Source organism: Virgibacillus sp. FSP13, assembly GCF_054048505.1.
In genome coordinates, this window is the sequence record NZ_JBSVKG010000027.1 from 1 (window position 1) to 49,345 (window position 49,345).

Genomic DNA, 49,345 nt, shown 5'->3' on the forward strand with positions numbered 1-49,345 from the left:
CCTTCAAAATAATCATCCATTTTCATTTCCCCGTAATTACCTTTTCGCTTGGTAGTCTTTAGAGATACCTTTCCACTTTCAACGGACTTTATAACTGCACGTTGTTTTTCTCGTAGAGTCTTAGTCGTAAATATATTCTTTGTATTTCCCTTTGCCCCCTGCAACTCCTCCGCTTGCCAAATCAACTGATCCTTCAAATTCTTACCATCCACCACATTATAAGGAAACTTAGCTCCCCCAGCCAGCTGATACTGTGGTGCATAAGGTAAAAACTGAGACAAATTTACACTTTCAGCAGTATCACCAGCCGCTTTTGCAGCTTTTTTTGCACCTGCTTTGGTTGTTGCCACGCCTGTCTTCGTAACTGTGCCCGCACCTTTTGTACCAAAGACAGTTGTAACGGCAGTACCTAGTGCATATGTAACCCAGTGTGAACGGCTTTCTGCATCACCATTGGCCATATCGCGTTCGTATGACTCTGCTATTGCATTACTAATGTATTTCCCGGTATCGACAGGATTAACCACCATATTCACCATGGAATCCACTGTTTCAACTGGGTGCATGACGGTGTTTCCGATGCCAACTAATGTGTCTTTTCCTACATCGTAAACACCAATCTGCGCACCTTTCCCCGTGTTGACTACCCCTTTTCCGAATTCAACAGTACCTTCTGTTATCTTGGTCCATAAACTTGCTTCTACTTCTTCCTTTGTAACAGGCTCACCATACACTTCTTTTAAAATAGTAGGAAGGGAAGGTAGCTTTAGTGCTGTCAATGCATCAAATGTAGTAATGGAATAATCGGAAGCAAAGGTACGTGTCATCTCATTTATGTATTGATCGAGTAGTTTCTGATCTTCCCCTACTTGATTTAAAGATTTTGTTTGTTCGTGATCCAGATCATACAGCTGTTCCACATCATTTTTCGCTTTTCTTTTTCCCTTTTGTACCATGGAGTTAAATTCCTCTGTGTCGAGTGCGGGTAATGAGACGAGATCAGCAATACTGGCCATGATCCCATTTGCCTCGTCAACTAACCCTTCTGTTACCTGTCTCGCTTTATCCAATCCATGTTGAACGTCATTGTCCAAGAATTCCTCTCGTACAAATCCTTCTTCATCCGGCTCATAAGAATATACGGCTTGTTGCAGTTTTTCTAATGCTTGCCTGTATTGGGTTAAGGACTGGTACAGATAGATTAAAAAGGGTCCATGAATGCCTTCATAAAAGGAACGGATTGATTCCCCTGTCTTACCTTTTAAATGGCTTTCTAAATCGGTAATACCTCGAACGCCTTTTTGCATTTCGGTTACTTTACTTTGAACATGTTTGATTTCCTGCAGTGTTGCATTGATCCCTTCATGTAAACTTGCGGAATCTAAGGTCTTCATTCCATTCCCCCTTATTAGGCTATTTAAATGTCATGTAGTTAGCCAGAATTGAGTCTGTTTCGATTAAGGACGCAACAGAACTTTCCGTTGTTCTTAAATGTTGGAGGATTAGCAACCGATAGGACTTGATCAGAGATGCATAACCGCTATTTATTGATTTAGTTGGTCCAAAAGATTGAGTTGATTTTCTCCTTCTATCTCATTCGGAAAGGAAGATTCAAAGTTTAGTGCAAACCCTTCCAGTGTTGAAATAGCTTGTTTGATGGGATTTTGTTCAATTTTAATTTCTGTTTCCATTTACCTAACCCCTCCTTTACTTCACACGAAGACTATTGCCATTACATAAATGATAATTCTAAATTTAGATAATACAATGAATCTATTGGCTTGGTACGAAAGTATGAATGCGCCAAATAAATTCATTTATTTCTGGTAATAATGAAATTTTGTTGCAAATCCTAATCCCCTGCTCCACCAATCAATATAAAATACATCACACATTTAGGTTCACATCCACCCCTCAAATCGGGTATAATTAGATTAGATTATAAAGGGGAAGCGAAGACTATGAGCTATCAGGCATTGTACCGTACATGGCGCCCAAGGACGTTTGCGGATGTGGTTGGACAAGAGCATATTACGAGAACACTGCAGAATGCGATTGTTCAGCAGAAGTTTTCGCATGCTTATTTATTTTCCGGACCACGTGGGACAGGAAAAACAAGTGCTGCGAAAATTTTTGCCAAAACGATCAACTGTGAGCATGCGCCGACAAAGGAACCATGTAATGAATGCGCCGCTTGCCGAGGTATTCAGGATGGTTCGATTTCTGATATTATCGAAATGGACGCTGCCTCGAATACGAGTGTTGAAGATATTCGAGAAATTCGCGATAAAGTAAAATATGCATCTAGTTCTGTACCTTATAAAGTGTACATTATTGATGAGGTTCATATGATATCGGTCAACGCGTTTAATGCTTTATTAAAGACATTAGAAGAACCTCCAAAGCATGTTGTGTTTATTTTAGCAACAACCGAGCCACACAAAATACCGCTAACCATTATATCAAGATGCCAACGCTTTGACTTTAAGCCTATTTCGAATCAGGCTATTGTCGACCGGATGAAAACAATCACCAATGCTGAGGGAATTTCTGTCTCTCAAGAGGCAATGGACACGGTAGCACTTGCAGCTGAAGGTGGAATGCGTGATGGATTAAGTATTTTGGATCAAGCTATTTCCTATAGTGAAGATAGCGTAGAATTAGCTGATGTATTAGCAGTTACTGGTGGCGTGTCCCAACAACTTTTAACGGATATTGTTAAGGCGATGCACGAGCGAGAAGTCCAGAAGGCATTGAAATTGTTGGATGAGTTGATTCAACGTGGAAAAGACCCTGGACGCTTTGTTTTTGACCTGATTTACTTTTTGCGGGATTTACTACTTTACCAGAGTGCACCAACACTCGAGGGCATTTTGGAACGTGCGATGATTGATGATCATTTCAAACAACTAGCAGAGCAAGTAAATGCCAGCTGGATCCAAGATGCGATTATCCGACTGAATCAATGTCAGCAGGAAATAAAGTGGTCAAATAGCCCGAAAGTTTTCATCGAGATAGCTATTTTGACGATTACAAATCATAATCAAGAGAAAAATGAAGCTATCACAACAACGAATGATTCGGAAACAGTTACAAAACTTACAAATAGATTAGAACAGTTAGAAAAGGAATTAAAGACATTAAAAGAAACACCAACGGCACCTGCAAACAACACACCACAACCTGAACCAAGGCGGGCGCCAAGACAAAACAAAACCAGCTATAAAATTCCGTTTGAAAAGATCCGCCATGTATTACAGGATGCGGAGAAGTCAAAATTAAAACAAGTACAATCGGAGTGGGCTGAATTTTTAAATGCCTTGAAAAAAACGAATGCACCTGCACATGCGACAATTCAAGATAGTAAGCCAGCAGCGGCATCTGATCAAGCTCTTGTTGTAGCATTTAAATATGAGATACATTGTTCGCTTTTCCTTGATCATCGTGAAACAAGTGAATCAGTGCTTGAAAGAGTACTTGGAAAACAGTTGACAATTATTCCGATTCCGGATAATAATTGGCAGGAATTACGCAATGAATATGTACAAAACCAAGAAAGCAAAACAGACCAGCAGGCTGAAGAGAAAAGTGATCCATTGGTGGAAGAAGCAAGGAAGCTTTTTGGTGATGATTTGTTGGAAATACATGATTAGAAGATAAACTAAAGGAGGAATTTTCCATGAAGGGAAATATGGGTAACATGATGAAGCAAATGCAAAAAATGCAAAAGAAGATGATGGCGGCACAAGATGAACTTTATGAAATGACGTTTGAATCGTCTGCTGGCGGTGGAATGGTTACAGTTATAGCAAACGGGAAAAAAGAAATTACCGATGTCCAAATTAAAGAAGAAGTTGTCGATCCAGATGATGTAGAAATGCTGCAAGATTTAATTCTAACTGCAACAAACGATGTCATAAAACAAATTGATGATAAAACAAATGAAACAATGGGACAATTCACGAAAGGATTAAATATGCCTGGTGGAATGTTCTAGGAGGCGTACGTTATGTATTATCCAGAGCCGATTTCCAAACTGATTGATAGCTTTACAAAATTGCCAGGAATCGGACCGAAGACAGCAGTCCGTCTGGCATTTTTTGTGATAAATATGAATGATGATGATGTAATGGATTTTGCCAATTCGTTAGTGAATGCTAAGCGTGAACTTACCCATTGCTCGATTTGTGGCCATATAACTGACCAGGATCCATGTGCGATTTGTCAGGATACTTCACGTGATTCATCGATTATTTGTGTTGTGCAGGATCCAAAAGACGTGATTGCAATGGAGAAAATGAAGGAGTTTCATGGTAAGTACCATGTGTTGCATGGCGCTATTTCTCCAATGGACGGCATAGGACCTGAGGATATTAATGTTCCAGATTTAATTAATCGTTTAAAAGATGAGGGTGTAAAGGAATTAATTTTGGCTACAAATCCGAATATTGAAGGGGAAGCAACAGCAATGTATATTTCCCGTCTTGTTAAACCATCAGGTATACGTACCACCCGAATTGCTCATGGGTTACCTGTTGGTGGTGACTTGGAATATGCCGATGAAGTAACATTATCGAAAGCGTTAGAGGGAAGAAGAGATTTGTAGAGGTTGTTCAAAAAGGCTCCAAATGATAGGCGTCGAATCTGTTCGTTGGCATGTTTTTTGAACACATACTTGTAGGGTTAGGTGACGTCATGAGTAAAAAGATAAAAAGAAAAGACATTGATGAACAGTTGTTAGATTCTATTTTTACGTTGGAGCATGAATGGAAACAGATCCGTTCGCTTGTAGAAAAAAGTATTGAACCAATGGAATCAAGCATTTGTAAACAAAAACTTGCCGAGGCAAAATATTTATTTTTATTACGTGAGGCACGTCACCGAAAAGTAAGTGCAATTCGCTATAATTAACGGTTCTTTTTCCGCGTTTCCTTTCATAAATAAGTAGAAAGGGACAAGGAGAAGGAGTGAAAGATTTGAGCTCTACTGTAGTTATTACCATCATGGTTGCATTAATTGTGTTACTACTTATTGTCGGTGCTCCAGCGAAGCCAATGCGTTTCATTGCCCATAGTACAGTTAAGTTGGGGATTGGTGTACTGTTTCTGTTTTTCTTTAACGTTTTCGGTGGGGGAATTGGATTACACATTCCTATCAATCTATTTACGACCGTTGTGTCAGGGTTCTTAGGATTGTTCGGCGTAGCTTCACTTGCTGCAATTCAGTTATTTATCATTCCATAAAAAGAACAATAAGAAGAATGCCGAGTTGTATAAAGTGCACTCGGTTTTTTATTGCCTTTTTTAACCCCGACTGCTTTTAATTTTTTGGAAACAAACAGGCTACTAAAACATATAAATAAACATAAGAAAGTTTCACAGATTATATGTATAGAATTCGTTAGATTAGGAGATACTAAGCTAACGGAGGTGGGGAGATGAAACAAACTATTTCAATGGAACGCTGTGGTATATGTGAGGAAGAAAAAGAGAGAGGAATTCACTTATACAAACTATTTATCTGTTGTGAATGTGAACGAAATATGATTCACACAGAACCAAGGGAAGAAAAGTATCGCTATTATCTACAAAAATTAAAGAATATGAATCAACCAACATTATATTCATAAATAACAGGTCTTTGCGGTTTCACTTGCAAAGGCCTTTTTTGTTATCCTAGCATTAAGACAGGCTCTTTTTCGTAATGTTTGTTGCTTTTTAATTTCGTAGTGATATTAGAAAACAGCCTTAAGATAAAAAGAGGACGGGGAAATAATGAAGAGAGATCAACGAAATGTACCACTTTATCAAAAATTATTTAAGTTTAGTGAAAAGGATCCAATTTCATTTCATGTTCCGGGGCATAAAAATGGAGCTGTTTTTCCTAGTTATGCGCAGCAGTCTTTTGCTGGTCTTTTGCCGCTGGACTTGACCGAACTTTCTGGTCTTGATGATCTTCATGCACCTCATGGAGTGATCGCTGAAGCGGAGGAGCTAGCGGCTGATTTTTTCGAGGCAGATCATACTTTTTTCCTTGTTGGAGGTAGCACAGTTGGAAACTTAGCAATGATATTAGCTGCTTGTTCAGTTGGAGAGGAAATTATCGTACAACGCAATAGCCATAAATCAATTATTAATGGGTTAGAGCTTAGTGGGGCAAATCCAGTTTTTATCACACCAGACTATGATCAGTCGGTTGATCGTTATACTAGTCCAAGTATACCTACACTTGAGCAAGTATTACAACAACACCCTAATGCAAAAGCAGTTGTACTAACCTATCCTGATTACTTCGGTAAGACGTATAATCTTAGAAAAATGATTGAGCTTGCACATGACTATCATATCCCGGTATTAGTTGACGAGGCGCATGGGGTGCATTTTTCACTTGGGGACCCATTTCCATTAACTGCTTTATCGATGGGAGCGGATATTGTTGTTCAATCTGCACATAAAATGGCACCGGCAATGACGATGGGCTCGTATTTACATATGAACACGGAAAGAATTGCGAAAGAATGCGTAGCCCATTATTTACAAATGCTGCAGTCTAGCAGTCCTTCCTATCCGCTAATGGCATCATTAGATATTGCCCGCGCATTTTTGGCATCGATTACCTCGGTCCAAATTGAGGCAATGAAAGAAAGTGTTAATCAAGTAAGACATATTTTTCAATCAACTGAAATGTGGGACTTGTTACCAGTCGCGGAATCCGATGATTTTCTAAAAATAACGTTACATATGAAACAAGGAATTTCCGGTTATGAGGTAGCCCATAAATTTGAAGAAGCGGGGGTTTATCCGGAATTAGCGACACATAATCAGGTGCTGTTTATTCACGGGCTTCAGCCATTTCAACAAATGAAGCGATTGAAAAAAGTAGTGAAAAGCGTGGATGGACAATTAAAAATTATCGAAAGTCGTGCTACAATAGATATAACAAACCTGTTTCCACAGAAAATAGAGATGCTAGAATTGCCTTATCAAATAATGAATCAACAGGAAACTAAAACCTTCTCATTTCATAAGGCGGTTGACAATGTGGCGGCAGAAGCTATTATTCCATATCCACCTGGAATTCCGCTAATCCTAAAGGGAGAGCGAATTACAAGTGAACATATAATGATAATCGAACAATTGATCAAGCAGGGTGTTACCATTCAACACCGTGATATAACAAATGGTATCCGTGTCTTTATGGGTAAACAAAGGAGAAAATAATCGTGAATGGACATTTTATAACTTTTGAAGGTGGAGAGGGTGCTGGAAAGACGACCATTCTTCAATCGTTGGGAAAAGAATTGCAAGAACTAGGCTATAACGTCGTTGTCACAAGAGAACCAGGTGGCATTGAAATTGCAGAAAAAATTAGGGATATCATTTTAGATCCAAAAAATACAAAAATGGATAGTCGTACCGAAGCATTGCTATACGCTGCAGCACGTCGGCAGCATTTTGTAGAAAAAGTGTTACCAGCATTAGATGAAGGGAATATTATATTATGTGATCGGTTTATTGATAGTAGCCTGGCATATCAAGGTTATGCACGAGGGATAGGAATGGATGAGGTATTCTCAATTAACCAATTTGCCATTCAAGATTGTATGCCGAATTTGACGTTATTTTTTAATATTGAACCAAAAAAGGGATTAGAACGCATAGTGGCGAATAAAAATAGAGAGAAGAATCGTTTAGATTTAGAAACGATTCATTTCCATCAACAAGTATATGATGCATATCAACAGCTAGCAAATAAATTCCCAGGTCGTTTCACTTCGATCAATGCCGATCGGCCGCTTGATCAGGTGGAAAAAGAAGCGAAGCATACGATCATTTCCTATTTGAACCAAAATAACGGATAAGGGAGGGCTGGATCATGAAATTAATCATTGCTGTTACGCAAGATAAAGACTCCAATCGGTTAGTTGATGCACTTGGTGAGGAAAATTTTAAAACGACCAAATTAGCTACCACGGGGGGCTTTTTGAAAGAAGGAAACACGACACTAATGATTGGTTGCGAAGATGAATATGTTGATGAGGCGCTTAAGATTATTCGTGACAACTGCTCACAGCGAGAACAAATGGTAGCGCCGATTTCACCAATGGGTGGGAATGCCGATTCGTACATTCCTAGACCAGTTAAAGTTGAAGTAGGCGGCGCTACAGTTTTCATCTTACCAATCGAGTCATTCTTTCAATTTTAGTAAAAAAAGTGGAGTGTCAATAGCGGAATCGGTGCTACACAATAGTTGATGGGCGCTGTAGCTGGACTATCAAAGTGAAAAGCGCCCTTACAATCTAAGAGCACAAGAAGGTTTAAAGGGGCTGCCCGAATGAAAATTAGTCAGGAAATGCGAGCACAAATGGATGCTGCGACTAAAAATACGAGACAGAATGTAGACGGTAAAAAGTCGTTTGATGGTATTGTTCAGTCGCAAACACAAAAGTTAAAGCAACAAGAAATTCAGCAACTAATGAAAGATATCACCACGCAGGGAGATAAACTTGCCCGCTTTCGTTCATTCCGCGACTTAGTTAAATTCAAACGAATGGTGAAGGGGTTTTTGCGCGAAACCGTATCTAGCGGTCTCGATTTGCAGAAATCACACAGCTTTAATTTAGATGGCCAAAACCGGAAGTTGGCTATCATAAAAACAGTCGACGAAAAGTTAATTGAACTAACGGAAGAAGTCATGGGCCAGGAAAAGAAAACGGTCGACTTATTAGGACTTATTGGAGAAATTAAAGGATTATTAGTTAATTTATATATGTAAGAACAAAAGCGGAAGCGCCCGATTAGCGACGTACGGACTGGACTGAGCCGTAGGAGATAAAGGAAACACGGTGAGCGGAAGCGAACCGATGTTGACTTATCGTACGGAGGTGAGGGAAGTCGCGCTAGTCGCTGGGTGCTGGAGCTGGATGTGGCTCACCCTGTTCGAAGCTAAATAGAGCCAAATCTTTATATATTTTTACTAAGAACAAAAGTGGAAGCGCTCAACAATATTTTACTATGAAAGCTTTAAGGACGGAATAGAATGAAAACGTGGTCTGAAATAACGGAAATTCAACCATTGGCAGGTAAAATAATTACAAACAGCATGAAGAAAGATCGTATTTCTCACGCCTATTTAATTCACGGGGAACGTGGAACAGGAAAGGGTGCAATTGCCCTTCAGCTCGCGAAGAGTTTGTTCTGTGTTCAAAAAGATGGTGTTGAGCCATGTCAAACCTGTCATGCATGTAAACGAATTGAATCAGGGAATCACCCGGATGTACATTGGATCGAACCTGAGGGACAATCGATTAAGAAAGAACAAATTGATAACCTGCAAAAGGAATTCATGTATTCTGGAGTAGAATCCAATCGCAAAGTTTATATTATAAAGGCTGCAGACACATTAACATTAAACGCGGCAAATCGGATTCTGAAATTTCTTGAGGAACCAAGTAAGGAAACAACAGCAATAATGCTGACAGAAAACAGTCAATCAATTATTCCTACCATTCGTTCGCGCTGTCAAATCCTTGATTTACAACCGTTAAATCCGGTTCATTTCCAGCAACAATTGATAGACTCTGGCATATCTGCAGAACATGCTAGTCTTTATAGTGCACTCACAAATAATTTTGATGAAGCAATGCATTTTGACGAGGATGAGTGGTTTCGACAGGCACGAAAATTAATGATACAATTAATAGAAATGCTTGCAACAGATCCTGGTAGTGTTTACTTATTTATTCATAGTAAGTGGTTACCTCACTTTAAGGAAAGAAGCGAGCAGGAGCATGGATTGGATTTGTTGCTATTAGCTTTTAAAGATGTTCTGATGTCTCATATCGGCTATGAAGATGCGATTGTTGTATTTGATAAGACAAGTAATGAATTGGATAGCCTAGTGATGGCTTTTTCACAGGAAAAGGTCTTGACTATTTTACATGCTATTCTAGAGGCAAAACAAAAATTGAAGCAAAATGTCCATCCTACATTAGTAATGGAGCAACTTACACTTCAAATACAGAGGTGATAAATATTGGTAGAAGTAATCGGTGTTCGCTTTAAGAAGGCTGGTAAAATATATTATTTTGATCCAGGGGAACACGACGTTTATATAGATAGTTATGTTATTGTGGAAACAATACGTGGCATAGAGTTTGGTAAGGTGGTAATAGCGAATAAGCAGGTTGATGAGGAAGATGTAGTCCTTCCGTTGAAAAAGGTAATGCGCATTGCCGATGAAAAGGACAAGTTGACTGTTGTGGAAAACCAAGAACGGGCACAAACAGCATTTGAAACGTGTGCAGAGAAAATTACCGAGCATAACCTAGATATGAATCTAGTAGAAGTGGAATATACATTTGATCGTAATAAAATCATTTTTTATTTTACAGCAGATGGTCGTGTTGACTTCCGTAATTTAGTCAAGGATTTAGCTGCATTATTTAAAACACGGATTGAACTTAGACAAATCGGTGTTCGTGATGAAGCAAAAATGCTTGGCGGGATTGGACCATGTGGCCGTATGCTTTGCTGTTCAACATTCTTAGGTGACTTTGAACCAGTATCGATTAAAATGGCTAAAGATCAAAACCTTTCGCTAAACCCGGCAAAAATATCTGGTTTATGTGGTCGGTTAATGTGTTGTTTAAAATACGAAAATGATGATTATGAGACGGCAAAACGTGTGTTACCTGATTTGGGAGAAACAATAAAAACACCGTACGGAAACGGGAAAGTGGTTGGTCTGAACATTCTTGAACGTGTCATCCATATTGAGCTTCCAGAGAGAGATCGTGTCATTGAATATACATTAGATGAACTAATCGAAGAAGGAATAATTTCAGCACAAGCCACAGAATAGTGGGGTGTAAAGGATTGAGCAAAAGGCAGATTTTTGATCAAGTATCAGATATGGAAAAGCAAATTGGTGAATTGTACGAGCAGCTTGGTGATTTGAAGAACCAATTAGGTAATTTGCTTGAAGAAAATCAACGCCTAATGATGGAAAATCACAATTTACGTAATCACCTAAATAGTAATCAACAGGAAAGCGAAGACGCTGGAAGTATGAAAAAGTCGACCAAAGACATTCCGGGTGAAGGGTATGACAATCTAGCAAGGCTATATGAAGAAGGATTTCATATATGTAACCTAGAATTTGGCAGTCCCAGACGTAATGAAGATTGCATCTTTTGTCTGGATTTTTTAAGCAAAACGAAATAAGGCTGAAACAATAGCTGTCTCCATGTCTTCCTTTCAAGACACGATGGGGCAGCTTTTCTGTACATATTGGGAATGTAAAGAAGGGACGCAAACATGACAAAACTACATGATGACGAACGTCTTGATTATTTATTAGCGGATGAAACGATGCAAATCATTCAAAGTCCAAGCGCCTTTTCCTTTTCGCTTGATGCTGTATTGCTTGCACATTTCGCTTATGTTCCAGTAAAAAGAGGATCCATCCTAGATTTGTGTACGGGAAATGGAGTAATCCCACTACTTTTATCTAGAAGAACACATGCTCAAATTACTGGTGTCGAAATCCAGCAACGATTAGCTGATATGGCGAAACGGAATGTGTTGTTAAATAAACTAGAAGAACAGATAACAATGGTGCATGGTGATTTAAAGGAGATGCAGCCTGTATTAGGGCAAAGTAATGTTGATGTGGTTACATGTAATCCGCCGTATTTTCGTACACCGAAAAAAACAGAGCACAATAAAAATGATTATTTAACAATTGCCAGGCATGAAGTTTTTTGTACCTTGGAGGATGTAGTACGTGCGTGCAAGTTACATGTTCGTCCAGGTGGAAAAGTTGCGATGGTTCACCGACCAGGGCGGTTGGTTGATATTATCGTTTTGTTTCGTAAGTATAAACTGGAACCGAAACGCATGCAGTTAGTCTATCCAAAAATGGGTAAGGAAGCGAATATCCTTTTGATTGAGGGCATAAGAGATGGAAAGGCAGACCTAACCATTTTGCCACCATTGTATATTTATAACCAAGATAATACCTATACAAAAGAGGCAGAGGAAATTATTTATGGGCGAGTTTGAACATGTTGTCTATATGTTAAAATGTAAAGATGATACATTATATACTGGCTATACGAACAACTTGGAAAAACGCCTACGCATGCATGAAAGTGGCAAAGGGGCAAAATACACAAGAGGACGAGGCCCATTTCAAGTTGAACTAGTTGAGACGTTTGAAACAAAGGAAGAGGCTATGAAAAGGGAATATGCGATAAAGAAACTTCCGCGCCATGACAAGGAACAGTTAATACGCCGTTATAGAAAAGAGGGATAACACGTGAACATCCAAAAAAGTTTTGAAAATCAATTAGGTGGTACTGTGTATGTTGTCCCTACACCAATTGGTAATTTAGAGGACATAACGTATCGAGCATTAAATGTTTTACGTACGGTTGCAATTATAGCAGCTGAGGATACACGAAATACAAAAAAGCTGCTTAATCATTTTGACATCTCAACCCCGTTGATTAGCTATCATGAGCACAATAAGGAAACAAGAGAGGTAGCATTGATTGAGCGTTTGGAAAAGGGGGAATCCATTGCGGTTGTAAGTGACGCTGGTATGCCAGGTGTATCTGATCCAGGCTATGAGATTGTCCGGGCCGCAATTGATAAAGAATTACCTGTTGTTGTGTTACCTGGGGCAAATGCTGCGTTATGTGCGCTGGTAGGATCAGGACTCCCGTCAACGGAATTTTTGTTTTATGGATTTTTGCCAAGGAAAAAGAAGGATAAAATTAGTGAATTAGATCGACTAAAGAACATGCAGGCGACATTGCTATTTTACGAATCACCGTTTAGGGTGAAAGAGACGCTTTCTGTACTACTTGAACAACTTGGAAATCGGAAAATTGCCATTGCAAGAGAGTTAACCAAGCGGTATGAGGAATATACCCGTGGAACAATGGAGGAAATCATTTCGCGATTAGATGACCAAACGTTAAAAGGTGAGTTTTGTATTGTCGTAGAGGGTAATGTACGCGATGAAGCTGCTGAAGATGATGCATTATGGTGGGCTTATTTATCAGTCATTGAACATGTAACTTACTATGTAGAAACAAAAGGTATGCATAATAAAGAGGCAATTAAACAAGTTGCTAAGGATCGTCAGATGGCAAAACGGGATGTCTATCAAGCGTACCATATTGAAAAATAAGCCTCTTTTCGTGCTGCTTTTTAATTTTGTAGTTGATATAAAATGCGATGTAGTGTTTTATTGATTGGTGCCTCACTTCTACCGCTCCGCAAATTGAATGCGAAGTAAGTGCTCCGTTGATTTCCGTAGCGGTAGTTAGTGCGCGTTATTGTGTAAAAACAATCTTTTAGAAAACAGGTAAAACTAAAAAAGGGGTTGACGGTAGGATTCTAATGCGTCAGCCCCTTTTGTCACATTACTTATTAATAAAGCGTGATTCGATTTCTTCTACTAAATTTTTTGCTCCTTCAGGGCTGAGTACTAGTTTTCCGTCTGCAAAAGATATGTTTTCTTCGGAAGTTTCACCAGTGATTTGGCAGGTCATATTTGGAGTGTATTTCTTTAAAACAATTTTGTCATTATCAACATAAATCTCTAATGCATCCTTTTCGTGGATGTCAAGTGTACGTCTAAGTTCAATTGGTATGACAACCCGGCCTAGTTCATCAACCTTTCTTACAATTCCCGTAGACTTCATAATTTTTCTCCCCTCTATAGGTAAAAATCTTTTTCGTCATGGTTCGACAGCATCTAAGCAATATAGTACCAACGTTTCCCAAAAGTGTCAATATTTTTTTAGTAAAATGCGAAAATTTACGCTCTTTTTGCGAGTAGTTTTATTTGACTAACATGTAGACGACAACTATTATTTACGCATTGTCAGTAGCGCGAAAATGGAAAACTTGTGATAAAATCGCTACAATAGAAGGAAGAATTTTAAAAAGTTTAGGAGGCCAAGTTGATGTCGAAAGAGAAAAAGACGTTTTATATAACTACACCGATTTATTACCCAAGCGGGAATCTACATATTGGACATGCATACTCCACTGTAGCTGGGGATGCAATGGCACGCTATAAACGGTTACGTGGGTTTGATGTAATGTATTTAACAGGAACGGATGAACATGGACAAAAGATTCAGCGAAAGGCAGAAGAAAAAGGAGTTTCTCCAAAGGAATATGTTGATGAAATTGTGAGTGGCATTCAGGACCTATGGAAAAAGTTGAAAATAACCAATGATGACTTTATTCGAACAACAGAGGAACGTCATAAAAAAGTTGTTGCGAAGATTTTTGATCAACTTGTAAAACAAGGGGATATTTATTTAGATGAGTATGAAGGTTGGTATTGTACATCATGTGAATCATTTTTCACGGAACGCCAATTAGATGATGGTCATTGCCCAGACTGTGGTGGACCTGTTGAAAAGGTTAAAGAAGAGTCCTATTTCTTTAAAATGAGTAAGTATGTCGACCGACTCTTACAGTTCTACAATGACAACCCAGAATTTATTCAACCGGAAAGTCGTAAAAATGAAATGCTAAATAATTTCCTTAAACCGGGTCTAGAGGATTTGGCTGTTTCACGGACTTCTTTTGATTGGGGTATTAAAGTGCCTGGTAATCCGAAGCATGTTATCTATGTCTGGATTGATGCATTGAGCAATTATATTACGGCACTTGGTTATGGAACAGATAATGATGGTAAATTTCAAAAGTATTGGCCCGCTGATGTCCATTTGATGAGTAAGGAAATTGTTCGCTTTCACACGATTTACTGGCCAATTATGTTGATGGCGCTTGATTTACCATTGCCGAAGAAAGTATTTTCACATGGTTGGATTTTGATGAAGGACGGGAAAATGTCTAAATCAAAAGGGAATGTCGTTGATCCAGTAAGTCTCATTGACCGTTATGGCTTAGATGCATTACGTTACTATTTATTACGTGAAGTTCCATTTGGTTCTGATGGTGTGTTTACGCCAGAAGGCTTCGTTGAACGGACCAATTATGATTTAGCAAATGACCTAGGTAACTTGTTAAACCGTACCGTAGCAATGATTGAAAAGTATTTTGATGGAGAAATTCCTGCATATGTTGCGTCTGAAACAGAAGTGGATCAATCACTTGAGCAGTTTGCTGAAGAAACCATTACTAAAGTAGAAGATGCTATGGAGAACATGCAATTTTCGGTAGCCCTTTCTTCTTTATGGCAATTAATCAGTCGAACAAACAAATATATTGATGAAACAGAGCCATGGATTTTGGCGAAAGACACAGATAAAAAGTCACGTCTTGGTAATGTGATGGCACATCTCACTGAATCTTTACGCATTGCGGCGGTTATGCTACAGCCGTTCTTGACGGATGCACCAGTTGAGATCTTTCGACAATTGGGAATTCAAGATGACTCCATAAAAGAATGGGATAGTGTTCATAAACAAGGACAAATTAAAGCTGGAACCAAGGTTGTAAAAGGTAATCCGATTTTCCCACGGTTGGATGTAGAAGAAGAAATTAATGCAATAAAGGCTATGATGCAAAAACCAGCTGAAGAAAAGAAGCAAACTCACGTCAAAGAACCGGAAGCAAAAGATCAAATTGTCTATGATGACTTTATGAAGCTTGATTTACGTGTGGCAGAAGTTGTGCAGGCTGAAAAAATGAAGAAAGCGGACAAGCTATTAAAACTTCAGCTTGACCTAGGTACGGAAAAGCGTCAAGTGATCTCAGGCATTGCAGAGCACTATCAACCAGATGAGCTTGTTGGCAAAAAGGTTATTTGTGTCATAAACTTAAAGCCAGTTAAATTACGTGGTGAAATGTCGCAGGGAATGATACTTTCTGGAGAAGATGCTGATGGTAAGCTTGCACTTGCTACCGTTGAACAGACACTTCCAAATGGTTCTGTGGTGAAATAAGGTTGAAAAGGATTTATCAAGGAGGGGTATCGTGTTATTCGATACACATGTACATTTAAATGCGGAACAGTTTACTGAAGACCGTGATGAAGTAATCAAGCGAGCTTTCGATACAGGGGTTAAATATATGGTCGTTGTCGGTTTTGACCGGGAAACAATTCCATTAGCGATTGAAATAGCGGAGCAACACCAAAATATTTATGCAGCAGTCGGTTGGCATCCAGTTGATGCAATTGATATGACCGATGAGGAACTTAAATGGATTGAAGAACTCGCCTCCCATCCCAAAGTAGTGGCTATTGGAGAAATGGGACTTGATTATCACTGGGACAAATCGCCGAAAGATGTTCAAAAAGAAGTGTTCCGTAAACAGATTAGACTTGCAAAAAAAGTGAACATGCCGATTATTATTCATAATCGGGAAGCAACGGAAGACATTATCGAAATTTTACAAGAAGAAGATGCCAAGCAGATCGGTGGCATTATGCATTGCTATAATGACTCGGTTGATTATGTTCAAACCTGTTTAGACATGAATTTTTACATTTCTTTAGGTGGCACGGTTACATTTAAAAATGCCCCATTACCGAAAGAAGTGGCAGTTAATGTTCCATTGGATCGGCTATTAATTGAAACGGATGCACCTTTCCTCGCGCCACATCCAAATCGAGGAAAGCGAAACGAACCAGCATATGTTAAATTAGTTGCTGAAAAGGTTGCTGAGTTAAGAGAAATGGACGTTGAGGAAATTGGTAAAATTACGACAGAAAATGCCCTTTCCTTCTTTAAAATCTCGTAATATGTCGTAAATTAGATGTAACAATTTAAACAGAAAAATGGCTGGAAATCTTGAGATTGGTGTAAAAACCAGTCTCTTTTTTATTTTCAGAGGGTCACTTAAAAGCAGGCATGTCAAGGTCTCTAGTGAATTACTGGAAATGTCTGTAATCAAATGGATATCATTTGTTACTGGATTGTAAACAAACCGTAAACGGAATTACTTTGACTTTGCATAAGACTGTTACTATACTCAGAAAGGAAATGAGGGAGGGCAAGAGGCATGAAAATTATTTCAAAGCTATTGCCGGCATCGAAAAAGAAGCTGGTTATCTCGAGTTTTGGTGTATTAGCACTTGTAGTATTTTCTAGTTTTTTACTATTTGAAGCCACGAAAGCGGAAGTAGATCTTACAGAAGACGGAGAAAAACGAACAGTGAAAACAAACGCCAACACCGTAGACGAACTGCTTGCTGACGAAGGAATTGTTGTTGGGGAGCATGATGAGCTATCCGTTGATGCAGATGCACAAATTGAAGATGGTATGAAAATCAATTTAGAACGTGCCAAGCAAGTAACTGTAACAATTGATGGAGATAAACAGGAATATTATACAACATTAGATACAATTGAAGAATTCCTTGAAGAAAATGATCTGTCTTTCTCAAAGCATGATGATAAATCGTTCGCTTTGGAAGAAACAATAAAAGATGGATTAAAGTTGACCGTTAATCAGGCCTTTCAAGTTACGGTTAATGATGGTGGCGAAAAACAGAAATACTGGACTACAGGCAGTACAATTGAAGAATTTTTACAAGAACAAGATATTACATACAAAGAAGACAGTGATGATAAAATTAAACCAGCTATTGATAAGAAAGTCACAGAGGATACAACGATTACCATTACACGTATTGAAAAATTACCGAATGTTGTTGTTGAAGAAAAGGTGCCATTTGAGACAGAAACAAAAAAGGATAATGCGCTTGCAAAAGGGAAAGAAAAAGTAATTGAAGCGGGGAAAGAAGGCGTACGTGAAAAGACGTATGAGGTGGTAAAGAAGAATGGTGAAGAGGTAAAAGAACTTATTAGCAATGAAGTTATAGAGGAAAGTGAAAATAAAATTGTTGCAATTGGTACGAAAGAACAAGAGGCAAAACCTACTGTCGTTGAAACAGTTTCTCGAAGCAATGATGACAATGCCAAAGTATTATACATGACAGCAACAGCTTTTACTGCCGACTGTAGTGGATGTTCTGGTCATACTTCTACAGGTACGAATTTAAAGGCAAATCCGAACGCAAAGGTAGTAGCAGTTGACCCGAATGTTATTCCATTAGGGTCGAAAGTGTGGGTGGAAGGATATGGTTATGCCATTGCTGCTGATACTGGTGGCTTTAGTGGTAACCATATTGATGTACACGTCCCGTCAAAGGCTGATGCCAATCGGTTTGGAAGAAAGAAAGTGAAAGTGAAAATAATAAATTAATTACTGATAATAATGCTCTTACCGTGCTATGATAGGTAAGAGCACTTTTTTACGGAATGAGGAATAAAACTTGAAAATTAAAGAAATCATCGTTGTTGAGGGACGCGATGATACAGCAAAAATTCGTCAAGCTGTTGATGCAGATACAATTGAAACGAATGGATCAGCAATAAATAATACGACTTTAAAACAAATACAACATGCAAAAGATAAACGCGGGGTGATTATTTTTACTGATCCGGATTATCCCGGTGAGCGGATTCGGCATATTATTGACCAGACTGTCCCTGGCTGTAAGCATGCCTTTTTAAAGCAGGATGATGCAAGGGCAAAGCACCCACACAACAAAAGCTTGGGGATAGAACATGCATCGATTACGGCGATTAAGCAAGCATTAAAAGATGTTTATGAGCTAACAGAAGTAAAAAATAGTGATATTACGAAGCAAGAGCTGGTTGATTATGGCTTAATTGGTGGAGCGCATGCAAGCTCACGAAGAGATAGGTTTGGTGAGCTTTTGCAAATTGGACATACTAACGGAAAACAGTTATTAAAACGACTACAAATGTTTGAAATTGAACGGCCTCAATTTGAGCAAACAATTAGGCGTGTACTGCAGGAGGAAAACAATGAGCAGTAAAAAATATATTGCAACACCTACACGAACAAATGAAATACTGAAAAAATACGGCTTTTTCTTTAAAAAGAGTCTTGGTCAAAACTTTTTAATCGATGTCAATATTCTAGAAAACATTATCAAACATGCCGGAATTGATCAGCAATCGGGTGTAATTGAGATTGGCCCGGGAATTGGTGCGTTAACTGAGCAACTGGCCATTCATGCAAAAGATGTTGTTGCATATGAAATTGATCAGCGTTTGTTGCCGATATTAGGTAATACACTAGAGGGCTATTCGAACATTCAGTTGATTCATCAGGATATTTTAGAAGCGGATGTCAATGCCTGTATTCAAGCTAACTTTGACCTGGAACAGGCGATACATATTGTTGCCAATTTACCATATTACATTACAACACCAATCTTAATGAAGCTTTTGCGAGAGAAACTTCCAATTTCTAGTTTGACAGTGATGATTCAAAAAGAGGTTGCAGAACGAATGGCCGCGGAGCCGAACACAAAAAGTTACGGATCATTGACTATTGCTGTACAGTACTATACAAATGCTGAAGTCGTTATGAACGTTCCTAAACGTGTCTTTATGCCACAACCGAATGTGGACTCAAGCGTATTAAAACTTACAATACGAGAAAACCCACCTGTTGATGTGTTAAATGAAGAATATTTTTTCACTATCGTCCAAGCTGCTTTTGCACAACGGAGAAAAACATTGCGAAATAATTTAATAACCTTTTTCAAAGGATCTGTTATAGAGAAGGAGCAGATTAATCAGATATTAGATGCTATTGGAATTGATGGAATAAGACGTGGTGAATCACTTTCAATGGAGGAATTCGCTCTATTAGCTAACGCCTTTTTCCAAGCTACTTCATAAAAAGGAGCTATTGTCAGTATTGGCGATAGCTTCTTTTTATTTTTTCCACAGGTAAAGCACGCATAGGCGAATTCCCACATAGGCTATGGTAGGACGCTTTCATCTGAATGGAGGCTTGTGAGGTGGCTTTATGGAATTTATAACCGGAGATTTAGTTACACGTAAATCATACCAACATGATTTATTATTTCGAGTTTCGTCACAGACAAACGATATGGTTATCATTCATGGGGAGGATATTCGCTTAGAAGCAGACGCACCTGCTAGTGATCTTACGCGTATCCAGGAACGGGAACTTGAAAAGAGACGTAAAAAAGGAAAGGAACGAGAAGAATCATCCTATCGATTATTTCGTCAAGATTACCAGTTGATGAAAGAAAAACGCGATTATCAATCAACAGGTGGGTATAATTATACAACAAAATATTTTCAACTACCTGCAAGGGTGCTACATTTAGATGGTGATCGAACATATCTAAAGAAGTGTATTGAATTATATCAACGGATGGGTTTACAAGTTCATGGTGTACATCTTAATGAAAAAGAAATGCCTTTTGAAATTGGTGCATTGATTGAAAAAATTCAGCCAGATATTATTGTAATAACAGGTCATGATTCATTTTCAAAAAATAAAGGCTTAAAAAATGATCTTCGTGCCTACCGTCATTCTAAGTATTTTGCTGAAACAGTCCGTGCGGCCAGAAGTGTTACTCCTCAATTAGACCAACTTATTATTTTTGCTGGTGCATGCCAATCTCATTTTGAATCACTAATTCGGGCTGGAGCGAATTTTGCTAGCTCACCATCTAGAATAAATATACATGCACTTGATCCAGTTTATATAGCCGCTAAAATTGCATATACGCCATTTATGGAGAAAGTTAGTGTATGGGATGCCCTGCGTAATACATTAACAGGCGATAAAGGTATGGGTGGTGTTGAGACAAGAGGCTTGCTTCGCACCGGAATGCCATATGTTGAAGAAGATCCCCATGAAAATTAACAATCTAACACTTTCCCAATCGTAAAGGGTTTTTTACCCTTTACGATTGGCAGATATATATCGTTTTATCCCACTGTTATGCTCATAGTAGAGTAGGTCGTGTCTCTCTTAAGAGCGTATCGTCCCGAGAGCAGAAACATCGGCGCGAAAGTGAGATCATCATCCCGAAAGCGAGAACATCGGCGCGAAAATAGGAAACATCGTCCCCAAATCGAAAGCATCGGCGCGAAAGTGAGATCATCGTCCCGAAAGCAGAAACATCATCCCGAGATCTATTAACCAGCCTGCGTTTTTTTGATTAGTCAAATTTTCTTTAAACTAACATACATAAATTTTTAACATTTTACACATAATAACGTAAATATATGAATTTCACTGTTGACATGAAAAATGATATACTGTTATAATATAAAGTTTCATTTGACTATTAAACAAGCGTGTGGTATTATAGTTGTTAGTGAGGTGGAGTATAGTGGCAAAAACATTAATCGAAATTAAGCAAGGTCTTGAGTGCCAAATAGGTAAAAGGTTAAAATTAAAAGCCAATGGTGGGAGAAGGAAAACGATAGAACGTTATGGTGTATTGGCGGAGACGTATCCTTCTGTTTTTATTGTTGAACTTGATCAAGACGAGAACGCATTCGAACGTGTTTCATACAGCTATGCAGACGTTTTAACAGAAACAGTAGAACTAAGCTTCCAAGACGATAGAACGATGATACTTGAGCAGTAAACATGATGTTTACTGCTTTATTTTTTAGAAATTGTTTCATATAGTAATCCCTCTGAACTTTAACTAAACAATAAATATTTCCTTTTTTGCATATAAATAACTGGGGTATGATTTGTTGATAAGGTAAAGCTATGAATGTCGTAAGAAGGAATGCTCATTTTAGAAGGGGGAGCTCTTTCATGGGTAGACGTGGTGGTATTATGTCAGACCAATTGAAAGAAGAAATTGCTAAAGAGTTAGGTTTTTACGACACGGTACAAGAAGAAGGCTGGGGTGGCATTAAGGCTAGAGATGCCGGAAATATGGTGAAACGAGCAATTGAAATAGCTGAGCAGAACATGCAGCAAAAATAATAAAAGAGGCAGACCCTAAATGGTTTGCCTCTTTTACGTTTCACCCCAAAGCAGTCGCCTGCACTTTTCAAGATCCAGCTCAGTGGGCTAGAGACTCGAGACATAGTCAATGGACACTCCAAGCACAAGTTCAGTGCTTTCCGGTCCCTTGACTATGTTTTTCGTCTCTAATCAAGCCCACTTCACTTTTCATGATCTAGTTCCGGCTCCTTGGGGTTCGCGATATAATCAATAGACACTCCGAACGACAAGATCATTCGTTCTACGGTCTTTTGCTTATACGTTTCACCCCAAAGCAGTCGCCTGCACTTTTCATTTTATGATACAATTTGGTATAGTTTTATAAAGTGGGTGACGGAGATGGTTTTTTTTGAGAGGGCGCCGGCTAAGATTAATTTGTCTTTGGATGTGCTGGGAAAGCGTGATGATGGTTTTCATGAGGTTGAGATGATCATGACTGCCATCGATTTAGTTGACCGTGTTGAACTACATGCTTTGACTGGGGATCATATTGAAGTGTCAGCAGATAATCAATATGTGCCAAATGATGAACGGAATCTAGCGTATAAGGCTGCCTTAGCTTTTAAAAACAAATATCATATTAATAACGGTGTGCGCATTGAAATAGAAAAGAATATTCCAGTTTCAGCAGGCCTTGGTGGAGGAAGTAGTGATGCGGCTGCTGTATTGCGTGGGCTTAACCAAATGTGGTCTGTTCATGCCTCGTTGGAGGAATTGGCGGATTTGGGTGAATGCATTGGATCGGACGTCCCTTTTTGTGTCTATAGTACAACAGCATTAGCAACGGGTCATGGAGAAAAAATTCGTGAATTAGTTTCACCGCCCTTTTGTTATGTTGTTCTAGCAAAGCCAAACATAGGGGTATCGACAAGAACTATTTTCCAGAAAATTAATCTTGATGAACTTCATCATCCAAATACAAATAAAATCATCCAGGCAATGGAGGAAAATGACTTTGCTAGTTTGTCAAGCAACATTGGTAATGCATTGGAAAACATCACATTTTGTTTGCACCCAAACGTTAAGCGAATCAAAGAGAAAATGGTGCAAGCGGGGGCAGCTGGTGTCGTAATGAGTGGGAGCGGTCCAACCATCGTAGGCTTGGTGGAACATTATAGCAAAGCTAAACGCATTTATAACGGCTTAAGAGGTTTTTGCGAAGAAGTATACATTGTACGATTACTAGATCATCGCTAAACTTGAATAAAGCCGTATAAAAGTGTAGTATTTTATAATAAATATTCGGTTTTAGAGGTGTAGCAATGAAAAGAAGTGATCGACTAGTTTCGTTAACAAATTATTTTCTAGAAAACCCTAAGCAACATACATCGTTGCCATACTTTGCAGATCTTTATAAAGCCGCTAAGTCCTCCATTAGTGAAGACCTGGTTATTATTGATCGGGTATTACAACAAGAAGGACTTGGCCACCTGCAATCTGTTGCTGGTGCTGCTGGTGGGGTAAAATATATACCAGATTTTTCAATGGAAAAAGGCAATCTATTTATTGATGAACTTTGCCATACCTTAGAAGATCCAAATCGGATTCTTCCTGGGGGTTATTTATACATGAGTGATATTTTAGGTGACCCAAAAATGGTTAAACAAATCGGTCGGGTGTTAGCAGCAACGTTCTCATCGTTGGAAATAGATGTCGTTATGACGGTTGCAACAAAAGGAATTCCATTAGCGTATGCCGTTGCCTCGTTCCTTGATGTACCTGTTGTGATCGTTCGCCGGGATCCGAAAGTAACAGAGGGATCGTCTGTGAGCATTAACTATGTGTCTGGATCATCACGGAAAATTCAAACCATGGTACTTCCAAAGAGAAGTTTACAGGACGATGCAAACGTCTGTATTATTGATGATTTTATGAAAGCTGGCGGTACCATTACAGGGATGACAAGTTTGCTTGAAGAATTCAATGCAAATGTAAAGGCAATTGGAGTATTGGCAGAAGCAGATGATGAAGAGGATGAACGTGTCGTTGAAAATTACATATCATTGGTAAAAATTAAAAATGTTGATATGAAACAAAAGCAAATCCAGGTCTTGCCGGGTACTATTGTGAATCCAGATTAACAGTTAATTATAAATCCCCCTGAATTAGAAGAACTTTTACTTTTGCCGTTCTTTTTACATAAAAAGGGTAGTTTAAATAATTTTCAGTAGATTATTTAAACTTTTTTCAATATTAAGCAGGAATTATTGATTTTTTGTTGAATATTGGTAATAAGTTCAAAAGGGAAAAGGTGGTGAAACATCATGGAAGTTACTGACGTAAGATTACGCCGCGTCGCTACAGAGGGGAGAATGCGTGCAATCGCATCAATTACATTGGATTCTGAGTTTGTTGTCCATGATATCCGTGTTATTGATGGTAATAATGGATTGTTCGTAGCAATGCCATCAAAGCGCACTCCGGATGGTGAATTCAGAGATATAGCGCATCCAATTAATTCCAATACCCGTGCTAAAATCCAAGATGCTGTATTGGAGGAATATCGCCGGGTTGGTGAAGCTGAAGTTGAATATGAGGAAGCAGGCGCTTCATAAGTGGGGGTACAACGAGAGGTCTAATCTGCAATAGATTAGTCTCTTTTTTTGTCTTAAATTACATAACTAAGGTATAAACTTGAAAAGCTATGGTTGAACGGCAAAAACAAGGCTAATATAACTATAAGTCGGGCTTGTATCTATTGAAATTATCCACTTTTTAAGATATATTCATAATGGATAATTAGAATGGAGGTTTCCTGATGACGAATCGCTATGCAGTCATACTTGCAGCGGGACAAGGGACAAGAATGAAATCAGCGTTATATAAAGTACTTCATCCGGTTTTAGGTCGACCTATGGTGCAACATGTGATCAACCAAATAAAGACCGTAAACCTAGATGAGCTTGTTACTATTGTTGGCTTTGGGGCTGACCAGGTTATGGACGATATTGGTAGTGAGAGCCAATTTGTTGTTCAAGAGAAACAATTGGGCACTGGACATGCCGTTCAACAAGCTGAGGAAGTATTAAAAAATAAAGATGGTACAACAATTGTCGTGTGTGGTGATACCCCGTTAATTACGGGTGAAACATATCAAGCACTTTTTGATCATCATGAAAAAACAGGGGCCAAGGCAACTGTTCTAACAACAACCGCACCAGATCCAACAGGTTATGGAAGAGTAATTCGTAATGATGCTGGAGGAGTGGAAAGAATTGTTGAACATAAAGATGCTAGTGAAGATGAACTTCATATTAATGAAATAAACACAGGTACATATTGCTTTGATAACAAAGCGCTATTTGAAGCTTTAAAAGAAGTCTCAAATGATAACGCACAAGGTGAATATTATTTGCCGGATGTTATTGAAATTTTACGAAACAATAAAGAAAAGGTCAGTGCCTTTTTGACTCCAAATTATTCCGAAACATTAGGGGTTAATGACCGAGTAGCATTGGCACAGGCTGAAAAGATAATGAAGAAACGGGTTAATGAAAATCATATGCGAAATGGTGTAACAATTATTGATCCGGATAACACATATATTGGACCAGATGTTATAATAGAACAAGATGTAATGATTCACCCTGGTACTATAATTACAGGGTCTTCTACTATAAAAACAAATGCGATCATAGGACCATACAGTGAAATCACAAATTGTACAATCGGTGAGGAAACGGTCGTCAAACAAAGCGTTGCCAAAGATAGTCAGATTGGTAAACGGGTGCAAGTCGGTCCGTATGCACACATTAGACCTGAGGCTCAGGTAGGTAATGAAGTGAAGGTTGGTAACTTTGTCGAAGTGAAGAAGTCCACTATCGGTGATAAAAGTAAAGTTTCTCATTTAAGCTACATTGGAGATGCTGATGTTGGCAGCAATGTGAATGTTGGTTGTGGAACAATTACGGTCAATTATGATGGAAAAAACAAATTTTTAACCACAATTGAAGATGAAGCTTTTATCGGGTGTAATTCCAATCTAATAGCACCTGTTACTGTAGGTAAAGGATCTTATGTTGCTGCAGGATCCACGATAACGAAGAATGTTCCGGGAGATTCATTGTCAGTAGCACGTGCAAGGCAGACGAATAAAGAAGGCTATGCAACCAAGCTAAAAAACAGAAAACAAGATTAACGGAGGGTTATTTCCATGACATCGGGTTATAAGGATCCATCTTTAAAAGTATTTTCGTTGAATTCAAATCTAACATTGGCTGAGGATATTGCAAATCATATTGGCACAACACTTGGGAAATGTACAGTATCATCATTTAGTGACGGGGAAATTCAAATTAACATAGAAGAAAGTATACGAGGCTGTGATGTCTACATTGTGCAGTCAACATGCTCCCCTGTTAATCAACATATTATGGAACTATTAATTATGATCGACGCGGTAAAACGAGCTTCAGCTAAATCAATTAACATTGTTATGCCGTACTATGGTTATGCGAGACAAGATCGTAAAGCACGGGCAAGAGAGCCAATTACAGCAAAGTTAATTGCGAACTTGTTAGAAACTGCTGGTGCAGACCGTGTCATTACGCTTGATTTACATGCTCCACAGATTCAAGGTTTCTTTGATGGACCAATTGACCACTTACAAGGTGTGCCGATCCTTTCTGATTACTTTGAAGCTAAAGACTTAGATGACCTTGTTATCGTTTCACCAGATCATGGCGGTGTAACACGTGCACGCAAAATGGCAGATCGCTTAAAAGCGCCAATTGGCATTATTGATAAACGCAGACCACGTCCGAATGTAGCTGAAGTAATGAATATTGTAGGAAATATTGAAGGTAAAACAGCTATATTAATTGATGATATTATTGATACAGCTGGAACAATTACCCTTGCTGCAAATGCATTAATTGAGAATGGCGCAAAAGAAGTGTATGCTTGTTGTACACACCCGGTTTTATCCGGCCCAGCAATCGAGCGAATCGATAATTCCAAAATTAAAGAGCTTGTCATTACAAATACGATTCCACTTCCAGAAGAAAAGCAAATTGATAAAATTAAAGAATTATCTGTCGCACCACTTATTGGTGAAGCAATTATTCGCGTTCACGAATTACAGTCAGTAAGTATCCTGTTCGATTAATTTAGAGGTTTAGAAAGATGTTAGTTCGGGAATTAACTATATAGAGTGTTTTACTCAATAGAAATAGTTATAAGAATCCAACATAATTCTAGCAAGAGACTTAGCAAATGTTGAGTTTTAAATAATTGGAGGATGATGAACATGGCAGTAAAATTAAAAGCGTTAAACCGAGAAGATCATAGGAAATCCACTACAAAACAAGTTAGGGAAAGTGGACAAGTTCCTTCAGTTGTTTATGGCAAGGAAAAAGAAGCAAGATCAATTGCTGTAAATAACTTGGATCTATTGAAAACGGTTCGCGACGAGGGCAGAAACACCATTATCTCACTTGATATTGAAAATGGTAATCCTGTCGATGTTATGCTACATGACTATCAAATAGATCCGATTAAAGATGAATTAATCCATGCTGATTTTTATATTGTGAATATGTCTGAAGAAATGGATGTTGAGGTGCCACTACGATTGGATGGCGAGGCTAAAGGTACTAAAGAGGGTGGCGTATTGCAGCAACCATTTTATGAGCTTCAAGTTCGTGCAAAACCTGGCAACATTCCAGAAGAAATTAGTGTAGACGTGTCTGCACTTGAAGTAGGGGACAGCATTGCGATTACCGATTTACCACAAGGAAAAGATTATCAATTCATTGATGATCCGGAAACAACAATTGCGACGGTTGTACCACCAGATACATTACAAGATGTTGAAGAAGCACCAGATGAAAATGCCGAACCTGACTTAGTTGACAGAAAAGGTGACGCTGAATAAACAGGAATAAAAGACGATGGGGTGAAACAGACCTCATCGAATAATATTACCCTTTATCCACCCTCCTGTAATTGGGTTTGCTTTTATAGGAGGGTGAATTATATGTATACAACTATTTTCTAAATTAAGGCTGTTTTCTAAAAAATGTTGTTTTTACACAATAGATATAAACTGCGACGTAACTTTAGCGTGACTTTCACCCCTTCTATATAAGATGAGTGCTAATCCAGCGCTGCGGAAAAATACTCGCTTTCCATGGGGAACGCTTCAGCCTCCTCGGAAGAAAACCACTTCCTTTGGTGTCTTCAGACTGTTCCTTTTCCCATTGGAGTCTCGCATTTTTCCGCAGCTTGGAATAGCTTTCTGTTCAAGTGATAAGAACTCCTCGATACGTTAATTTTATGGGATATAACCACTTGATAATCAGAAAATTTCTACCGAAGCGGAGTTCAAGCACAATCATCATTAGAATCGAAAAAACGTCATGAAAGAGAATTTTCACTACTGCGCATTTTATATCAACTACGAAATCTAAAAAGCAAACAAACAATATGAAAAGAGCCAAATAAAAAAGGAAGAATTAAAATGAAGTTTATTGTGGGATTAGGCAATCCAGGCAAAAAGTATGAAACGACAAGACATAATATTGGTTTTATGGTAATCGATGAACTGTTACATCGGTTTCAAATGGATTTAAATAAAACAAAATTTAATGGCAAATTTGCGATGGAAAATATAAATGGGGAGAAAGTGGTTTTGCTCAAGCCTCAGACTTATATGAACCTTTCTGGTGAAGCGATTAGACCATTATTGGATTATTATGATATTGATCCAGAAGACTTGCTTGTGATCTATGATGATTTAGATCTTCCAACCGGAAAAGTTCGCTTACGGCAAAAGGGTGGCCATGGGGGACACAATGGCATTCGATCGATAATTGACCACCTAGGTACAAAGGAATTTAAGCGTCTTCGTATCGGTGTTGGAAGACCAACCACACCAATTCCTGTTGTGGATTATGTATTGGGGTCATTTCCAAAAGAACAGCAAGATGAGGTTACAAATAGCATTAAAAAGGCTGCAGAGGCCTGTGAATCCTGGCTCGATACGTCCTTTATAGATGTTATGAATGAATTTAATGCTAAGTAAGGCGTGCAGAAAGTGTGTTACGTTGGTCTAATTTGCACGTTTTCATTACGTATAAAAAATTGCTTTTCGGATAAACTTTATGGTACCCCATGTTATTCGAGGAGGTATACGTATGTCAATTGTCTATCAATGCAGACATTGCGGACAGGTTATCGGCGAACTTGATCAACAAGTTGTCGACACAGCAATGCTTGGATTGGATAAATTGTCTGTAGAGGATAAGAAGGAAATGGTTCATTATCAACAAAACGGTGATGTCCATATAAAGACAATTTGCGAGAATTGCGAAGCGTCATTAGGGGCAAACCCGCACTATCATGAGTTAGATTTTTTTATACAATAGAACACGCTATACTTAGCTTTGGTTCCTTGACCAAGGCATTTTTGCGGTTCTAGCCTAATCGGGGGTTTACGATGAAAGGGATTAATGAATATTTACAATCAAAAAAAGATATACAATCGATTATAAGTGGTATTTCTAATGGGATGCACGAACAGCTTATAGCAGGTCTGTCAGGATCAGCTAGAAGTTTACTCGTCTCCATTATAAATGAGTCAACGAATAAGCCAGTATTGCTAGTAACACATCAATTAGTTCAAGCACAACAGCTGTATGATGACTTGTCTGAATTTATTGGCGAAAAGGATATTCATTTGTATCCGGTAAATGAATTGATTGCATCAGAAATTGCAATAGCGAGCCCGGAACTTAGAAGTCAGCGGATTGAAGCGTTAACCACGTGGTTCGAAAAGAAATCAGGTATACTAATCGCACCTGTTGCAGCATTGAAACGGATACTTCCACCGCCATCATATTGGCATACCTATCAATTGCAGTTTAAGCTTGGCGAGGATATTAATATCCAATCTTATGTCCAATCACTAATCGATATGGGCTATGAACGCGCATCAATGGTCAATACGCCAGGCGAATTCAGTATGCGTGGTGGAATTATTGATATTTATCCAGTTACAGAGGAGTACCCAATACGTATCGAACTATTTGATGAAGAAGTAGATTCGATACGCTATTTTGATGCTGACACACAACGTTCATTGGAAAAGGTAACAGAAATAAACGTTGGTCCAGCCACAGAACTGTTATTAACGGATGAAGATGTTATTACTGGTGCGGAACGTTTAGAGGAGGCTTTGGCCACAACACTGAAGAAAGTAAAAACGGCAGAGGCAAAAGAAAAGCTTAACGATGTAATGGCACCTGATATCGAACGATTGAAGAATTTAGAACGTTTTCAAGAGATGAATAAATATATTGGATTTCTCTATAATAACCCTGCTAGTTTGTTAGATTATTTACCAAAAGATGGGCTAATTATCCTAGATGAAATGAGTAGGATTCAGGAGACAGCAACAAATTTAGATACTGAGGAAGCGGAATGGTACAGTAATCTATTAACATCGAACCAAATGGTGGGACAGAGCAGATTTTCCTTTGATTGGCATGATATCGGGGAGAGGATGCGACAACAGCGGATTTATATGTCTGTCTTTTTACGGCATATCCCAAATACACAACCACAAAACATTATCAATTTATCGTCACGGGCCATGCAGGAATTTCATGGACAAATGAATTTATTTAAAAATGAATTAAATCGGTGGGAAAAGGGCGATTTTTCTGTTGTTATTTTGGCTCCAAATGAAAAGCGGGCAGAGAAGATTCATTCTATTTTTGCTGATTATGGTATCGATGCGACGTTATCGAAGGAATTAAAACTCCCAGTTACGAAGCCAACAATAGTGATTGGAAATATTGGTAGTGGTATCGAACTTCCAATGCATAAATTAGTGCTCATTACTGAAAATGAATTGTTTAAAAAAGTGACCAAACGCACTAGAAAGAGACAAAAGATTTCCAATGCAGAGCGAATAAAAAGTTACCAGGAATTGAAAATTGGCGATTATGTTGTACATGCAAATCATGGTATTGGTAAGTATCTAGGCATTGAGACACTCGAGGTCAATGATTTACACAAAGATTATATGCTAATTATGTATTCTGGCGATGACAAGCTTTTTGTGCCAATCGATCAAATTGATTTGGTTCAAAAGTTTGTTGCTTCTGAAGGAAAGGAACCCAAACTATACAAACTGGGTGGAAGCGAGTGGACAAAGGTAAAGCGTAAAGTGCAATCGTCTGTTGAAGATATTGCTGATGATCTTATTAAACTTTACGCAGAACGAGAAGCTCGAAAAGGGTATGCATTTTCAGAGGACACGGAGATGCAACGCGAGTTTGAGGCAGCTTTTCCATACCAGGAGACAGATGACCAACTACGATGCATAGAAGAAATTAAACAGGATATGGAAAGAGAAAGACCAATGGATCGCTTGTTATGTGGCGATGTTGGTTATGGGAAAACAGAAGTAGCAATACGTGCGGCATTTAAGGCAGTTGCCGATGGGAAACAAGTGGCCATTTTAGTACCGACGACAATTTTAGGACAACAACACTTTGAAACCATTCGCGAGCGCTTCCAGGATCATGCTGTTAACATTGGGCTTTTAAGTCGATTTCGGACGAAGAAGCAACAAAAAGAAACACTTGATGGATTAAAAAAAGGACTTGTTGATATAGTTATCGGTACACACCGTTTATTATCAAAAGATGTTCAGTATAATGACCTTGGTTTACTTATTGTGGATGAAGAGCAACGATTTGGTGTGAAGCATAAAGAAAAAATCAAGCAATTAAAATCAAATGTAGATGTTCTGACCCTAACCGCAACCCCAATACCAAGAACATTGCATATGTCCATGTTAGGTGTTCGAGACTTATCTGTAATCGAGACACCACCGGAAAATCGCTTTCCAATTCAAACGTATGTAACGGAATATAATCCTATTTTTATTAGAGAAGCAATCGAACGGGAGATGGCGCGTGGAGGACAGGTATTTTTCCTTTATAACCGTGTAGAGAATATTGATCGTATTGCCCGGGAAATTGGCATGTTAGTTGATGATGCCAAAATTGGGGTCGCTCATGGTCAGATGAATGAAACAGAACTTGAAAGCGTGATGTTTGGATTTTTAGAAGGGGAATTCGATGTTTTGGTAAGTACAACGATCATCGAAACAGGGGTCGATATTCCAAATGTAAATACGCTGATTGTCTATGATGCTGATCGTATGGGGTTAAGCCAACTGTATCAGCTTAGAGGACGAGTAGGACGGTCCAATCGAATTGCATATGCTTACTTTACGTACCAAAAGGATAAAGTTTTAACCGAAATTGCTGAAAAACGTTTGCAGGCAATTAAAGAATTTACCGAACTTGGATCAGGATTCAAAATTGCCATGCGCGACTTATCGATTCGTGGTGCTGGAAACTTACTAGGTGCACAACAGCATGGCTTCATTGACTCAGTGGGATTTGATATGTACTCACAGATGTTAAAAGATGCTATTGATGCGCGGAAGGCGGGTAAGGAACTAGATGAAGTGAAACCTTTTGAACCGGAGCTTTCCCTTGACCTTGATGCTTATATTCCAGACACATATATAAAAGATGAAAAACAAAAAATAGAAATGTATAAACGCTTCCAAACCATTGCTGGAGCGGAGGACGTAGACGCATTGAAAGAAGAATTAATCGATCGATTCGGGGATTACCCTGAAGAAGTAGCAAACCTGTTTATTATAGCTACATTAAAAATGTATGCAAAACAGGAAAAAGTTGAATCGATAAGCGAGAAAAACAAAAAAGTGGAACTACTTGTCGAGGATGGCCGCAGTCAGGGAATTGATGGGTCAAAACTATTCACATTAGCCAATACATTTGGTCGAGGTGTTCAACTTGGCACCGAAAATCAAAAGCTAAAAGTCGTGTTTAATTGGTCCAAAGAAAACAGATATAAACGATATGAAGTTATCGAAGACTTTATCAAGCAACTGTCCACTGTCGATCGTGACGATTAGAAAAAAATGTGATTAATGTATAGTTCTTTCCAGATGATTCATACTAAAACCACAACTGGTGTTTATTTCACATTACAAAAAGGGAAGGGTCTAATAGCAACAATCTATGTGAAAAGTTCCAAAAAATGCTGGCGGCTGAAGTTCGGTAAATACTATGGTCCATATAAAAGGGTTCAGATATAAACAAAAGAAATTTAGGCACCCATTGTTTGTAATTTTAATGTGAAAGAAACCAGGGACGATCATCATAGGAAAGCGAGGCTTCATAAAGATGAAGGCAACAGGAATAGTAAGACGAATTGATGATTTAGGAAGAGTTGTAATCCCAAAGGAAATCAGACGGACATTGCGTATTCGCGAAGGAGATCCATTAGAGATATTTGTTGATCGTGAAGGAGAAGTTATTTTAAAGAAATATTCACCAATAAATGAATTGGGCAATTTCGCACAGGAATATGCAGAAGCACTATTTGATTCGTTAAATTTTCCGGTTATTATCTGTGATCGTGATGAAGTTATTGCGGTTGCCGGGGATTCAAAAAAAGATTACTTAAATAAAAATATTGGAACGAAATTGGAAAAGGCAATTGAGAACCGATCCGTATTAATGGAAACCGAAACGTCTACATTAGAAATTTTGGAAAGTAAAGATGAGGAATTATCCTCATATTGTTTAAACCCGATCATTGCAAATGGAGATCCGATTGGTTGTGTCATGATGTTTTCAAAAGATGATAAAACACTTAGTAATGTTGAACAAAAGGCAGTGGAAACGGCAGCAAGCTTTATGGCGAAGCAGATGGAATGATAATAGGATGAAACGAATATATCTCATAAGGGTCTGACTCTCTCAGTTACTTGAGGGGGTTTGGCCCTTTATTTTGCGCTTTTGTATAAAAATTTGGTTATAATAGGCTAACTAGTGGAAGAGGCAAAGTCCAGCTCTAGCGTATGCTATAATAGGGAAAGGCTGTTTTTTAGGAAATTGGGACTGCGATTACTCGCCCCATCGAAAACATTTGTTGTTTTGACACAATAGATATAAAATGCGACACACTTTAAATGATGTTTGGTGCGATTATCCGCTCCGGAAATACACTTCGCTGTCCGCGGGCGGCTGCTGAGCCTCCTCGAGCTGAGCACTAAGGGGTCTCACCTAGTCCTTTCCTCCCGCTGGAGTCTACGTGTATTTCCTCCGCTGATATTGCATTTACTACCAATAGCCGTAGTAGTGGTATGTGTTCTATAAGTATCCTACCACTTCACTAGTCCGGGTGAGTGAAGGGTGGTGACTCCTGCGGGAACAGCACGTGTCCGAAGACCCCGCAGAGTGGTTTTCTCGAGGAGGCTGAGGCCGTGCCCGCGGAAAGCATCCACGCGGAACGATCCCGGACGGCGGGAAATGCACGTACTTATAGAAAAGATCCCAGCTTACGTCGCAGTTTCTATCAACTACGAAATTGAATGGCATCAAACAATGTGAAAACAGCCTAGGGAAATAAATGAAGTTCGGATGGAAAGGCGTTTGTCAACATGGCTAGCAATGAATCAAATAAATTAGTGAAAGGTGCTTTACTGCTTACATTAGCTGGATTTATCAGCAAGCTGCTAAGTGCGGGTTACCGGATTCCGTTGCAAAACTTAACAGGGGATCTTGGTTTTTACATTTATCAGCAAATTTACCCCTTCCTTGGAATGGTGTTGGTTTTATCGTTGTATGGTTTTCCGTCTGCAATCTCCAAAATGGTGGTTGATCTTAGGTCGGAAGGAAGGCGGCTTTCATTTACTCGTTTTTATGTGCCTGTGTTTTCTATTTTATTGGTAATCAATGGTGCAATATTTCTCTTTTTATTATTAAATGCAGGAGAAATTGCAAATTGGATGGGTAATCCGAAACTACAACATGCATTACAATTTGCTGCTTTTGCTTTTTTGTTGATTCCCTTTTCAGCATTATTACGTGGCGTGTTTCAAGGAAGCTATCAAATGAAGCCAACCGCACTATCACAAATCGGTGAGCAATTTGTACGTGTGTTTATTATTATTTTGGCAGCGGTATTAATTGCCATCAATGGATGGAATATTTATGAAATCGGACAAGCAGCAGCAATTGCGTCTATAGCTGGTGGGATAATGGCAATTATTATTCTTGGAACGTTTTTTCTGAAACATAGACCAATCCAATCTGACTTGTTTACGATTCCTTTGGGCTATTATCTAAAAACGTTGCTAATCTTTGGTATCATTGCAGCGTTAAATCATATGGTGTTGATCGTCATTCAATTCGCTGACGCATTTACATTGGTCCCGGGTCTAAAGGATTATGGATTATCACAAATTAAGGCAATGAAGGTAAAGGGAGTATTTGATAGAGGACAACCATTAATTCAACTTGGTACTGTAATTGGATCATCGTTTGCATTAGCATTAATTCCATCCATATCGAGGCAAAAACTACAGTCTGACCCAAGACAAAGTTATCATTACATTCGCAGTGGACTCCTATTTAGCTTTTATCTGGCTGTAGGTGCGACTGTTGGATTACTTGTTATTTTTCCGGAAGTAAATACCGTATTATTTAAAAATGATTTGGGAACGACTAGTTTACGTATTCTTAGCATTGCTGTTTTTCTTTGTTCACTTGCTATAACTACATCATCTGTTTTACAAGGATTAGGCTATATCAAACGAACAGCAGCTTTTATTTTAATAGCTTTTTTTATGAAATGGACGTTGAACCAACTCCTTGTCCCACTATGGAGTATCACAGGTAGTGCCATGGCAACAGTAATCAGCTTGCTGGTACTATGTGGATTGGTTATCATCGAATTAAAAAGGAAGTTGCCGCATTTATACTTTTGGCAAACAATTAATTGGCACGCATTGCTAATTGCTAGCACTGTTATGGTTGTTTATCTTTATCTTATGCATTATGTTTTCATGTTTTTTAACATAAATTCTCGTTTGGGATTACTGGCTTATGTTATCGGTGTTGCGGTAACTGGGGCGGTTATATATATGGTTTTATTGGTGAAAAAGAAGGCATTCACGGAAGAGGAATTAAAGATGCTCCCATTTGCCTCTTTTTTCATTTGGCTACATAGAGGGAGGAATTCGCTTGAATAGAAAAATTGAAATTATCGGGTTAGGTGCTGGAGATATTAATCAACTGCCGCTTGGAATTTATAAAAAATTAACGAGTACAACGGAAAAAGTGTATGTTCGAACATTAGACCATCCAGTTGTAGCGGCCTTACAAGCAGAAGGAGTTACGTTTGAGTCGTTTGACAATATTTATGAATCCAAGCAGCAATTTGCGGATGTTTACCAAGAAATTGCGGATGAATTAATCAAACGATCGGATGAAGCCAATGTGATTTATGCTGTTCCGGGCCATCCAATGCTAGCAGAAAAAACAGTACAGCTATTATTGGAACAGAAGGAAATAACAATTGATGTTGTCGGTGGCCAAAGTTATTTGGATGATTTATTTACAGGATTAAAAATAGATCCTATTGATGGATTTCAATTTGTTGATGCCACGTCATTTAACCGTCATCAACTCGATTACCAGCATCATCTCATTTTTTGCCAAGTCTATGATCGTTTTATTGCATCTAATGTAAAACTTGCATTACTAGAGGATCTACCAGCCGATTACCAAGTTACTGTTGTTGAAGCAGCAGGGAGCATACAGGAAAAGATGACAACTATTCCATTAGAACAGCTTGATCATTCCATGGAAGTAAATAATTTAACAAGTGTTTATATCCCACCAGTACCGCAAGACTTGTTACATCATACCTTTGGCTGTTTGCGAGAGGTGATTGCTAAATTGCGTAGTCCAGAAGGCTGCCCATGGGATAAGGAACAAACACATGAATCACTTAGGGAGTATGCAATTGAAGAGGTTTATGAACTCATTGATGCAATTGATGACCAAGATGATGAAGGAATTGTAGAAGAGTTAGGTGATATTCTCTTACAAGTCATGCTCCACAGTCAAATTGGTGAAGATAACGGATATTTTGTAATTGATGATGTTATTAAATCGATCACGGATAAAATGATTCACCGGCACCCACATGTTTTTGGTGACAAAACAGTTGATTCTGTTACTGACGTGAATACGAATTGGGATGCCTTAAAGCGGGAAGAAAAAGGTGAAAAGCGAAAATCCGTTTTGGATGGTGTTCCGAAAAGTATTCCTGCCCTTGCCAAAGCCCTTCAGTTGCAAAAGAAGGCAGCAAAGGTTGGATTTGCATGGGAAACGGTTGATGGGGCTTGGGATAAATTACAAGAGGAAATAAAAGAAGTACAAGAGGCAATTGTGGAGAATGATCAAGTTGAAGTAGAGAAGGAGTTAGGTGACGTTCTATTTGTACTAGCAAATATTTCAAGGTATTATAAAGTGAATCCGGAAGTTGCATTAAATAGAACGAACCAAAAGTTTATTTCCCGGTTTTCTTATATCGAAAAAAAGGTAATTGGGCAAAAGAAAGACATCAATGAAGTAAGTTTAAATGAAATGGATGCACTCTGGGACCAAGCAAAAGAAATGGAGTGATTGAAATGCGTTTAGATAAATTTTTAAAAGTATCCAGGTTAATTAAACGTCGTACATTAGCAAAAGAAGTTGCAGATAAAGGTCGGATAACGATTAACGGCAACCAGGCAAAGGCTGCTTCTAATGTAGCAGTAGGCGATGAATTAGTTATTCAATTCGGGCAGAAACTAGTAACTATAGAAATTACCAATTTGAAAGAGGCCGTGAAGAAAGACGAAGCAGAGACACTGTATAAAGTTATTAAAGAAGAAAAGAGCAATAGTTAATAGTTAAGCTAAAGTAGTATTGAAAAATTAACGATTAGATTGTTCTAGACTTGTCCTCCCTGTCATAAAGTAATAATGATAAGGAGGGCTATAGCAAATGAATTATTATGAAAAAGATTCCGTACAACGCGTTCAACAAGATCACTTCGTAAAAATTAATAATCGCAAGGATTTAGAAATTACTGGTGTTAAAGAAGTAGATAGTTTTGATAATGAAGAATTTCTGCTAGAAACGGTAATGGGATACTTAATTATTCGAGGGCAGAATTTACAGTTGAAAAACCTTGATGTTGGCGAAGGATTAGTTGCGATTAAAGGTAAAGTATATGAGCTTTCCTATGTGGATGAACATCAACAGGAGAAAGCTAAAGGATTCTTTAGCAAGCTATTTCGATGACATTAAATGTCCAGTTCATGACGATGATTGTCATGATTATAAGTGGGTTTTATTTGGGCATCATACAAGAAACATTTCGCCGCTTTAAGCCACATTGGAAGGATAATAAATTCTTCGTATATTTTATGGAGGTAGCCTTTTGGTTATCACAGGTTTTGCTTGTCTTTTATGTGTTATTCCTTGTTAATGCTGGAGAACTACGCTTTTATGTTTTCTTGGCCCTTTTTCTAGGGTTTTCTATTTATCAAGCATTAGCTGCTCCACTTTATAAATGGTTGCTAGAACATCTTATCCGAATCATTGTGACCTGTTATCGTTTTATGGAGCGGCTAATTCAAATACTGATTATTACCCCGATAAAGTATATGATAAAATTGTTTGTTACACTCGTTTTGTTGATCGTTCAGTTCATCACGACACTAATTCTATTTGTAGCAAAAGTTATCTTTTTTCCTATAAGGTGGATATTTACTATAATTTATCGGCTATTACCAAGAAATATCCAAAACTTTTTTCACAAACTTGCAGGATTTTATAGTACAATAAAGAATATAAGTAAGAAGGGCATGAAGTATTTGAAGTTTAAGAGGAGGTAGCAGGCTGTGCCAACAAAGAAAAAAACGGTAACAAGATTAGATTCGAATTATATGCAGCAATATGACGCATACATAGAAAGACAGAAAAAGAAAAAGAAACGCCTAATTCGCCGTCTTGTGTTATTTTCTGTTGTGGTACTCATTGCTATTGGTAGTATGACTGCATATCATGTTAAACAGCGTGCGCTTCATGCTGAGAAAAAGGAACAATACGAACAAATGCAAGATAAGTTAGCTTCGTTGAAAAAAGAGGAAAAAAACCTTAATGAGGAAATTGACTTATTAAAAGATGAAGACTATGTATTAGAGATCGCTCGAACGAACTATTTTTTCTCTAAAGAAGGAGAATTAATTTTTAAACTTCCTAACGAGGATCCCTCTTATTGACACGCTTTCACATGCTTAGCTATAATATATTAGAACTATATATTTAAAACCTTAAGGAGGAGCATTTTTTTTATGTCAATCGAAGTAGGCAGCAAGCTGCAGGGAAAGGTAACAGGTATCACTAATTTTGGAGCTTTTGTTGAGCTTGGAGAAGGAAAAACAGGCCTTGTCCATATTAGTGAGGTTGCCGATAATTACGTCAAAGACATTAATGAACATCTTAGTGTCGGGGATGAAGTAAAGGTGAAAGTAATTAATGTCGAAAAGGATGGCAAGATTGGTTTGTCAATTAAGAAGGCAAAGGATAGACCACAACGCCAAAGAAATACCCGTGAGCGCACGGAATCATTTGAATCAAAAATGAATCGTTTCCTAAAAGATTCCGAAGACCGTTTAGCCTCTTTAAAGAAACACACGGAATCCAAACGTGGGGGCCGAGGTGCTAAAAGAGGATAGCAACTGCTGTCTATAAGGATGCTCTATTTACGATAAATAAAAAAGGCAGGTACCAATGATTATCTTGGTACCTGCCTTTTTTACGCAAAAAAAAATCGACTAAGTGTCGATTTTTGTTAATAGCGGCGGAGGGGATCGAACCCACGACCTCACGGGTATGAACCGTACGCTCTCGCCAGCTGAGCTACGCCGCCAAATGAGTCACAATTGATATAATACAACAGGTATAGAAAAGTGTCAATACTGTATGATTTTTACGGAATAGAGGAAATTTGGTGACTTTAATGACTTGCAATTCAACATTCGAGCAATCTTGATAGGAAAAAACAAATGATACACCAGTTTATCATGATAAATGGGTAAGGTAGACAGGGGTGTGGATAGTAGGTATAGCTTCATAATGCATGTATACATGGGATAAAGCGCTAGCTACGGGCCTTCGTGATACTTGTAGAAAATCGCTTATCCATCAAAAACTTAGTCGAACGATTTTATGAATATGCTCTGTTGTTTTGACAAAAAAGCAATCCAATTTGTGATTAACTATCTCTAAGAAGGAGTGGTTTTTTATGATGGATTCAATTCCAAGAGTAGAAACAAAAACATTTGGAAACGGAGCAAAGGATATAGGTAAATGGCGAAGTAAAATATCTTCCGGCGCCAAATCGGTAATGCTTGAAAAGGGATGGCTGCTTTTTATTGTCGGCTTTTTATTAGGACGAGCCGTGATTTTATCGGATGTATCCCCGTTTGCCGTGGCCTTTTTAGCGACAGTATGGTTTGTACATAAAGAGAAGGCGGCTAAGGTTATGCTAGCCATTATCCTGGGTGCGTTAAGCTTTTCAATCGCCCAAGGTACATTTGTTGCGTTAGCTATGATTGTCTTTATTTTTCTTGCAGGATTGTTTAAAAATGTAAAAAATCAACAAACAGTAATTCCGCTGTTTGTTTTCCTTTCTACCATTGCACCACGGTTATTTCTATATTCAATTGCAGACCAGCTCTCATCATATGAATGGATGCTTCTATTTGTTGAGGGGGTTCTTGGTACTGTACTTGTATTGATATTTATGCAGAGCATTCCATTATTATCACCAAAAAGATATAAACCAACTTTAAAAAATGAAGAAATTGTTTGTATGATTATTCTGATAGCGTCTATTTTGACAGGAACAATTGGCTGGGAATTTTATGATGCATCCGTGGAACAAATTTTCTCCAGGTATTTTGTACTCCTGCTCGCCTTTATAGGTGGAGCTGCTGTTGGATCAACAGTTGGTGTTGTTGCCGGTTTAATCTTATCACTCGCAAATGTTGCCAACCTTTATCAAATGAGTTTGCTAGCCTTTTCAGGATTACTTGGTGGATTACTAAAAGAAGGAAAGAAAATGGGAGTAAGTGTCGGGTTGCTTGTTGGAACGTTTTTGGTCGGAATTTATGGGGACGCTTCCACATTGTTGCCTTCCATTTTAGAATCGTCCATTGCAATTGTATTCTTTTTTCTTACACCGGCAAGTTGGTTTAAAAAGTTATCTCGTTATATTCCAGGAACAGAGGAATATACCAATGAACAGGAACAATACTTGCAAAAGGTCCGTAATGTTACAGCTAAACGAGTTGAACAGTTTTCTGATGTGTTTGAAGCATTATCGAAAAGCTTCACAAACACTGAGGAATTTCCACAGGAGGAAATGGATCGCAAGCGGGAGACAGACTTCTTTTTAAGTCAAGTAACGGAAAAAACTTGTCAAAGCTGCTTCATGAAGGAGAAGTGCTGGCAGCAACAATTTGATAAAACATATACACTAATGGAGAGCATGAAGGATGACCTTGAAGAGGGGAATGAACCGGAGCGTAAAATACTCCATCAATTTGAAAATCATTGTGTTAAATCAAAAAAGGTAATGGAGACAATGAAAGAGGAAATGTCCTTTTTTGAGGCTAATCAAAAATTAAAAAAGCAGGTAATGGAAAGTAAACGATTTGTTGCAGATCAACTTCAGGGTGTATCGGAAGTGATGGAGAACTTCGCCAAGGAAATTTTGAAAGAAAGACAGCACCATGAGAATCAAGAGGTCCAGATTGTGAATGCGTTAAAAAATATGGGAATTGATTTGGAAAAGCTCGATATATTCAGGTTGGATAAAGGCAATGTAGATATTGAAATGACTGTTTCATTTAATGATTATCATGGGGAAGGGCCTAAACTAATCGCCCCTGTTCTCTCTGATATCCTAAACGAAATGATTATTGTAAAAGAGGAAGAGATTTCACCATTTCCAAATGGTTATTGCTACCTAGCGTTTGGTTCTGCAAAGGAATTTGTGATTGAAACAGGGGTCGCAAACGCCGCAAAAGGTGGTGGCTTAATCTCTGGTGATAGCTTTACAACAATTGAACTTGGTGCAGGGAAATATGCAATGGCAATTAGTGATGGCATGGGTAATGGGAAACGCGCCCATGAAGAAAGTGATGAAACATTACGGTTGTTGCATCAAATATTACAAACTGGAATTCCAGAAAAGGTAGCGATTAAATCGATCAATTCCATTTTATCATTACGGTCTACAGACGAGATGTATGCAACGTTAGATCTTGCTGTTATTAATTTGCATAATGCATTTGTCCGGTTTCTTAAAATCGGCTCTACCCCTAGTTTTATTAAACGTGGAGACGAGATGCTTAAAGTGGAAGCTAGTAATTTACCAATGGGAATCATTCAGGAATTTGACGTAGACATTGTTAGTGAACAATTAAAAGCAGAAGATGTATTAATTATGATGAGTGATGGTATCTTTGATGGACCGAAACATGTAGAAAATACAGATATTTGGTTAAAACGAAAAATCCGCGAAATGCGAACAGACGACCCACAGGAGATGGCTGATTTACTACTAGAAGAAGTTGTCCGCACTAGGTCTGGAGCAATTGAAGATGATATGACCGTAATGGTGGCTAAAATTGTAAAAAATACGCCACAATGGACAAGTATACCGGCATATGAAAAGGAAGCACAGTAACCATGATGATATAAACACCCGAGGACAAGAACATCGGCGCCAGGGAGAAAACATCATCCCAAGAGGAGAAACATCGGCGCCAGGGAGAAAACATCGTCCCGAAACCAGGAACATCGGCGCCAGGAAGAAAACATCGTCCCGAAACCAGGAACATCGGCGCCAGGAAGAAAACATCGTCCCGAAACCAGAAACATCGGCGCCAGGGAGAAAACATCGTCCCGAAACCAGGAACATCGGCGCCAGGGAGAAAACATCGTCCCGAGAGGAGAAACATCGGCGCCAGGAAGAAAACATCGTCCCGAGACCGGGAGCATCCTTCTCACTACATTCCGATGTATACGATCGAGCCTTATTGGTGAAGATGGTACTGGAATAGTTGGGAGGGATTTTTGATGAAAAAAGGGACGTTAAAACAAATCTTATTAATAACAGATGGCTGCTCGAATAGAGGAGAGAGTCCTGCAGCAACGGCGGCAATTGCGTCACAACAAGGCATAACGGTTAATGTGATTGGAATATTAAATGATGACCAGACAGAAGATCCTGAAGGGCTCAGAGAAGTAGAAGACATTGCACTATCTGGTGGTGGTGTGAGTCAGCTAGTCTATAAGCAAGCATTATCACAAACAGTACAAACAGTAACAAAACAGGCAATGACGCAAACATTACAAGGTTTTGTTAATCAAGAACTAAAACAAATATTAGGACCCAATCAATCAATGGATGATCTGGAGCCAGAAAAACGTGGCGAAATTATTGAAGTAGTTGAGGATATGGGGGAAACGTGTGACCTTGAGGTACTTGTCCTAGTTGATACGAGTGCTAGCATGCATGACAAACTTCCAACCGTGAAAGAGGCATTAATTGATTTGTCGATCAGCTTAAACGCACGAATTGGTCGGAATCGCTTTTGTATTTTTAGTTTCCCTGGTAAACGTGAAAGTATACAAAAGGTTTTTGACTGGTCGCCAAAGCTGGATGCTGTATCAACAGTTTTTCCGAAGTTAACCAGTGGTGGAATCACTCCTACAGGTCCGGCGATACGGGAGGCAATGTATCAATTTGGCAAAAAAAGTTTGTTAAGGAGCCTTCGTAATGAGGATGAATCAAGCATGGAAGAAACAGGGTATTGAATTAAGGCCGGGCATGACCATTAGGGGGAAGTGGCACAAACATCGTTATGTCATTAAACGAAAGTTAGGAAGTGGTGCTATAGGCTCTGTATATCTGTGTGAGTGCAATGGTAAAGCTAGGGCACTAAAAATCAGTGATAACAGTGCATCGATGACGATGGAGGTCAATGTATTAAAGTCGCTCGAAAAGGTCCAAGGAAATCGGCTTGGGCCTTCTTTATTCGACGTCGATGACTGGGTCACACCTCATGGAATAAAGCATACCTTCTACGTAATGGAATATTTGCAAGGTGAAACACTTCCTAGTTTTATTAATCGAAATGGAAGTGAGTGGACTGGCGTGTTTATGCTCCAATTACTAGAAGACTTGGAGCAACTACATCAAGCGGGATGGGTGTTTGGTGATTTAAAAACCGAGAATTTGCTCGTATTATCATCTCCACCAAAAGTTCGTTGGATCGATGTTGGAGGTACAACACAAATTGGTAGAGCTATCAAGGAATATACCGAATTTTTTGATCGTGGTTACTGGGGAATGGGTTCTAGACGAGCGGAACCATCCTATGATCTATTTGCCTTTACAATGGTTTTTTTAAGTATCTATTTTCCTAAGCACTTCCAAAAAGGGCCAAACCCGGAAAAAACATTAATTTCTAAAATTAATGAAGTTAAGGCATTACGATTGTATCGGCCTTGTTTAAAAAAGGCGATTCAAGGAAAATATCAATCTAGTGCACAAATGAGGAGAGAACTGGCTAGTACGATCTATCAAGCGCAAAGAAGGAGTGCAAATAGACGAACGACTAGGAGGAAAAATCCAACTGTAAAAGGACCGGCAGTAATAGAGGCAACTGGTATTTTTGTATTATCGGTGGTTTTTTATCTATCATCCCTACTGGTACCATGAATTCATTCGTATTTGAAAATATGATAAAGTAAAATGGTTAGTAAATAAATTGGGGTTGGGTAAAAAATGCGTGAAGCAGTTATTTCATTTATTAAGAAGCACCATTTATTAGAAATAGATAAAACGGTATTAGTTGGGGTGTCGGGAGGTCCTGATTCCATGGCTCTTTTACACCTTCTATCCTCCATTCGAACGGAGTACAATCTACGTTTAGTTGCGATTTCAGTTGACCATCAATTACGAGGTGACGAGTCAAAAGCAGATCTGATTTATGTGAAGGAAATGTGTGATAAGTGGGGAATTGATTTTTATGGAACTTCTGTCGATGTACTATCGTATAAACAAAGTAGAAAGATTGGCACAGAAGTTGCAGCTAGGGAATTACGCTATCAAATATTTTCCGAACAAATGCACAAGGAGCATGCAGATTATTTAGTGCTTGGTCACCATGGCGATGACCAAGTTGAAACAATGCTTATGGGACTTACACGATCAGCCAGCCCAAGGACACTTACAGGAATACCTATTAAGCGACCATTTGCAACAGGCTTTATTGTTCGTCCGCTTTTAAGTATTTCAAAAAACGAAATAGAGTCGTACTGCAAGCAACATCATATTATTCCAAGGAGAGACCCAACTAATGAAACAACGGATTTCACAAGGAACTATTTTCGAAATAAAGTTATTCCGTTAATAAAAACACAAAACAACAATATACATACTACAGTGCAACATTTAAGTGAAAACCTGCAGGCTGACGAAACTTTTTTAGTTAATGAGGCATTAAGACTTTTGGATAAGGTAGTTACGTTAGATAAGGATAAACGTGTGGCAACATTTAAAATTGATGCTTTCCAAACATATCCCCTTGCTTTACAAAGGCGTTTCTATCATCTAATATTAAACTATCTATATGATGAATTACCAAAGGATTTATCGTATGTTCATGAGGAGCAGTTTTTTGTGTTGTTAACCAGCAAAAAGGCTAATGTCCACATTGACTTTCCACATCAATTAATAGTGGAAAAGACGTACCAGCAATTGAGATTTTACTTTCATTTTAATGAATCCCAAACGCTAAAGGTGAATGAAACACTGCTTATTCCCGGGGAAATAATATTACCGGATGGATCAAAAGTAGTAGCAAATTTCACCGATAATCCGGGGGTGACAGATGAGAATACGTATGTATGCAGAAGAGAAGAAATCGCGTTACCTTTACATATTAGAATGAGGCAGGATGGAGACCGTATGAGCTGGAAGGGGCTAAACGGAAGTAAAAAGATCAAAGATATCTTCATAGATGCAAAGGTTCCGATGAAAGAACGGGATAAATGGCCAATTGTTACCGATAATAATGGAGAGATCCTATGGCTTATCGGGTTAAAAAAGGGACAGCCAAAAAAACAGGCAAACAACACCTCATATATTAAAATCATTTATGAAAAAGGCAGTGTGTAGGAGGAACGGAAAATGCATAATGATATTGAAAAGATATTGATATCACAAGAAGATATTGCAAAAAAATGCGCAGAAATCGGTAAACAGCTAACAGAAGAGTATGACGGCAAGTTCCCGCTCGCAATTGGTGTGTTAAAAGGTGCAATGCCATTTATGTCTGATGTGCTTAGACATGTAGAAACATACTTAGAAATGGATTTTATGGACGTATCGAGCTATGGAGGTCAAATGCGTTCATCTGGAGAAGTAAAAATCGTAAAAGACCTAGATACAAAGGTAGAAGGTCGGGACTTGTTAATTATTGAAGACATCATTGACAGTGGCTTAACACTAAGTTATCTAGTTGATTTATTCAAATATCGTAAAGCAAGGTCAATTAAAATTGTAACTTTGTTGGATAAGCCTTCAGGGCGAACGGCAAATATTAAAGCAGATCTTATTGGGTTTAATGTACCAAATGAGTTTGTTGTAGGTTATGGTTTAGATTATGAAGAAAAGTATCGTAATTTACCGTATATCGGTGTATTAAAACCGAAAATATATGGTGGAGAAGCATAACCAAAATAGGAAGAGTTAATGTCGTATTTCACAAACATTTCAAGTTCTACAAATTGCAAAAAATAGTGAGAAATTAAATGCCATTTATAAGTGGAATTAGTTGTATTCAAACTTTTTCGTATGGTACTATGTAATATAGTTTTTCCCGCTTGGGAGGAGGTAGGCAATGAACCGATTATTTCGGAATGTGATCTTTTATTTCCTTATATTTCTTGTCATTATTGGCGTTATAGGAGTATTTAAAGGACAAAATGATCAGGCAGAACAATATAATGTAGAAGAATTTATGCAAGCCTTAAATAATGGTGAAATCGCTGAAGTGACGATGCAACCAGCAAATGGAATTATGCGTTTAACAGGAACACTTGAGGATGATGATAAACAATTCATTGCACAGGTTCCGAATAACACTGATGTAGTTGCTGACATCACAACAAAAGCACAGGAACAAAGTGTATTGAATGTCGAGGAAGAGGAACAGCCAAGCGGATGGGTTACCTTCTTGACAACGATGATTCCATTTCTAATTATTGGACTATTTTTCTTCTTTATTCTTAGTCAATCGCAAGGCGGCGGCGGTCGCGTGATGAACTTTGGTAAGAGTAAAGCGAAAATGTATAGTGAGGAAAAGAAAAAAGTTCGCTTCAAAGATGTAGCTGGAGCAGATGAAGAAAAGCAAGAGCTTGTTGAAGTTGTTGAATTTTTGAAGGATCCTCGTAAATTTGCAACCATTGGAGCACGCATTCCAAAAGGTGTCTTATTAGTAGGACCTCCAGGTACAGGTAAAACATTACTAGCACGAGCAGTTGCTGGCGAAGCTGGTACACCGTTCTTCTCAATCAGTGGTTCAGACTTTGTTGAGATGTTTGTTGGTGTCGGTGCGTCTCGTGTACGGGATTTATTTGAAAATGCGAAGAAAAATGCTCCATGTATTATATTTATCGATGAGATTGATGCGGTTGGTCGTCAACGTGGTGCCGGACTTGGCGGTGGTCACGATGAACGTGAACAAACCCTTAACCAACTTCTTGTTGAGATGGATGGATTTGGTGCGAATGAAGGTATTATTATTATCGCAGCAACAAACCGTCCAGATATTCTAGATCCGGCATTATTGCGTCCAGGTCGTTTTGATCGTCAGATTCCAGTTAATCGACCAGATGTTAAAGGTCGTGAGGAAGTATTAAAGGTACATGCTAGAAACAAACCGCTTGATAATACAGTTGACCTTAAAACAATTGCAATGCGTACACCAGGTTTTTCAGGTGCTGACCTAGAAAACCTATTAAATGAAGCGGCGTTAGTTGCAGCCCGACAAGATAAAAGTATGATTGACATGCTTGATGTTGACGAGGCAATTGACCGTGTTATTGCCGGCCCAGCTAAGAAGAGCCGAGTTATTTCAGAAAAAGAACGTAACATTGTGGCACACCATGAAAGTGGTCATACAGTTATTGGTATGGTACTTGATGATGCTGATATGGTTCATAAAGTTACAATTGTCCCCCGTGGGCAAGCCGGTGGTTATGCAGTGATGCTTCCTAGAGAGGATCGTTACTTTATGACCAAGCCTGAATTATTTGACAAAATTACCGGTCTGTTAGGTGGTCGTGTAGCAGAGGAAATCGTCTTTGGTGAAGTAAGTACCGGAGCATCGAATGACTTTGAACGTGCAACAGGTATCGCCCGTAAAATGATCACGGAATATGGCATGAGTGATAAAATAGGTCCATTGCAATTCAATAGTGGTGGTGGCGGAAATGTCTTCCTAGGACGGGACATCCAAAATGAGCAAAATTATAGTGACGCCATCGCACATGAAATTGATATGGAAATGCAAAACTTTATTAATTATTGTTACGATCGTGCAAAAACAATTCTTACTGAACACAAAGATCAGTTATTGCTAATTGCTAAAACACTTCTTGAAGTGGAAACGTTAGATGCTAAGCAAATAAAAGGGTTGTTTGAGGATGGTGTGCTTCCTGAACCAGAGGAAATAACAGAAGAAGCATCACAAACAACATCTGACAAAGATGATGTTCGGGTCAACATCCAATCAAAACAAGATGATGACACAGCACCGGAAACGTATGATGAAGCAAAGGCACGAGCAGAAGTTGAACTTAAAGAGGATCTAGAAGAAGAAAAAGAAGAACGGCAAGACAATTCTGACTCTGTAGATGATGACAATAAAAAAGAATAATACAGTTTTCAAAACAACCTCCCATATTGAATGGAGAGGTTGTTTTTTTCCTATAAATTAAGAAAGTATAAAAGCTGGGTTCTATTTTAGCTAACAACAAAGTAGGCCATGCTCAGCTTCAACGTACAGGACGTACTAGTGTCGATGAAACCACATGACAAAAAACTACTACAAGAAACATCGCACACAGAAAAAGTGTTTCTTTTTTAGTTCTTTACGTAACGTTTGTTGCTTTTTAATTTCGTAGTTGATATAAAATGCGACGAAACTTGAAATGATGATTGGTGCGTTTACCCGCTCCGGAAATACACTACGCTTTCCGCGGGCGGCTGCTGAGCCTCCTCGAGCTGTCGCTCTGCGGGGTCTCACCTAGGCCTTTCCTCCCGCCGGAGTCTCCGTGTATTTCCTCCGCTGGTATTGCGTTTACTACCATTAATCGTAGTAGTAAGTGTTCTATAAAGTATCCTACCACTTCACTAGTCCGGGTGAGTGGAGGGTGGTGACTCCTCGAAAAAGAAAAGCACTTTTTCTTCGTGCGATGTATCGCTGACGAAGCCTTCCTTGTCCTGCGGGAACAGCACGTGTCCGAAGCCCCCGT

51 protein-coding genes, 1 tRNA gene and 1 pseudogene are annotated in these 49,345 nt (G+C 38.6%); 49 read left to right on the forward strand and 4 right to left on the reverse strand.

Going from position 1 to position 49,345, the window contains the following annotated elements; translation table 11 throughout:
• Together ACW2QC_RS17210 and ACW2QC_RS17215 are read right to left on the reverse strand one after the other, a co-directional pair.
• Positions 1-1,394, reverse strand: a 1,394-nt coding sequence (locus ACW2QC_RS17210) for a T7SS effector LXG polymorphic toxin (RefSeq protein ID WP_457545177.1), incomplete at its 3' end; no start/stop codon positions are given.
• A 19-nt stretch (positions 1,395-1,413) separates the two neighbouring features.
• Positions 1,414-1,691, reverse strand: a pseudogene (locus ACW2QC_RS17215) (YwqI/YxiC family protein).
• Between the two features lie 270 nt (positions 1,692-1,961).
• Between ACW2QC_RS17215 and dnaX the strand changes: the two are divergent.
• The 16 genes from dnaX to rsmI all read left to right on the forward strand — a co-directional run bounded on the left by dnaX (position 1,962) and on the right by rsmI (position 13,200).
• Positions 1,962-3,653: a DNA polymerase III subunit gamma/tau gene (gene dnaX / locus ACW2QC_RS17220; RefSeq protein WP_457545178.1), complete on the forward strand. Its 1,692-nt coding sequence runs from the start codon at positions 1,962-1,964 to the stop codon at positions 3,651-3,653.
• A gap of 26 nt (positions 3,654-3,679) precedes the next feature.
• Positions 3,680-3,997: a YbaB/EbfC family nucleoid-associated protein gene (locus ACW2QC_RS17225; RefSeq protein ID WP_106495637.1), complete on the forward strand. Its 318-nt coding sequence runs from the start codon at positions 3,680-3,682 to the stop codon at positions 3,995-3,997.
• A gap of 12 nt (positions 3,998-4,009) precedes the next feature.
• Entirely contained in the window at positions 4,010-4,606 is a 597-nt protein-coding gene (gene recR / locus ACW2QC_RS17230) for a recombination mediator RecR (RefSeq protein WP_106495636.1), read from the forward strand.
• A gap of 89 nt (positions 4,607-4,695) precedes the next feature.
• Entirely contained in the window at positions 4,696-4,911 is a 216-nt protein-coding gene (locus tag ACW2QC_RS17235) for a YaaL family protein (RefSeq protein ID WP_457545179.1), read from the forward strand.
• Between the two features lie 65 nt (positions 4,912-4,976).
• Positions 4,977-5,243 (forward strand): pro-sigmaK processing inhibitor BofA family protein, encoded by a 267-nt coding sequence (locus ACW2QC_RS17240; RefSeq protein WP_457545180.1) that lies wholly within the window; start codon positions 4,977-4,979, stop codon positions 5,241-5,243.
• A gap of 194 nt (positions 5,244-5,437) precedes the next feature.
• Complete coding sequence (locus tag ACW2QC_RS17245; RefSeq protein WP_457545181.1) at positions 5,438-5,629, forward strand: sigma factor G inhibitor Gin; 192 nt, start codon at positions 5,438-5,440, stop codon at positions 5,627-5,629.
• A 145-nt stretch (positions 5,630-5,774) separates the two neighbouring features.
• Complete coding sequence (locus ACW2QC_RS17250; RefSeq protein ID WP_457545182.1) at positions 5,775-7,220, forward strand: aminotransferase class I/II-fold pyridoxal phosphate-dependent enzyme; 1,446 nt, start codon at positions 5,775-5,777, stop codon at positions 7,218-7,220.
• Between the two features lie 2 nt (positions 7,221-7,222).
• On the forward strand, positions 7,223-7,861 hold the full coding sequence (gene tmk / locus ACW2QC_RS17255; RefSeq protein WP_457545183.1) for a dTMP kinase: 639 nt from the start codon (positions 7,223-7,225) through the stop codon (positions 7,859-7,861).
• Between the two features lie 14 nt (positions 7,862-7,875).
• Entirely contained in the window at positions 7,876-8,205 is a 330-nt protein-coding gene (locus ACW2QC_RS17260; protein WP_106495629.1) for a cyclic-di-AMP receptor, read from the forward strand.
• A 129-nt stretch (positions 8,206-8,334) separates the two neighbouring features.
• A complete protein-coding gene (locus ACW2QC_RS17265) occupies positions 8,335-8,775 on the forward strand; it encodes a YaaR family protein (RefSeq protein ID WP_457545184.1) in 441 nt (146 codons plus the stop codon).
• Positions 8,776-9,039: 264 nt separating this feature from the next.
• Entirely contained in the window at positions 9,040-10,029 is a 990-nt protein-coding gene (holB, locus tag ACW2QC_RS17270) for a DNA polymerase III subunit delta' (protein ID WP_457545185.1), read from the forward strand.
• A 6-nt stretch (positions 10,030-10,035) separates the two neighbouring features.
• On the forward strand, positions 10,036-10,863 hold the full coding sequence (locus ACW2QC_RS17275) for a PSP1 domain-containing protein (protein ID WP_457545186.1): 828 nt from the start codon (positions 10,036-10,038) through the stop codon (positions 10,861-10,863).
• A 14-nt stretch (positions 10,864-10,877) separates the two neighbouring features.
• On the forward strand, positions 10,878-11,225 hold the full coding sequence (gene yabA, locus ACW2QC_RS17280; protein WP_457545187.1) for a DNA replication initiation control protein YabA: 348 nt from the start codon (positions 10,878-10,880) through the stop codon (positions 11,223-11,225).
• 93 nt (positions 11,226-11,318) lie between these two features.
• On the forward strand, positions 11,319-12,065 hold the full coding sequence (locus ACW2QC_RS17285; protein ID WP_457545188.1) for a tRNA1(Val) (adenine(37)-N6)-methyltransferase: 747 nt from the start codon (positions 11,319-11,321) through the stop codon (positions 12,063-12,065).
• Positions 12,052-12,318, forward strand: coding sequence for a GIY-YIG nuclease family protein (locus ACW2QC_RS17290; protein WP_457545189.1), 267 nt, complete (start codon positions 12,052-12,054; stop codon positions 12,316-12,318). Before ACW2QC_RS17285 ends, ACW2QC_RS17290 begins: the two co-directional genes overlap by 14 nt.
• A 3-nt stretch (positions 12,319-12,321) precedes the next feature.
• Positions 12,322-13,200, forward strand: a complete 879-nt coding sequence (gene rsmI / locus ACW2QC_RS17295; RefSeq protein ID WP_457545190.1) for a 16S rRNA (cytidine(1402)-2'-O)-methyltransferase — start codon at positions 12,322-12,324, stop codon at positions 13,198-13,200.
• A 235-nt stretch (positions 13,201-13,435) separates the two neighbouring features.
• Here rsmI and ACW2QC_RS17300 read toward each other — a convergent pair whose 3' ends face one another.
• Complete coding sequence (locus ACW2QC_RS17300; protein ID WP_457545191.1) at positions 13,436-13,717, reverse strand: AbrB/MazE/SpoVT family DNA-binding domain-containing protein; 282 nt, start codon at positions 13,715-13,717, stop codon at positions 13,436-13,438.
• A gap of 264 nt (positions 13,718-13,981) precedes the next feature.
• On the opposite strand from ACW2QC_RS17300, the gene metG reads away from it, so the two are divergent.
• The 26 genes from metG (at position 13,982) to ACW2QC_RS17430 (ending at position 39,462) form a co-directional block, all read left to right on the forward strand.
• Positions 13,982-15,940 (forward strand): methionine--tRNA ligase, encoded by a 1,959-nt coding sequence (gene metG, locus ACW2QC_RS17305; RefSeq protein ID WP_457545192.1) that lies wholly within the window; start codon positions 13,982-13,984, stop codon positions 15,938-15,940.
• Between the two features lie 31 nt (positions 15,941-15,971).
• The gene (locus ACW2QC_RS17310; RefSeq protein WP_457545193.1) at positions 15,972-16,739 is read left to right on the forward strand and encodes a TatD family hydrolase; all 768 of its coding nucleotides are present in this window, start codon (positions 15,972-15,974) and stop codon (positions 16,737-16,739) included.
• A 261-nt stretch (positions 16,740-17,000) separates the two neighbouring features.
• Complete coding sequence (locus ACW2QC_RS17315; RefSeq protein WP_457545194.1) at positions 17,001-18,206, forward strand: ubiquitin-like domain-containing protein; 1,206 nt, start codon at positions 17,001-17,003, stop codon at positions 18,204-18,206.
• 70 nt (positions 18,207-18,276) lie between these two features.
• Positions 18,277-18,846 (forward strand): ribonuclease M5, encoded by a 570-nt coding sequence (gene rnmV, locus ACW2QC_RS17320; protein WP_457545195.1) that lies wholly within the window; start codon positions 18,277-18,279, stop codon positions 18,844-18,846.
• Positions 18,836-19,720 carry a 16S rRNA (adenine(1518)-N(6)/adenine(1519)-N(6))-dimethyltransferase RsmA gene (gene rsmA, locus ACW2QC_RS17325; RefSeq protein WP_457545196.1) on the forward strand — a complete coding sequence of 295 codons (885 nt, stop codon included), beginning with the start codon at positions 18,836-18,838 and terminating at the stop codon, positions 19,718-19,720. The genes rnmV and rsmA overlap by 11 nt, the downstream gene beginning before the upstream one ends.
• A 130-nt stretch (positions 19,721-19,850) precedes the next feature.
• A complete protein-coding gene (yabG, locus tag ACW2QC_RS17330) occupies positions 19,851-20,723 on the forward strand; it encodes a sporulation peptidase YabG (RefSeq protein WP_457545197.1) in 873 nt (290 codons plus the stop codon).
• A gap of 99 nt (positions 20,724-20,822) precedes the next feature.
• Positions 20,823-21,002 carry a hypothetical protein gene (locus tag ACW2QC_RS17335; RefSeq protein WP_457545198.1) on the forward strand — a complete coding sequence of 60 codons (180 nt, stop codon included), beginning with the start codon at positions 20,823-20,825 and terminating at the stop codon, positions 21,000-21,002.
• A 193-nt stretch (positions 21,003-21,195) separates the two neighbouring features.
• Positions 21,196-21,456: a biofilm formation stimulator Veg gene (gene veg, locus ACW2QC_RS17340; protein WP_457545199.1), complete on the forward strand. Its 261-nt coding sequence runs from the start codon at positions 21,196-21,198 to the stop codon at positions 21,454-21,456.
• A 179-nt stretch (positions 21,457-21,635) separates the two neighbouring features.
• On the forward strand, positions 21,636-21,809 hold the full coding sequence (locus ACW2QC_RS17345) for a small, acid-soluble spore protein, alpha/beta type (RefSeq protein WP_457545200.1): 174 nt from the start codon (positions 21,636-21,638) through the stop codon (positions 21,807-21,809).
• A 360-nt stretch (positions 21,810-22,169) separates the two neighbouring features.
• Complete coding sequence (gene ispE / locus ACW2QC_RS17350) at positions 22,170-23,027, forward strand: 4-(cytidine 5'-diphospho)-2-C-methyl-D-erythritol kinase (protein ID WP_457545201.1); 858 nt, start codon at positions 22,170-22,172, stop codon at positions 23,025-23,027.
• Between the two features lie 65 nt (positions 23,028-23,092).
• Positions 23,093-23,911, forward strand: a complete 819-nt coding sequence (gene purR, locus ACW2QC_RS17355) for a pur operon repressor (protein WP_457545202.1) — start codon at positions 23,093-23,095, stop codon at positions 23,909-23,911.
• A 183-nt stretch (positions 23,912-24,094) separates the two neighbouring features.
• Positions 24,095-24,385 (forward strand): septation regulator SpoVG, encoded by a 291-nt coding sequence (gene spoVG / locus ACW2QC_RS17360; RefSeq protein WP_106495609.1) that lies wholly within the window; start codon positions 24,095-24,097, stop codon positions 24,383-24,385.
• A 203-nt stretch (positions 24,386-24,588) separates the two neighbouring features.
• Entirely contained in the window at positions 24,589-25,968 is a 1,380-nt protein-coding gene (gene glmU, locus ACW2QC_RS17365) for a bifunctional UDP-N-acetylglucosamine diphosphorylase/glucosamine-1-phosphate N-acetyltransferase GlmU (RefSeq protein WP_457545203.1), read from the forward strand.
• A 15-nt stretch (positions 25,969-25,983) separates the two neighbouring features.
• Positions 25,984-26,937, forward strand: coding sequence for a ribose-phosphate diphosphokinase (locus ACW2QC_RS17370; RefSeq protein ID WP_457545204.1), 954 nt, complete (start codon positions 25,984-25,986; stop codon positions 26,935-26,937).
• 141 nt (positions 26,938-27,078) lie between these two features.
• Complete coding sequence (locus tag ACW2QC_RS17375; protein ID WP_457545205.1) at positions 27,079-27,705, forward strand: 50S ribosomal protein L25/general stress protein Ctc; 627 nt, start codon at positions 27,079-27,081, stop codon at positions 27,703-27,705.
• Between the two features lie 585 nt (positions 27,706-28,290).
• A complete protein-coding gene (pth, locus tag ACW2QC_RS17380; RefSeq protein ID WP_457545206.1) occupies positions 28,291-28,854 on the forward strand; it encodes an aminoacyl-tRNA hydrolase in 564 nt (187 codons plus the stop codon).
• Positions 28,855-28,966: 112 nt separating this feature from the next.
• Positions 28,967-29,197, forward strand: coding sequence for an anti-sigma-F factor Fin (locus ACW2QC_RS17385; RefSeq protein WP_457545207.1), 231 nt, complete (start codon positions 28,967-28,969; stop codon positions 29,195-29,197).
• Between the two features lie 71 nt (positions 29,198-29,268).
• Positions 29,269-32,793, forward strand: a complete 3,525-nt coding sequence (mfd, locus tag ACW2QC_RS17390; RefSeq protein ID WP_457545208.1) for a transcription-repair coupling factor — start codon at positions 29,269-29,271, stop codon at positions 32,791-32,793.
• 271 nt (positions 32,794-33,064) lie between these two features.
• Positions 33,065-33,601 carry a stage V sporulation protein T gene (gene spoVT / locus ACW2QC_RS17395; protein ID WP_457545209.1) on the forward strand — a complete coding sequence of 179 codons (537 nt, stop codon included), beginning with the start codon at positions 33,065-33,067 and terminating at the stop codon, positions 33,599-33,601.
• A 725-nt stretch (positions 33,602-34,326) separates the two neighbouring features.
• A complete protein-coding gene (locus tag ACW2QC_RS17400) occupies positions 34,327-35,919 on the forward strand; it encodes a putative polysaccharide biosynthesis protein (RefSeq protein ID WP_457545210.1) in 1,593 nt (530 codons plus the stop codon).
• The gene (gene yabN / locus ACW2QC_RS17405) at positions 35,912-37,360 is read left to right on the forward strand and encodes a bifunctional methyltransferase/pyrophosphohydrolase YabN (protein WP_457545211.1); all 1,449 of its coding nucleotides are present in this window, start codon (positions 35,912-35,914) and stop codon (positions 37,358-37,360) included. Before ACW2QC_RS17400 ends, yabN begins: the two co-directional genes overlap by 8 nt.
• A 5-nt stretch (positions 37,361-37,365) precedes the next feature.
• Positions 37,366-37,626, forward strand: coding sequence for an RNA-binding S4 domain-containing protein (locus ACW2QC_RS17410; RefSeq protein ID WP_457545212.1), 261 nt, complete (start codon positions 37,366-37,368; stop codon positions 37,624-37,626).
• Positions 37,627-37,723: 97 nt separating this feature from the next.
• Positions 37,724-38,023 carry a sporulation protein YabP gene (gene yabP, locus ACW2QC_RS17415; protein WP_457545213.1) on the forward strand — a complete coding sequence of 100 codons (300 nt, stop codon included), beginning with the start codon at positions 37,724-37,726 and terminating at the stop codon, positions 38,021-38,023.
• On the forward strand, positions 38,020-38,619 hold the full coding sequence (yabQ, locus tag ACW2QC_RS17420; protein WP_457545214.1) for a spore cortex biosynthesis protein YabQ: 600 nt from the start codon (positions 38,020-38,022) through the stop codon (positions 38,617-38,619). Before yabP ends, yabQ begins: the two co-directional genes overlap by 4 nt.
• Before the next feature lie 6 nt (positions 38,620-38,625).
• Positions 38,626-39,006, forward strand: a complete 381-nt coding sequence (locus ACW2QC_RS17425; RefSeq protein ID WP_457545215.1) for an FtsB family cell division protein — start codon at positions 38,626-38,628, stop codon at positions 39,004-39,006.
• Positions 39,007-39,078: 72 nt separating this feature from the next.
• On the forward strand, positions 39,079-39,462 hold the full coding sequence (locus ACW2QC_RS17430; protein ID WP_457545216.1) for a S1 domain-containing RNA-binding protein: 384 nt from the start codon (positions 39,079-39,081) through the stop codon (positions 39,460-39,462).
• Between the two features lie 120 nt (positions 39,463-39,582).
• On the opposite strand, the gene ACW2QC_RS17435 is transcribed toward ACW2QC_RS17430, so the two are convergent.
• Positions 39,583-39,656, reverse strand: a tRNA-Met gene (locus ACW2QC_RS17435).
• A 375-nt stretch (positions 39,657-40,031) separates the two neighbouring features.
• Here ACW2QC_RS17435 and spoIIE point away from each other — a divergent pair.
• The 7 genes from spoIIE (at position 40,032) to ftsH (ending at position 48,747) form a co-directional block, all read left to right on the forward strand.
• Positions 40,032-42,482: a stage II sporulation protein E gene (gene spoIIE / locus ACW2QC_RS17440; protein ID WP_457545217.1), complete on the forward strand. Its 2,451-nt coding sequence runs from the start codon at positions 40,032-40,034 to the stop codon at positions 42,480-42,482.
• A complete protein-coding gene (locus tag ACW2QC_RS17445) occupies positions 42,463-42,858 on the forward strand; it encodes a hypothetical protein (RefSeq protein ID WP_457545218.1) in 396 nt (131 codons plus the stop codon). Before spoIIE ends, ACW2QC_RS17445 begins: the two co-directional genes overlap by 20 nt.
• Before the next feature lie 16 nt (positions 42,859-42,874).
• Positions 42,875-43,615: a hypothetical protein gene (locus ACW2QC_RS17450; protein WP_457545219.1), complete on the forward strand. Its 741-nt coding sequence runs from the start codon at positions 42,875-42,877 to the stop codon at positions 43,613-43,615.
• Positions 43,578-44,522 (forward strand): protein kinase domain-containing protein, encoded by a 945-nt coding sequence (locus tag ACW2QC_RS17455; RefSeq protein ID WP_457545220.1) that lies wholly within the window; start codon positions 43,578-43,580, stop codon positions 44,520-44,522. Before ACW2QC_RS17450 ends, ACW2QC_RS17455 begins: the two co-directional genes overlap by 38 nt.
• 66 nt (positions 44,523-44,588) lie before the next feature.
• Positions 44,589-45,983 carry a tRNA lysidine(34) synthetase TilS gene (tilS, locus tag ACW2QC_RS17460; RefSeq protein WP_457545221.1) on the forward strand — a complete coding sequence of 465 codons (1,395 nt, stop codon included), beginning with the start codon at positions 44,589-44,591 and terminating at the stop codon, positions 45,981-45,983.
• Between the two features lie 12 nt (positions 45,984-45,995).
• Positions 45,996-46,541: a hypoxanthine phosphoribosyltransferase gene (gene hpt, locus ACW2QC_RS17465; RefSeq protein WP_457545222.1), complete on the forward strand. Its 546-nt coding sequence runs from the start codon at positions 45,996-45,998 to the stop codon at positions 46,539-46,541.
• Between the two features lie 166 nt (positions 46,542-46,707).
• Complete coding sequence (ftsH, locus tag ACW2QC_RS17470) at positions 46,708-48,747, forward strand: ATP-dependent zinc metalloprotease FtsH (RefSeq protein ID WP_457545223.1); 2,040 nt, start codon at positions 46,708-46,710, stop codon at positions 48,745-48,747.
• Positions 48,748-49,345 lie beyond the last annotated feature (598 nt).

Bases quoted from the DNA above. Each gene is read 5' to 3' on its own strand.
- dnaX (WP_457545178.1), top strand. From the start codon at position 1,962: ATGAGCTATCAGGCATTGTACCGTACATGGCGCCCAAGGACGTTTGCG.
- ACW2QC_RS17225 (WP_106495637.1), top strand. From the start codon at position 3,680: ATGAAGGGAAATATGGGTAACATGATGAAGCAAATGCAAAAAATGCAA.
- recR (WP_106495636.1), top strand. From the start codon at position 4,010: ATGTATTATCCAGAGCCGATTTCCAAACTGATTGATAGCTTTACAAAA.
- ACW2QC_RS17235 (WP_457545179.1), top strand. From the start codon at position 4,696: ATGAGTAAAAAGATAAAAAGAAAAGACATTGATGAACAGTTGTTAGAT.
- ACW2QC_RS17245 (WP_457545181.1), top strand. From the start codon at position 5,438: ATGAAACAAACTATTTCAATGGAACGCTGTGGTATATGTGAGGAAGAA.
- ACW2QC_RS17250 (WP_457545182.1), top strand. From the start codon at position 5,775: ATGAAGAGAGATCAACGAAATGTACCACTTTATCAAAAATTATTTAAG.
- ACW2QC_RS17260 (WP_106495629.1), top strand. From the start codon at position 7,876: ATGAAATTAATCATTGCTGTTACGCAAGATAAAGACTCCAATCGGTTA.
- ACW2QC_RS17265 (WP_457545184.1), top strand. From the start codon at position 8,335: ATGAAAATTAGTCAGGAAATGCGAGCACAAATGGATGCTGCGACTAAA.
- holB (WP_457545185.1), top strand. From the start codon at position 9,040: ATGAAAACGTGGTCTGAAATAACGGAAATTCAACCATTGGCAGGTAAA.
- ACW2QC_RS17285 (WP_457545188.1), top strand. From the start codon at position 11,319: ATGACAAAACTACATGATGACGAACGTCTTGATTATTTATTAGCGGAT.
- ACW2QC_RS17290 (WP_457545189.1), top strand. From the start codon at position 12,052: ATGGGCGAGTTTGAACATGTTGTCTATATGTTAAAATGTAAAGATGAT.
- ACW2QC_RS17300 (WP_457545191.1), bottom strand. From the start codon at position 13,717: ATGAAGTCTACGGGAATTGTAAGAAAGGTTGATGAACTAGGCCGGGTT.
- metG (WP_457545192.1), top strand. From the start codon at position 13,982: ATGTCGAAAGAGAAAAAGACGTTTTATATAACTACACCGATTTATTAC.
- ACW2QC_RS17315 (WP_457545194.1), top strand. From the start codon at position 17,001: ATGAAAATTATTTCAAAGCTATTGCCGGCATCGAAAAAGAAGCTGGTT.
- rsmA (WP_457545196.1), top strand. From the start codon at position 18,836: ATGAGCAGTAAAAAATATATTGCAACACCTACACGAACAAATGAAATA.
- yabG (WP_457545197.1), top strand. From the start codon at position 19,851: ATGGAATTTATAACCGGAGATTTAGTTACACGTAAATCATACCAACAT.
- ACW2QC_RS17345 (WP_457545200.1), top strand. From the start codon at position 21,636: ATGGGTAGACGTGGTGGTATTATGTCAGACCAATTGAAAGAAGAAATT.
- ispE (WP_457545201.1), top strand. From the start codon at position 22,170: ATGGTTTTTTTTGAGAGGGCGCCGGCTAAGATTAATTTGTCTTTGGAT.
- purR (WP_457545202.1), top strand. From the start codon at position 23,093: ATGAAAAGAAGTGATCGACTAGTTTCGTTAACAAATTATTTTCTAGAA.
- spoVG (WP_106495609.1), top strand. From the start codon at position 24,095: ATGGAAGTTACTGACGTAAGATTACGCCGCGTCGCTACAGAGGGGAGA.
- glmU (WP_457545203.1), top strand. From the start codon at position 24,589: ATGACGAATCGCTATGCAGTCATACTTGCAGCGGGACAAGGGACAAGA.
- ACW2QC_RS17370 (WP_457545204.1), top strand. From the start codon at position 25,984: ATGACATCGGGTTATAAGGATCCATCTTTAAAAGTATTTTCGTTGAAT.
- ACW2QC_RS17375 (WP_457545205.1), top strand. From the start codon at position 27,079: ATGGCAGTAAAATTAAAAGCGTTAAACCGAGAAGATCATAGGAAATCC.
- pth (WP_457545206.1), top strand. From the start codon at position 28,291: ATGAAGTTTATTGTGGGATTAGGCAATCCAGGCAAAAAGTATGAAACG.
- ACW2QC_RS17385 (WP_457545207.1), top strand. From the start codon at position 28,967: ATGTCAATTGTCTATCAATGCAGACATTGCGGACAGGTTATCGGCGAA.
- mfd (WP_457545208.1), top strand. From the start codon at position 29,269: ATGAAAGGGATTAATGAATATTTACAATCAAAAAAAGATATACAATCG.
- spoVT (WP_457545209.1), top strand. From the start codon at position 33,065: ATGAAGGCAACAGGAATAGTAAGACGAATTGATGATTTAGGAAGAGTT.
- ACW2QC_RS17400 (WP_457545210.1), top strand. From the start codon at position 34,327: ATGGCTAGCAATGAATCAAATAAATTAGTGAAAGGTGCTTTACTGCTT.
- ACW2QC_RS17410 (WP_457545212.1), top strand. From the start codon at position 37,366: ATGCGTTTAGATAAATTTTTAAAAGTATCCAGGTTAATTAAACGTCGT.
- yabP (WP_457545213.1), top strand. From the start codon at position 37,724: ATGAATTATTATGAAAAAGATTCCGTACAACGCGTTCAACAAGATCAC.
- yabQ (WP_457545214.1), top strand. From the start codon at position 38,020: ATGACATTAAATGTCCAGTTCATGACGATGATTGTCATGATTATAAGT.
- ACW2QC_RS17430 (WP_457545216.1), top strand. From the start codon at position 39,079: ATGTCAATCGAAGTAGGCAGCAAGCTGCAGGGAAAGGTAACAGGTATC.
- spoIIE (WP_457545217.1), top strand. From the start codon at position 40,032: ATGATGGATTCAATTCCAAGAGTAGAAACAAAAACATTTGGAAACGGA.
- ACW2QC_RS17445 (WP_457545218.1), top strand. From the start codon at position 42,463: ATGAAAAGGAAGCACAGTAACCATGATGATATAAACACCCGAGGACAA.
- ACW2QC_RS17450 (WP_457545219.1), top strand. From the start codon at position 42,875: ATGAAAAAAGGGACGTTAAAACAAATCTTATTAATAACAGATGGCTGC.
- ACW2QC_RS17455 (WP_457545220.1), top strand. From the start codon at position 43,578: ATGAGGATGAATCAAGCATGGAAGAAACAGGGTATTGAATTAAGGCCG.
- tilS (WP_457545221.1), top strand. From the start codon at position 44,589: ATGCGTGAAGCAGTTATTTCATTTATTAAGAAGCACCATTTATTAGAA.
- hpt (WP_457545222.1), top strand. From the start codon at position 45,996: ATGCATAATGATATTGAAAAGATATTGATATCACAAGAAGATATTGCA.
- ftsH (WP_457545223.1), top strand. From the start codon at position 46,708: ATGAACCGATTATTTCGGAATGTGATCTTTTATTTCCTTATATTTCTT.